A 56,051-nucleotide genomic window follows, 5' to 3' on the forward strand; every position below is an offset into this window, starting at 1 on the left:
CCGCGGGCTTGCAGAAATGTCGCGTTTCGTCGTCGCCAAGGGGGGGCAGGCCGATACGGTGCGCGGGCTTTCGGGGCTCGGCGACCTGGTGCTGACGGCAACCAGCCATCAATCGCGAAACCTGCGCTTCGGCATCGCGCTCGGGCGCGGCGAAAAGGTCGATCCGCTGCAGGGCGCGCTGGTCGAAGGCGCGCTTGCCGCTTCCGTCGCCGCGCGGCTTGCGGCCGAGCTTGGGATCAGCATGCCGATCACCGATGCCATTTCCGCCATCATCGACGGCAAGCTCGATATATCAGAGGCGATAGAGCAATTGATGACGCGCCCGATCACCACCGAATAGGAGACAGACATGCTTTTCGCCCTTCTCTGCAAGGACAAGCCCGGACATTTGAACGTGCGCATGGAAACGCGGCCGACGCATCTTGAGTATCTGAACGGGCTAAACGCCGAGGGCATATTGAAGATCGCCGGCCCGTTTCTCGATGATGAGGGTAAGGCCTGCGGTAGCCTGATCATCGTCGAAGCGGCATCGAAAGAGGCGGCGCGTGCGCTTGCCGATGCCGATCCTTACGCCAAGGCCGGGCTGTTCGAAAGTGTTGACGTCAAGGCCTACAACTGGGTCTTCAACAAACCGGAAGCATAAGCATGGCGCACTGGCTCTATAAATCCGAACCCGCCTCCTGGTCCTGGGAGCAGCAGAAGGACGCCGGCGAAACGGGCACGGAATGGACGGGTGTCCGCAACTATCTGGCGCGCAACAACATGCGGGCGATGCAGATCGGCGACAAGGGCTTCTTCTACCATTCCAATGACGGGCTGGAGATCGTCGGGATCGTCGAAGTCTCAGCCCTGTCGCAGCCCGATTCTACCGCCAAGGGCGATCCGAAGTGGGATTGCGTCCACATCCGCGCCGTCATGGACATGCCGAAGCCGGTGACGCTGAAGGACGTCAAGGCGAGCGAGAAGCTTGCCAAGATGGCGCTCGTCACCTCCATGCGCCTTTCCGTGCAGCCGGTGACGGATGACGAATGGGCCGAAGTCTGCCGCATGGGCGGGCTGGACAATCCGCCGCGGTGAAAACCGATCCGCAAGCCTTCATCCGCGCCCATACCAGCGTGATGGCGCCACCGCATGTGCCGGAAATTTCGCTTCATCTGGCGAGCGAGGCGCATGAGCTCTGGCTGAAGACGGAGGAGGAGCTCGAAGCGATCGGCCTGCCGCCGCCCTTCTGGGCTTTCGCCTGGGCGGGCGGCCAGGGACTGGCCCGTTACATCCTCGATAACCCGGAAATGGTGGGCGGCCAGCGCGTGCTGGATTTCGCCAGCGGTTCCGGCCTCGTCGGCATTGCGGCCGTCATGGCCGGCGCCCTTGAGGTCTCGGCCTGTGATATCGATCCCTGGGCGGAGACGGCGGTCCGGCTGAATGCCGAGGTGAATGGCGTTTCGCTCGGATTTACCGGCGCCGACCTGATCGGCAAGGCCGTTGATGCGGATATCGTGCTTGCCGGCGACGTCTTCTACGACAGCGCTCTCGCGGCTGCGCTCGTTCCCTGGCTCGCCAGGCTGGCGGCCGACGGCAAATTGGTGCTGGTCGGCGATCCCGGGCGCAGCTACCTGCCTAGAGATCGGCTGGAATTCTGCGCGGTCTATGAGGTGCCGGTAACGCGGGCGCTGGAGGATAGCGAAATCAAGAAGACCACGGTGTGGCGGTTCGTTTCTTAGGTCGGATCGATCATTCGCGATCGCCGGGCCCGAAGATGTCAGCCGGCAATCAAGGCGGCTTCATATACCATCGTTGCGGCGGCAAGATCAGCCAACGCCGTTCCGACTGCCTTGTAGAGAGTGATCTCATCGTTGGACACCCGCACCGGAATATCCCGGCGGCACAGCTCGTTCAATGTCGCACGCACCGCATCTTGAGAAATGACGCCTGCGCCGATCGGCTGAACCAGATCGCCCGCTTCGTGAAGGGCTTCGTGAGTGTCGATATAGACCGAGGAGCGCCGAACCGCCTCGTCATCGGCCTCGCGCATCGCCGGGGTGAAGCCGCCGATCAGATCGACATGGGTGCCCGGCCTCAGCCATTCGCCCCGGATCAGCGGTGCGGTCGCGAGCGTCGCAGCGCTGACGATATCGGCTTGCCGCGCCGCGGCTTCCAGATTCGTGACGGCAGTGGCCTGGAGTCCCCGTTGCCGGAGGCTCCGTGCCAGCCGTTCTGCGCTGGCGGGATCGATATCCCAGATATCGATCTGTGCGACCGGCCGGACGGCGCGGTAGGCATCGGGTATGAGACCCGCGACGCGGCCCGCGCCGATCACCAGCAGACGGCTCGCGTCCTTTCGGGCGAGATAGTCCGCGGCAAGGGCCGATGCCGCTACCGTACGGCGCGCCGTGATCGTGTTTCCGTCAAGGAGCGCAAGCTGCATCCCGGTGCGGCCATCATAGAGCATGTAAGTCGAGGTCAAACCGGGAATGCCGCGCGCCGTGTTGCCCGGAAAGACGGTAACGATCTTGATGCCAAGATAGCGCTCGGACCGGTGCGTTTCATGCCAGGCCGGCATCAGAAGCAGCGTCGCGTCCGGCTCGTCGCCGTTGGCTATCGTGTGGTGATGCCGTACCGGGACAACACAGCCTTCGGCAAATGCTTGCCGCAAGTTCGCGACCAGCGCGCCGAAAGGGAGAAGCTCGCCCGTCGTCCGGGCATCGAGAATACGGATTTGTGTGTCGGTCATTGAAGCGATCTCTCAGGACGTTCCGATTGCTGGACAAGGCGAGTTCTGTGTGATTGAACGAGAGCAGCGTCGCCGCTGCGCGGCGCACCAGCTTTTCAACCGGCATCGGCCTTTTGGGCACTCAGCCAAACGCCGCTTTCTTCTCCAGAATTCTGGCGTATTGCGTTAGCGGATAGCACAGGGCGAAGAAGATCACCGCGACGAGACCGTAGACCTTGAAAGGTTCGAAGGTCGCGTTGTTGATGGCGTTTGCGGTTTTCAGCAGTTCCTCGAAGCCGAGGATCGAGGCCAGTGCGGTACTCTTGATCAACTGGACCAGGAACCCGACGGTCGGCGCGCGCGTAATCCGGAAAGCCTGCGGAAGGATGATAAGGCGAAGTTCGAGGAGACGATGCAAACCCAGGCTGGATGCGGCGTCCCATTGCCCGCGCGGCACCGCTTCGACGCCGCTCCGCCAGATTTCGGCGAGATAAGCGCTGGCATAGAATGTCAGGCCACAGACGGCGGCGGTCCATGACTCGATCCGGAAGCCGAGCATCGGCAGGCCGAAGAACATCAAAAAGAGCTGCATGAGTAGCGGCGTTCCCTGAAACAGCGCGATGTAGCCGGACGCCAAGCTGCGCGGCCAGCGCATTTTCGATATCCGTGCAGATAGGATCGCCAGGCCAACGATGGCGCCGCCGGCAAAGGCCGCGAGCGAAAGCAGCAGGGTCCAGCGTGTCGCGAAGACGAGATTGCGCAGAATGTCCCAGAACGTGAACTCGATCATGCCAGACCAGCTCCCAGAAAACGGCGTTTCCCGGCGAAAAGAAGCCGGCGAAGTGCGGCGGACATTGAAAGATAGATCACCGTCGCCACCAGATAGGTCTCGAAGGAGCGGAAGGTGCGCGACTGAAGCAGATCGGCTTCCTGCGCCAGCTCGCGGACGGATATTTGCGAAACCACCGCCGATTCCAGCATCATGATGATGATCTGGCTTGTCAGCGCCGGGAAGATGATGGCGAGCGCTTGCGGCATGACGATCTTGAAGAATACCAGCCGAGGCCGGAGACCGAGTGCCTGCGCCGCTTCCTTCTGCCCTCTCGGTATGGCATCGAGCCCGGCCCCGACCACTTCGATCGTGTAGGCCGCCATGTTGAGGGTCATGGCGAGTACGGCGGCAGAAATCGGATCGAGGCGAATGCCCAGACTAGGCAACCCGAAGAAGATGAAGAACAGCTGCACCAGGAATGGCGTATTGCGCATGACTTCCACATACAGGCCGACGACCTTGCGCAACCATGGATAAGGTCCTCGGCGCGCGGCCGCGCCGAGAACGCTGAGAACGATCCCGAGCATCGTTGTCGAGGCTGTCAGTGCAAGCGTCGTGCCTGCGCCATAAGCCAGAGCTCCCATTCCGTCCCAAAGCCAATTGAAATCGAGGCTGTATCTCATCGCTTGTCCTTTGGGGCCGGATGATCCGGGCCGGGTCGGTTCGAAATCCGGATCCGCCTCTCAACCAGAGAATTGGAGCATGATGCCACCGCAATCGCTCACGGTTTTCGGCATCATGCTCTGCTGAGCGGGAGGCCGGCCTCGTCAGTCCTTCAGATTTTCAGGGTTGAGCGGCGCTTTCAGCCAGCTCTTCGAGCTTGCGTCGAGTGAACCGTCGGCGACCATTGCGGCGACGCTGTCATTGACAGCCTTCTTCAGGCCTTCCTCGCCCTTGCGGAGCGCAATGTGCGAGGGCGAGCTGAGCAGCTGGAATTTCTGCTCCGGCTTCAGGGCGTCCTGTCGTGCCAGAACCTGCGCACCGACATCGTTGCCGACGACCATCAACTCGGTCTGGCCTGAAATGAAGGCCTGGATGACCGAATTGTAGTTCTCGAAGCGCTGGATCGCGGCCGAGCCAGGAGCGGCGGCGGTCAGCGACGTGTCTTCGAGCGTCCCGCGATTGACGGCAACGGTTTTGTCGGCAAGATCTTCCTTGCCGCTCACCTTCAGCGCAGCCGGACCGATGACGGCGATATAATAGGGGGCGTACGGGGCGGCAAAATCGATAACCTCGGCGCGCTCCTTCGAATAGCCGACGCTCATCAGCAGGTCGACGCGGTCGTCGTTCAGGTAGGCGATCCTGTTCTGGCCGGTGACGCTGACGAGATTGAGTTTCACGCCGAGCCCATCGGCGATCTTCTGGGCGACGTCGATGTCATAGCCCTTGATGCTCATATCGGCGCTTGCCGAAGAGAAGGGCGGGAAATCGGAGAAGATGCCGATGTTAATCTCGCCTGCGGCTTTGATATCGGCAAGTTCGTCGGCCTGAGCGACCCCTGCCAGAATGCCGAACACGGCAATTGCCGCGGTGGCGGTGTAGCGCAATTTCATAAGAGCATTCATGTCGTTCCCCTTTTTGAGATGTATTGTGCGACAGGCGTTGGACGGCAACGGGCACCAGGCCCGCTCCCGCTGTAAGCTGGGTCTCAAGTCACGTTTGTCCTGACCGCGGGACTGAACATCGCGAGGCACAGGAGTTCGAACAGGACCTGCGCGGCGATCTGCGCAGTGTTGGTGGTGTTGTCGTATTGCGGCGCGATTTCCACGACGTCGCCGCCGATGAGGTTGATGCCTTTGAAGCCGCGCAGCAAGGTCAGGGCCTCCCTCGGCTGAAGCCCGCCCACTTCTGGCGTGCCGGTTCCCGGAGCAAAAGCCGGATCAAGGCTGTCGACGTCGAAACTGAGATAGGTTGGACCGGCGCCGACAACCTCCAGAGCCTTTGCGATCACCGCCTTGAGACCCATCTCCGCCACCTCTTCCGCGTGGATGACGGTCATCCCGGAGGCAAAGGAGAACTCCCAGAGATATTCGCCGCCGCCGCGGATGCCGATCTGGATCGTACGCTTCGGATCGAGCACGCCGGCCAGAACCGCCTCGCGAAAAGGCGCGCCGTGATGGAACTTGGAGCCCTCATAGGGACCTGCGGTGTCGCAATGAGCGTCGATATGGATCATGCCGACCGGCTGGCTGGCCGCTAGGCCCTTGAGGATGGCGCCGGAGATCGAATGATCGCCGCCGACCGACAGCGGGATAACCCCGGTTGCCGCGATCATCCGATAGCATGCCTCGATGTCGGCATGGCATTCGGCCAGGCCGAACCGGCTGCGCATCGGCACGTCGCCGACATCGGCGACCCTTAGCCCTCCCATCGGCGCGACACGCAGAACATGTTCGTAGGGACCGATACGCTCGATCGCCCGGACGGCCCGCGGCCCCAGCCGCGCGCCGGCGCGATTGGTGACGCCGAGGTCCATCGGCACGCCGATCAGAGCCACGTCAAGCGCCTCGAGCACCTCGGGCCGCAAGCCGTTCTCGATGAAACGGGCGTCCAGAAAGGTCGCAGGATCGGCGAAGGGCCATTTGCGGCTGTCGCCGTCCTTGAATACACTCGCCGCCACGGCACGGAAGTGCGGATCTTCCATCTCCCCGCCCGCGGCGCTGCCGAAGCGCTTTCTCAAGTCTTCCAGAAAATCCTGGTCAATGGTCAAGGCAGGCTCCCACGGTATTGATGCTGACATCATCATCGGCTCCGCCCGCTACTGTTGGAACCGCGAAAATTCGAGAGGGGATATAACGATTATTGATAGCTTCGATCCGCTGAGCTCAGCGATGCGGGCAGCGCGTTTCATCGAGATATTCAGAAAACCTTATAACCCGGCGAGAATTTTCCCACTACCGCGGTTGGCAACCTCCAAGCAGTCTCCGATGCGAACGGTCCGGCAGAGGGCCGACAACAAAGGGAACTACCATGTTGCACGATATGACACGCCGCCGCTTCCTCGGGTCCGCCGCTGCCGCGGGGATTGCCGGCACGATGACCGGGTTTGCGAGATCCGCCGCAGCCGGCAGCGGCAATCTGACCGCCGTCGAATGGGGCGGCGATGTCGTCGAAGCCATGAAGCAGATTGCCGCCGACCAGAGTGCAGCGACATTCAACTGGGTTCTTCATCAGGGCGGCGCGGGCGCGATCCTTCCAAAGATCAAGGCCGTCTGGCCGAATGTCGACTACGACTATGTCGCCGGGTGGGAAGGCTCATTCAACAGCATGGTGAAGGAGGATTGGCTCGAGACCATCAATCCTGCCGATATTCCCAACCTTGCGAATATTCCTGAGAAAATCATCATTCGTGACGGCAAGGGTAATATCAAAGCGGTGCCACGCGCGGTCGGCGGCATGTATTTCGGTGCCCGAACCGACACGGCTCCTCTCGCCGTGAAAACCATCGATGATCTGCTGAGTCCCGATCTTAAGGGCGCGATCTGCTGGCCGGGCCCGACACAGAGCATGATGCTCCAGATTGTCGCGCTCGCCCTTCACGCCGGAGGCAGTGAAACGAATATGGAGCCCGGATGGAAGCTCATGAAGGAATTGGCGAAATCCGGCAATATCGGCCGCGTCGCCGTCACCGACATCGACTTCACCAATTCGCTGACGTCGGGCGAGACCTCCGTCGGCTTCTTCGCTGAGCCCGGTTGGGCGGCCGTGGCGAAGAACTTTCCCGTTACTCGCTTTACCAAGGACAACAATTTCAAGGTCTTCCTCTACCAGAGCGGTTTCGGCGTCCTGAAGAATAGACCGAACACCAAGGCAACGCTCGATTTCGTCAACTTCGCGATCAGCCCGGACATGAACTCGCTCTATGCCAAGGTGGCTGGTGAAGCGCCGTTGAACAGCAAGGCGGTCACGCCGGACAGTCTCAAGCATCTGTCCTTCACGTCGGACGAGTTTTCGAACTTCGTTTACGTGCCGGATTATAATGTCGTTCTCGAACAGCAGGATGCCTGGTCCAAACGCTGGGAACAGGACATCGCCCCGTTGCTCTAGAGCGGTTCAGGTTTTCACGGAAGTGCTCGAAGGCACCTCGCGGCAGGTTATCGAAGGCGTGAATGCGGACTTCGATAACCTCCCTTTCTCATGCCCGGTCAAGGGCGAGGAAAAGGCTGTTCCATCATGACCAAAGCAAGGCGGCAACCTGTTGCCATTTCAATTCCCGATCGCCGAGATGCTGCCCTGACGCTCGGGCCGGCTCTCCTGGTGTTCGCATTCGGTTTTCTGTCACCGCTAGTCAATCTGGCAGTCGAAAGCCTGAAGGAGTTTACGCCGGGGCGTGTCGGTTCCGTTGAAAATGCCGCGGCAACGGTTCAAAACTATTACGAGCTTGCAAACCAGGCGTTTGCGAGTGTGCTGCTGACAACCTTCTGGATCGGCGGAGCCGCTGCGATCATCGGTCAGCTTGTGGCGTTTCCTCTGGCCTACGTCATCGTGCGGCGCATTTCCCCGCGGATGCGCGCACTCACCCTTGGTTTTTTGATTACGCTTGTTCTATCCAGCGTCCTGATCAAGACCTATGCGATCGAACTGACCTTCGGGTCGGTCGGCATCTTCCGACCCCTCCTCCTGACGCTTGGCCTTTCGCCCAACAGCCGCGAATATATCAATATCGTCGTTACCGCGGGTCTCGTTCACTCGATCATACCGGTCGCAACGCTGACAATGATCGGCGCGATGCAATCGATCGATCCGCGTCTGCTCGATGCCGCCCAATCCCTCGGCGCGCCGGGATGGAAAGCCCATCTGTCGATCACGCTTCCCTTAAGCTTCCCGGCTCTGATCTCAAGCGCGCTTGTCTCGCTGACTTTCGCGATCAGCGCCTTCGTTATTCCCATGGTGCTCGGGAGGGGCCGGGTGCTTTTCATGTCGAACGTCATCTACACCCGGTTCAGCGATATCGCCAACTATCCGAGCGGCGCGGCGATCTCGCTCGTCATGCTTGCCGTGGCGTTGGCGGTTGTCGCTGTCATAACGTTTGCGCAGCCCTGGAGGGTTTCCCGATGAGCATACAGTCTCTTGCAGCGCGAACCGGAGACCGGATCGCCGGTTCCTTCGCCTACGGTGTCATCGGCCTTGGATTGGCGTTCCTCGCCATTCCGTTGGCGATAACATGTCTCATGGCTTTCGACGCTAGGACCTATCTTGGTCCACTGCCGCCGCCTGCCTTGTCGCTTCACTGGTTCGAACGGCTCGTCTCCCAGGCGGATATCCTTGCCAGCCTGCGCACCAGCCTCATCTTGGCTGTCCTCACGACGGTTCTGTCCGTGACGATCGGAACTGCGGCGGCTGTCGGCCTTGCCCGTGGCAATTTTCCAGGAAAGGGAGCGCTGACTTCGGTCTTTCTCTCGCCACTCATCGTCCCGCCGGTCGTCATCGGCTTCGGCCTGCTGCTCTTCCTTTCCAAGGTCGGTATTGCAAATGGTATGGCGCGCCTGCTCCTCGGCCACGTGATCGTGACGCTGCCCTACTGCATAAGGACGAGTCTCGCCAGCCTTCTCGGCAGCGACCGACGATTGACGGAAGCCGCGATGGTTCTCGGTGCTACCGAGCGCCAGGCCTTCTGGTCCATTACCCTGCCGCTCATGCGGACGGGCGTCGTCACCGGTGCGATCTTCGCCTTCGCGATTTCGATAGATGACGTGTCCATCAGTCTCTTCCTGAGCGATCCGTCCGCAACGACCTTGCCTGTTACGCTGGTCAGCAACATGCGCGCGGCTTTCGATCTGACGATCGCTGCAGCGGCCGTGGTGCTGATTGCCGTCACCGCGTTGCTGATCGTCATACTGGAGCGTGTCGTCGGCTTCGACACGGTCGTGGGTCAGGGTTTGTTTCGTTCTTGAGGACAATACGATGATTTCTGCCGTGGAATTTCAAGGGGTGAGCAAGCGCTTCGGCGAAACCGTCGCCCTCGGTAATATCTCCTTTTCGGTGAACCCAGGTGAAACAATTGCACTGCTTGGACCGAGCGGCTGCGGCAAGACCACCATTCTTCGTCTTATTGCCGGATTCGAGCGGCCTGACAAAGGGTCGATCTTGATCGACGGCATGCCGATGGCTGGATTGAAACCCTATGAACGCAACGTCGGGCTGCTGTTCCAGCACTATGCTCTTTTCCCGCATATGACCGTCGAACAGAATATCGGCTACGGACTTCGCCATCGCAACCATCCGCCGGGGCAAATACCGCGCCGCATTGCCGAGATGCTTGAGCTCGTCCGGCTCGTCGGTTTCGGACAGCGGCGGCCGCACCAGTTGAGCGGCGGCCAGCAGCAGCGCGTTGCGCTTGCGCGGGCGCTCGCCACCCATCCGAGCCTCGTTCTTCTGGATGAGCCCCTGTCGGCGCTCGACGCCAAACTTCGGCATGAGCTGCGCACCGAACTGAAGGATGTGCTTGCCGCGGTCGGCTCGACCGCAATCGTGGTAACCCACGACCAGGAGGAGGCGATGAGCCTTGGGGAGCGCATATTCGTGATGAATCGCGGCGCAATCATGCAATCCGGCAGGCCGGATGATGTGTATTGGCGTCCAGATTCGCGTTTCGTCGCGGATTTCATGGGGCGGACGAATTGGATCCACGGCTCGATTTCGGCAGCGGGCGAAACGGCCCGCAAATTTCGCTCCGAATTCGGCTGGGAATTTTCGGTCGCGTCAAGGGAACACATTTCAGGTGCCGCCGAGATTTGCGTGAGGCCGGAAAGCGTCGAGATATCGTCCGGCGCTCCGAGCTCCGGTGCCATGCCCGGACGTGTTGCCGACGTGGTGACACTCGGTGCCTTCAGGCATGTCGTTCTCGACTTGGTCAGTGGCGACCGCATAATCTCGGCTTGCACGAACCGTCCAGACATAGCTTTCACTCGCGGGCAGGAGGTCAGCGTTTCCATTCCCCCCGAGGCATGCGTTCTCTTCGCGCGATAAACTCTCATTGACGGGCGCAGGATCGCCAGTTGCCGGAAGAACATGGTTCGTCCAATATCGGTTATAGCAGAGAGGCCCTCGGCTCTCGAGCGTCACAAAGTATGGAATGCGGCTTCCGATGCTTGATCTTGATTCCTATCTGCTTCGCGCGTTTCTGACCGTCGCTGAGATCGGCACCGTTAATGGAGCAGCGGTTAAGCTCAACAGAACGCAAGCGGCCGTGAGCATGCAGATCCGCAAGCTGGAGGAGCTGGTCGGCGTTGCGCTGTTTTCGCGTTCGTCAAAAGGCCTCGAGCTCACGAGCCATGGGCAGATCATGCTGGCCTATGCCCGCGAATTGGTCGCCCTCAGCGACGAAGTCGAGAAAAGACTGACCGGCAAGATGATCGAGGATCGCATTCGCCTCGGCGTCGTTGAGGACTTCGCTGCCGGCCACCTGATCGACATTCTGAGCGATTTCAGAGCCCAGAACCCGAAGGTCGACATCGACATCATTGTCGAACCGAATCGCCGCCTCGCCCATCTGTTTGAAGACGGGAAGCTGGATCTCGTGGTTTGCGACATTACCTGTCTCTCGCGAAAGCCGACCCTGATCTGGACCGAATATTTGATGTGGACGGTCAGATCCGACTTTGTGGTGGATGCGGAAAAACCGCTTCCCATCATTATGTTCGAGGAGGAGTGTCCCTGGACGCTCCCGACGATTGCGGCTCTGTCGCAGCGCAGCTTCACGTGGAAGACGGCATGCGTCGCATCGACGCTGGTGGCCATGGCGACCGCGGTTCGCGTCGGTATCGGTATCGCACCGATGATGCTTACAACGAAACCGGAAGGCTGCCGGACACTTGACAGGTCGACGGACCTGCCCGGTCCGGTACGCATCGAAATCGGTCTGTATGCTCAGTCCGAGACGGCCGAAGGCGCGCGGTACCTCGTGGATTTCATTTCGCGGCATACCGCGATATTGTCGAGTTAATTCACTTTTCCTGGAATTGGTCTAAGAGCGATGCTGAAAGATCGCGACGCGCTTTAGGCGCGTTCAGCTTCCATTATATCGGGTCAATTTTATTCTCTCTACCGGGATGGCGAGCGAAGCTCCATAGTGATCCGACGAAGGGTCGACGGCCCGATCTCCAGCATTCATGGAAGTCTGCGAATACGATGATGGGCCAAGCCAAAGTTGACGAAACTCTCCTCGCAGATGCCGCCTATCTGCCCGGCCAGGTCGCAAACCTGACGAGGGGAGCGAGCGTGACAGCGCAAACCAACGAAATACTGGAGCGTATCAATGATTTGCTGCTGCGCGAAGGTACAGACAAGTCGGAGATCATTCTCGCCAACATCTGGCTCAGGGACCTTGCCTCATTCGAGGAAATGAACAGAGCCTGGGATGCCTGGATGCCGGATGGCGGAACGCCGCGGCGGGCGACGTTCGAGGACAAGAATCTCCCACCGATGTGCGCCATCCGTATCGACGTAGCCGCGTCGCGAAAAAGCGGGACCGGGCAAATTTGAGCCGCCTGCGTTCGGCAATATTCTAAGGCCGAATGACGCAGACATTGGCCTCGTAGGTGCAAGGGTCGTCCTGGATGGCGACGTCGATGACCTTCGCCTTCGGGGCCTGCGGCTCGGGCCGTGCTGCGGGATAGTATCCATAGCCATAGCCGCCGACATACGTTCCGCCATCGACCTGATAGGCATAGGATGAGCCGGCATAGGTGCCGCCGCTGTCGCCACGTGGCGCCTGGGGAGCGATGATGACCAGAGCGCCGCGAGCGACGCGATTTGTCGCCGGAGATGAATACTGCTTCAAGAACGGCATCCGCTCCCTGACGTATCGGTGGCCGAAAGCATGATCGAAACGGATGCCGCGATTGCGCCAGCCTGCACGCTCACCGAGAAACAATCCGTTATGGATGGCGTGGCGATGGCCGGAAAAGCGATGATCGGGGAAGCGATGATCAAGACGGCGCTCGCCGGCGGTAGCGGGGAACACGGCAAGTGCAGACAGAGCAAGCAGAGTGACTGCGGATAGACTGCGAAACATGGGCGCCGGCCTCCGGAATTCCGAGGGTTAACAAATCGTTAACGCAAGATTGCGCCAAAAGCGGCAGCTTGTCCATGCGGCTCAGGAGAACGGCCTGATTATTGAGCCGAAAACCCCAGTTTCGTTAGCCTGCAAATTTCCTGGTAACCCGAATCGATTAAATTAAGGCGAGACAGCGATTGTGCTTGTCGTCGGCGTTTCCGGTGATTAAACGTCGCAATTGATGCAACGCACACAGAGAATTCGTCATTCGTGTGGTTGACTGAGCATGCTCCGAAATCCGGGAGCGCAGAGAAGCCGCCGCGAGGTTCTGATGGCGAACGTGACAAATAATCGGCCCCTGTCGCCGCATTTGCAAATTTACAAACCTATTCCCACCATGGTGATGTCGATCGTCCACCGCATTACCGGTGGCGCGCTCTACGTCGGCACGCTGTTGGTCGCCTGGTGGCTGATCGCGGCGGCAAGCGGCCAGGGCTCCTATGACTGGGCTAACTGGGTGCTCGGCAGCCTTCTCGGCAAGCTCGTGCTGCTCGGCTATACCTGGGCGCTGCTGCACCACATGCTCGGCGGCTTCCGCCACTTTATGTGGGATCTCGGCTACGGCTTCGAGAAGGAATTCTCGACCAAGCTCGCCATCGCCAATGTCATCGGGTCGCTCTGTCTGACCGTGCTGGTCTGGGTGATCGGCTTCCTCATTCGCTTCTGAAGGTCCTCTCATGGATATGCGCACCCCCCTCGGCAAGGTTCGCGGGCTCGGCTCCGCCAAGGACGGCACGGACCATTTCTGGCGCCAGCGTCTGACGGCCGTCGCCAATGTTCCGCTCATCCTGTTCTTCCTCTTCTTCATGATCGCCTATGCCGGCGCGCCCTATGCGGATGTGGTCCGCGCGCTGTCGAACCCTTTCGTCGCGGTCGTCATGGGGCTGATGGTGATATCGGGTGTCATCCATATGAAGCTCGGAATGCAGGTGATCATCGAGGATTACGTGCACGGCGAGTTCGGCAAGATCGCGCTGCTGATGCTGAACACGTTTTTTGCGATCCTGATCGCCGGCCTCTGTCTCTTCGCCATTCTGAAAATCGCATTCGTAGGATAAGCTCGATATGGCACCGACTTCACCCGCCCAGAACGGCAAGGCCTACAAATATGTCGATCACTCCTACGACGTGATCGTCGTCGGCGCCGGCGGCGCCGGCCTGCGCGCCACGCTCGGCATGGCCGAGCAGGGGTTTCGCACCGCCTGCATCACCAAGGTGTTTCCGACCCGCTCGCACACGGTCGCCGCCCAGGGCGGCATTGCCGCCTCGCTGCGCAACATGACGCCCGACAGCTGGCAGTGGCACCTCTACGACACCGTCAAGGGTTCCGACTGGCTCGGCGATGTCGATGCCATGCAGTATCTCACCATGGAAGCGCCGAAGGCGGTCTATGAACTCGAGCATTACGGCGTGCCGTTCTCGCGCAATGAGGAAGGCAAGATCTACCAGCGCCCGTTCGGCGGCCATATGCAGAATTACGGCGAAGGCCCGCCAGTGCAGCGCACCTGCGCCGTTGCCGACCGCACCGGCCACGCCATCCTGCATACGCTTTATGGCCAGTCGCTGCGCCACAACGCCGAATTTTTCATCGAATACTTCGCGCTCGACCTGATCATGTCGGAAGACGGCAGCCGCTGCACCGGCGTCGTCGCCTGGTGTCTCGATGACGGCACGATCCATCGCTTCGCCGCCAAGATGGTGGTGCTGGCGACCGGCGGCTACGGCCGCGCCTATTTCTCGGCAACGTCTGCCCATACCTGCACCGGCGACGGCGGCGGCATGGTAGCGCGTGCAGGCCTGCCGCTGCAGGACATGGAATTCGTCCAGTTCCACCCGACCGGCATCTATGGTTCGGGCTGTCTGATCACTGAAGGCGCGCGCGGCGAAGGTGGTTACCTCGTCAACTCCGAGGGCGAACGCTTCATGGAGCGTTATGCGCCGTCGGCCAAGGACCTTGCTTCGCGTGACGTCGTTTCGCGCTGCATGACCTTGGAAATCCGCGAAGGCCGCGGCGTCGGCAAGAACAAGGATCACATCTTCCTGCATCTCGACCATCTCGATCCGGCCGTTCTGCATGAACGCCTGCCGGGCATTTCCGAGAGCGCCAAGATCTTTGCCGGCGTCGACGTCACGCGCGAGCCGATCCCGGTCCTGCCGACCGTTCACTACAATATGGGTGGTATTCCCACGAACTACTGGGGCGAAGTGCTGAATGCCGACAGCGCCAATCCGGAACGGATCATCCCCGGGCTGATGGCCGTCGGCGAAGCCGGCTGCGCCTCGGTGCACGGCGCCAACCGCCTCGGCTCCAACTCGCTGATCGATCTCGTGGTCTTCGGCCGCGCCGCTGCGATCCGCGCCGGCGAGGTGATTGACCGCGCAGCGCCGATCCCGCATCTTAATATTGCTTCCTGCGACAAGATCATGGACCGCTTCGACGGACTGCGTCACGCCAGCGGCGGTACGCCGACGGCGGAACTGCGCGAGAAAATGCAGCGCGCCATGCAGGAAGACGCCGCCGTCTTCCGCACCCAGGAATCGCTGGAATCCGGTTGCCAACGCATCTCGGCGATCTGGCAGGAAATGCGCGACATCAAGGTGATCGACCGTTCGATGATCTGGAACTCGGATCTGGTCGAGACGCTGGAGCTGCAGAACCTGATGGCCAACGCCATCACGACGATCTACGGCGCCGAGGCCCGCAAGGAGAGCCGCGGTTCGCATGCCCGCGAGGATTATACCGAAGGTGCATTCGCCGGCCGCGACGACGTCAACTGGCGCAAGCATACGCTTGCCTGGGTCGGCGAGGCGGGTGACGTCAAGCTCGATTATCGGCCGGTTCACACCGAGCTCATCGCCGAAGGCATCGATCCGCACAAGATCGAGCCGAAAGCTCGCGTGTACTGATCTCAAGAGGAACCGGATATGGTTGAACTCGCTCTCCCCAAGAATTCCCAGATGCGCGAAGGCAAGGTTTGGCCGAAGCCGGCGGGTGCCAAGAACACCCGTGAGTTCCGCGTTTACCGCTGGAGCCCGGATGACGGGCAGAACCCGTCGATCGACACTTTCTATATCGATGTCGACGATTGCGGCCCGATGGTGCTCGACGGTCTGCTCTACATCAAGAACAAGATCGACCCGACCCTGACGCTGCGCCGCTCCTGTCGCGAGGGTATCTGCGGCTCCTGCGCGATGAATATCGACGGCACCAACACGCTTGCCTGCACCAAGGGCCTCGACGACATCAAGGGCGCGGTGAAGATCTATCCGCTGCCGCATCTGCCGGTCGTCAAGGATCTGGTGCCGGACCTCACCAACTTCTATGCCCAGCATCGTTCGATCGAGCCCTGGCTGAAGACGGTGTCGCCGGCGCCTGCCAAGGAATGGAAGCAGAGCCACGAGGACCGGCAGAAACTCGACGGCCTCTATGAATGCATCCTCTGCGCCTGCTGCTCGACCTCCTGTCCGAGCTACTGGTGGAACGGCGACCGTTATCTCGGTCCGGCCGTTCTGCTGCAGGCCTATCGCTGGCTGATCGATTCCAGAGACGAGGCAACCGGCGAACGCCTCGACAATCTCGAGGATCCGTTCCGCCTCTATCGCTGCCACACGATCATGAACTGTGCGCAGACCTGCCCGAAGGGCCTCAACCCGGCCAAGGCGATCGCCGAAATCAAGAAGATGATGGTCGAGCGCCGGGTCTGATCAGGATGCATGCCGACGGCTGAAGAGACGGCTTCGAGCCGTTTCGCAGGCCAGGTCGCGCCGCAGTGCTGGTGGAGAGCTCGTGTCGAGCCTTATTCCGAGATATTGCGGGAGTTCGACAGGGGTCCGGACAGAGATCAACGCGCGCAACACCTTGCTGACAAATTCTATGTGCAGGAAGTTCTGCAGCGGGGCAGTTGAACTGTATCGTTTTTCGGTTAGTGGTTGTCACGGTCAATTTATGCAGTTCGACTTGATTAACCAAAGCGAATTACGATAATCGGACTTGTCTCACGCCCGTTTCTTTGCGGCGATAGCCGAATTCAGGAGTATGATGATGCAGTTGCGATATGCGATGACAGGTCTGGTGGTGGCTCTCGCGCTAGCCGGTTGTGATCGGACGGCATATAATTACAACTCCAGCCCCAATTCGATGCCGACGCCGCTGACGGCACAGCCGGTACCCTCGGTGCAGGGCGGGCAGCTTCCGCCGGTGAACAATTCGTCGTTTCCGGCGGCGCCGACGACGACGGCGCCGATGCAGGGTGGGGCTCAGCCTGGCGCAATGACCGCAAATGCCCTTGATGTCACCAAGGAATCGATGGTCGGAAGCTGGCGCGTCAATGGCAGCTGCGACATGTTCCTGACGCTGACCAATCTCGGCAGCGGTTCGCGCGGCGGCACGCGCGGCTGCGTCGGCGAGCTGACGGCGATGGGGTCCTGGGAGGTTGCCGGCAAGCAGGTGCTGCTCAAGGACCGCTCGGGCAACCAGCTCGGCAGCGTCTACAAGACGGCCGACAACCGCTTCGAGGGCCAGACCAGCACGGGTCAGCAGATCAGCCTCAGCCGGTAAACCAACCGGCGCGGTAAACCAACCGGCGCGGTAAACGATCCGGCGGTCTCCGCCGATGACTGACAGGCGGATGCCCTCATGCAACCCATGCCGGATTACGCGCTCAGCGTCTGCGAACAGCTCAAAGCGCTGACCGCCTCGGGTATGCTGCAGATCGATTCCGCCCAGATGGAGGTGGCAAAGAACCTCGACAGGGTGTTGGCCGGGCTGAAACAGCGGCGGCCGGCGGCAAAATCGAGCGCGCTCGGCTGGCTGTTCGCCGCCAAGAAGAAATCCGCCGACGGCACCAGGGGGCTTTACATTCACGGCAGCGTCGGCCGCGGCAAGACCATGCTGATGGACATGTTCTTTGCGATGGCGCCGTGCCGGAAGAAACGCCGGGCGCATTTCCACGAATTCATGGCGGACGTGCATAATCGCATTGCAGCGCACCGGCTGAAGCTCAAGAACGGCGAGACCAAGCAGGCCGATCCGATGCCGCCGGTCGCCGCAGCCCTTTACGAGGAAGCGGAATTGCTCTGCTTCGACGAATTCACGGTCACCGATATTGCCGATGCGATGATCCTGTCGCGGCTGTTCTCCGAGCTTTTCGCGCGTGGCTGCGTGCTGGTCGCGACCTCGAATGTCGAGCCCGACAATCTCTACATGGATGGCCTCAACCGCGGCCTCTTCCTGCCCTTCGTCGGCCTGCTCAAGCAGCATGTCGACGTCGTCACCCTGGATTCGCCAACTGATTACCGGATGGAGAAGCTGAGCAGCCAGCCGGTCTATCTGGTGCCGATCAACGATCACAACGACATGGCGATGGACGCGTCCTGGACGCAGGCGCTGCACGGGCGCAAGGCGCAGCCGCTGGACATTCCGATGAAGGGGCGCCACATCCACGTGCCGCTCGCCGTCGACCGCATGGCGCGATTCTCCTTCGCCGATCTGTGCGAGAAGCCGCTGGGGGCGACCGACTTCCTGGCCATCGCCGAGCGTTTCGACATGGTCTTCGTCGATCACGTTCCCTTGCTGGGGCCGGAAAAACGCAATCAGATCAAACGCTTCATCATTCTCGTCGATACATTCTACGATCATGCCGTGCGCCTCTACATTTCCGCCGCCGCGATGCCGGAGGAACTTTTAGTGCACCGCCGCGGTACCGAAGGTTTCGAATTCGACCGCACGGCCTCGCGCCTGTTCGAGATGCGCAGTGCCGAATATCTGGCGCTGCACCATGAAAAGCGCGCGGCCGAGTAACAATCCGGTGACAGATTATCTTACGTTTACGTAAGAATTTTTGTATCTAAACGATTGAAAACGCTGCATCAAAATTAATGGATTGCCATTTTTAGGCTTTCGGTCTATGCGATTGCGTCATTGAGCGGTGCCTTGTTGCGCGTCGCTCGACGAATTTGATCGCAAAGGAAACAGCGAAATGGCGCGTAACAAGATCGCACTCATTGGTTCTGGCATGATTGGTGGCACGCTGGCACACCTCGCCGGCCTGAAGGAACTGGGCGACATCGTCCTCTTCGACATTGCGGACGGCATCCCCCAGGGCAAGGGTCTCGACATTTCCCAGTCCTCGCCGGTCGAAGGCTTCGACGTCAATCTGACGGGCGCCAGCGACTATTCCGCGATCGAAGGCGCTGACGTCTGCATCGTCACCGCCGGTGTTGCCCGCAAGCCGGGCATGAGCCGCGACGATCTTCTCGGTATCAACCTCAAGGTGATGGAACAGGTCGGCGCCGGCATCAAGAAATATGCCCCGAACGCCTTCGTGATCTGCATCACCAACCCGCTCGACGCCATGGTCTGGGCGCTGCAGAAGTTCTCCGGCCTTCCGGCCAACAAGGTCGTCGGCATGGCCGGCGTTCTCGACTCCTCGCGCTTCCGCCTTTTCCTCGCCAAGGAATTCAACGTCTCGGTCCAGGATGTGACGGCCTTCGTGCTCGGCGGCCACGGCGACACCATGGTGCCGCTCGCCCGTTACTCCACCGTCGGCGGCATTCCGCTCACAGACCTCGTCACCATGGGCTGGGTTACCAAGGAACGTCTCGAAGAGATCATTCAGCGCACGCGTGATGGCGGCGCTGAAATCGTCGGTCTGCTGAAGACCGGCTCGGCCTATTACGCGCCGGCCGCATCGGCGATCGAGATGGCTGAATCCTACCTCAAGGACAAGAAGCGCGTTCTGCCCTGCGCAGCTCACCTGAGCGGCCAGTACGGCGTCAAGGACATGTATGTCGGCGTTCCCACCGTCATCGGTGCGGGCGGCGTCGAGCGCATCATCGAGATCGACCTCAACAAGACCGAGAAGGAAGCCTTCGACAAATCCGTCGGCGCCGTCGCCGGTCTCTGCGAAGCCTGCATCAACATTGCGCCTGCGCTGAAGTCATAAAACAGGGACAGACCCATGAACATTCATGAATATCAAGCCAAGGCTCTGCTGAAGGGTTATGGCGCGCCGGTTGCCGAGGGTGTGGCTATTCTCAAGGTCGAGGAAGCCGAGGCTGCCGCCAAGTCGCTTCCCGGCCCGCTTTACGTGGTCAAGAGCCAGATCCATGCCGGCGGCCGCGGCAAGGGCAAGTTCAAGGAACTGTCGCCTGAGTCCAAGGGCGGCGTGCGTCTCGCCAAGTCGATCGACGAAGTGGTCGCCCATGCCAAGGAAATGCTTGGTCATACGCTGGTGACGGCCCAGACCGGCGACGCCGGCAAGCAGGTCAATCGCCTTTATATCGAAGACGGTGCCGACATCGCTCGCGAGCTCTATTGCTCGTTGCTGGTCGACCGCTCGGTCGGTCGTGTGGCTTTCGTGGTTTCCACCGAAGGCGGCATGGACATCGAAGCTGTCGCCCACGACACGCCGGAGAAGATCCACACGATCGCCATCGATCCGGAAACCGGCGTGACGGCTGCCGACGTGGCCGCGATCTCCAAAGCTCTGCAGCTCGACGGCGCTGCCGCCGAAGATGCGAAGTCGCTCTTCCCGGCGCTCTACAAGGCCTTCAACGAGAAGGACATGGCGCTGCTCGAGGTCAATCCGCTGATCGTCATGAAGGATGGTCATCTGCGCGTTCTCGATGCGAAGATGTCCTTCGACGGCAATGCGCTTTTCCGTCACGACGACGTCAAGCTGCTGCGCGACGAAACCGAAGAAGACGCCAAGGAAATCGAGGCCTCGAAATGGGACCTCGCCTATGTCGCGCTCGACGGCAATATCGGCTGCATGGTCAACGGTGCCGGTCTTGCCATGGCGACGATGGATATCATCAAGCTCTACGGTAAAGAGCCGGCTAATTTCTGCGACGTCGGCGGCGGCGCCGGCAAGGAGAAGGTTGCTGCGGCTTTCAAGATCATTACCGCCGACCCCAAGGTCGAAGGCATTCTCGTCAACATTTTCGGCGGTATCATGAAGTGCGATGTCATTGCCGAGGGCGTCATTGCCGCGGTCAAGGAAGTCGGCCTCAAGGTTCCGCTCGTCGTGCGTCTTGAAGGCACCAATGTCGAGCTCGGCAAGAAGATCCTGAACGAGTCGGGTCTCGCCATCACGGCGGCTGACGACTTGGACGATGCGGCCAAGAAGATCGTCGCGGCGATCAAAGGCTGAGACGATCATGACCTTCCAGTCCACGCCCTCCGCAGCGCATTTCCGCCTCAACGCCTTCGCCGGCGCATGGGACGGGGAAGAGCGTATTGCGGCGTCGGCGTGGACGACTGAAGGCAAGGCCAGTGCCGCGCTTTCCGGCGAGGCCCTGTTCGGCGGGTTCTTCATCGAGCAGCGCTATCGCCAGACGCGTGACGGGGCTGTTTCCTTCGAGGCCCGAAATGTTTTCGGCTTCGATGCTTCGGATGAGAGCTACAAGCTCTACCAGTTCGACAGCGCCGGTTTTGCGCCTCCCTCGCCGGCTTCCGGCACCTGGAATGGCAACGACCTGGTGCTGATGAAGACTTCGCCGCGGGGCAGACAGCGCACCGCATTCACTTTTGAAAATGAAGACTGCTACCGGATGGGCGTCAGCTTTTCGCCTGCAGGCAGCGATACTTGGCAGGAGGTCGTCAGCGGCATCTATCGTCGCGCGTCCTCCACGTCTTCCAACCTCTCCTAAATAAAGGCCTCGCATGTCCATTCTCGTCAACAAAGACACCAAGGTTCTCGTGCAGGGCCTGACCGGCAAGACCGGCACCTTCCACACCGAACAGGCGCTCGCCTATTACGGCACGCAGATGGTCGGCGGTATCCACCCGAAGAAGGGTGGCGAAACTTGGGCCGGCTCGAAGGGTGAAAGCCTGCCGATCTTCGCAACCGTTGCCGAAGGCAAGGAAAAGACCGGCGCCAACGCATCGGTCATCTATGTTCCGCCGGCCGGTGCTGCCGATGCGATCATCGAGGCGATCGACGCGGAGATCCCGTTCATCACCTGCATCACCGAAGGCATCCCGGTCATGGACATGGTGCGCGTCAAGGCTCGCCTCGACCGCTCCAAGTCGCGACTGCTTGGGCCGAACTGCCCGGGCATCATGACCCCGGAAGAATGCAAGATCGGCATCATGCCGGGCTCGATCTTCCGCAAGGGCTCGGTCGGCATCGTGTCCCGCTCGGGTACGCTGACCTATGAAGCCGTGTTCCAGACCTCCAACGAAGGCCTCGGCCAGACGACGGCCGTCGGCATTGGCGGCGACCCGGTCAAGGGCACCGAGTTCATCGACGTGCTGGAAATGTTCCTCGCCGACGAAGCCACGACCTCGATCATCATGATCGGCGAAATCGGCGGCTCAGCTGAAGAAGACGCGGCCCAGTTCCTCATCGACGAGGCCAAGAAGGGCCGCAAGAAGCCGATGGCCGGCTTCATTGCCGGCCGCACCGCACCGAAGGGCCGCACCATGGGTCATGCCGGCGCCGTGGTATCCGGTGGCAAGGGCGATGCGGAATCGAAGATCGCGGCGATGGAAGCGGCAGGCATCAAAGTGTCGCCGTCTCCGGCCCGCCTCGGCAAGACACTGGTTGAAGTCCTCAAGGGCTAATCCAACTTATACCCGGGCGGAGGAGCGGCATCTCAGCCTTTCGCCCGGCCTTGACGGCACGAGACATGCAGATGCGCCGCGGACAGGCGGCAATCGAAATGCGGCAGCCGGCGATCGAGCCGGCAAAATCATCAAAGTCAGGAGGCGGACGGAAGCGTCCGCATAACACCATGGCACGGCAAGAAGCCAACGAGCAGTTTCAGGTCACCTCGTTTCTGGATGGCGCCAACGCTGCCTATATCGAGCAGCTTTATGCGCGGTACGAAGAGGATCCAGCGTCGGTCGACGATCAGTGGCGCACCTTCTTCAAGGCGCTGGACGAAGATCCCAGCGATGTGAAAAAGGCGGCCAAGGGGGCTTCCTGGCGCAAGAAGAACTGGCCGATTGCGGCCGGCGGCGATCTGGTGTCGGCTCTCGATGGTGATTGGGGCGTTGTCGAGAAGGTCATCGAGACCAAGGTCAAGGCCAAGGCCGAAGCTCAGGGCAAGCCTGCCGACGGCGCCGACGTTCTGCAGGCGACGCGCGATTCCGTGCGCGCTATTATGATGATCCGCGCCTACCGCATGCGCGGTCACCTTCATGCCAAGCTCGACCCGCTCGGCATCGCCGCTTCGGTCGACGACTATCGCGAGCTGTCGCCGGAGAATTACGGCTTCACATCAGCCGATTACGACCGCAGAATCTTCATCGACAACGTGCTCGGCCTGGAATACGCGACCATCCGCGAGATGATCGATATTCTCGAGCGCACCTATTGCTCGACGCTCGGCGTCGAATTCATGCATATTTCCAACCCGGAAGAGAAGGCTTGGATTCAGGAACGCATCGAGGGCCCGGACAAGGGCGTGGCTTTCACAGCTGAGGGCAAGAAGGCGATCCTCGCCAAGATGGTCGAAGCCGAAGGCTATGAGCAGTTTCTCGACGTCAAATTCAAGGGCACCAAGCGCTTCGGCCTCGACGGCGGCGAGTCGCTGATCCCGGCCTTGGAGCAGATCCTCAAGCGCGGCGGTCATCTCGGCCTTAAGGAAGCCGTCTTCGGCATGGCCCATCGCGGCCGCCTCAACGTGCTCTCCCAGGTCATGGGCAAGCCGCACCGGGCGATTTTCCACGAGTTCAAGGGCGGCTCCTACGCACCCGACGAAGTCGAAGGTTCGGGCGACGTCAAGTACCATCTCGGGGCCTCTTCCGACCGCGAATTCGACGGCAACAAGGTGCATGTTTCGCTGACGGCAAACCCCTCGCATCTGGAAATCGTCGATCCTGTCGTCATGGGGAAGGCCCGCGCCAAGCAGGACATGAACGCCGCCGTCTGGGACGGTGACATCATTCCGCTTTCCGAACGCGCCAAGGTCCTGCCGCTGCTGATCCATGGCGACGCGGCTTTTGCCGGCCAGGGCGTCATTGCCGAAATCCTCGGCCTTTCCGGCTTGCGCGGCCACCGCGTCGCCGGCACCATGCACGTCATCATCAACAACCAGATCGGCTTCACCACGAACCCCGCCTTCTCGCGTTCGTCGCCCTATCCGTCCGACGTCGCCAAGATGATCGAGGCGCCGATCTTCCACGTCAACGGCGACGATCCGGAAGCGGTGGTCTATGCGGCCAAGGTGGCGACCGAATTCCGCATGAAGTTTCACAAGCCTGTGGTGCTCGACCTGTTCTGCTATCGCCGCTACGGCCACAATGAAGGCGATGAACCGTCCTTCACGCAGCCGAAGATGTACAAGGTCATCCGCGGCCACAAGACCGTGCTGCAGATCTATGCGGCGCGCCTCGTCGCCGAAGGCCTGCTCACCGACGGTGAAGTCGAGAAGATGAAGGCTGACTGGCGAGCTCATCTCGAACAGGAGTTCGAGGCCGGCCAGCACTATAAGCCGAATAAGGCCGACTGGCTGGACGGTGAGTGGTCGGGCCTGCGCGCGGCCGACAATGCCGACGAGCAGCGCCGCGGCAAGACCGCCGTGCCGATGAAGACCCTGAAGGAGATCGGCCGCAAGCTGTCGGAGATCCCGGCGGGCTTCAATGCCCATCGCACGATCCAGCGCTTCATGGAAAACCGCGCCAATATGATCGCCACCGGCGAGGGTATCGACTGGGCAATGGCCGAAGCGCTCTCCTTCGGCGCGCTTTGCGTCGAAGGCAGCAAGATCCGCCTGTCCGGCCAGGATTGCGAACGCGGCACCTTCTCGCAGCGCCATTCAGTTCTCTACGATCAGGAAACCGAAGAACGCTACATCCCGCTCGCCAATCTTTCGCCGACGCAGGGGCGCTACGAAGTCATCAATTCGATGCTGTCGGAAGAGGCCGTGCTCGGTTTCGAATATGGCTACTCTCTCGCCCGCCCGAATGCGCTGACGCTCTGGGAAGCCCAGTTCGGCGATTTCGCCAACGGCGCGCAGGTGGTCTTCGACCAGTTCATCTCGTCGGGCGAACGCAAATGGCTGCGCATGTCGGGCCTCGTCTGCCTGCTGCCGCACGGCTATGAAGGTCAGGGCCCGGAACACTCTTCGGCCCGCCTCGAGCGTTTCCTGCAGCTTTGCGCTGAAGACAACATGCAGGTCGCCAACGTCACGACGCCGGCGAACTACTTCCACATCCTGCGCCGGCAGCTGAAGCGCGACTTCCGCAAGCCGCTGATCCTGATGACGCCGAAGTCGCTGCTGCGCCACAAGCGGGCGGTCTCGACGCTCGCCGAAATGGCCGGCGAATCTGCCTTCCATCGCCTGCTCTGGGACGATGCCGAGGTGATCAAGGACGGCCCGATCAAGCTGCAGAAGGACAACAAGATCCGCCGCGTCGTCATGTGCTCCGGCAAGGTCTATTACGATCTTCTGGAAGAGCGAGAAAAGCGCGGTATCGACGACATCTATCTCCTGCGTGTCGAACAGCTTTATCCGTTCCCGGCGAAGGCGCTGATCAACGAGCTGTCGCGCTTCCGCAATGCCGAGATGGTCTGGTGCCAGGAAGAGCCGAAGAACATGGGCGCATGGTCGTTCATCGATCCCTTCCTGGAATGGGTCCTTGCCCACATCGATGCAAAGTACCAGCGCGTCCGTTATACCGGCCGTCCGGCCGCCGCCTCGCCGGCGACGGGTCTTATGTCCAAGCATCTGTCGCAGCTCGCCGCATTCCTCGAGGATGCACTGGGCGGCTAACACAAGGGGGCGCAAATGGCTTATTTCTTTCTGAGACTGCTGCCGCCGCGCCCCACTTTCCCGCATGACGGGACCGGGGAGGAAATGGCGGCGATGAAACGCCATGTCGAATACTGGCATCGGCACGCCCTTGCGGGAACGGCGATCGTCGTCGGCCCCGTCTTCGAGGGTGAAGGCGCCTTCGGCATGGCGATCGTCGAAGTCGAGGATCAGGCGGCGGCACAGCTTCTTGCCGACGGCGACCCGATCATTGCTTCCGGTTTCGGTTTCCGTTTCGATATCCTGCCGATGCCCTCGATCATCTTGCGGCCGCCCGCCGTCTGAAACGCTTAAAACGAACACACACGAAATCAGGATCTGAACAATGGCCACAGAAATCCGCGTTCCAACTCTCGGTGAATCCGTCAGCGAGGCAACCGTCGGCACCTGGTTCAAGAAGGTCGGCGACGCCATCAAGGCCGACGAGCCGATTCTCGAGCTTGAAACCGACAAGGTGACCATCGAAGTTCCGGCACCCACCTCCGGCACGCTTTCGGAAATCGTTGTCGCAGCCGGCGAGACCGTCGGCCTCGGCGCGCTGCTCGGCCAGATCGCCGAAGGTGCCGCGGCTAGCGCCGCACCAGCTGCTGCTGCACCGGCTGCCGCTCCTGCCCAGCCGGCCGCGGCTGCTCCCGCTCAGCCGGCGCCGGTTGCCGCTGCTGCCGCATCAGCATCGAGCGCCTCCGTCTCCACCATGCCGCCGGCACCGGCGGCTTCGAAGATGCTTGCCGAAAGCAACCTTTCCGCCGATCAGATCGATGGTAGCGGCAAACGCGGCCAGGTGCTGAAGGGCGATGTCATTGCCGCCGTCGCCAAGGGCATTTCGGCTCCGGCGGCAGCACCCGCCGCCCCTGCCGCCGCGCGCGGCCCGTCGACGGTCGAAGATGCCTCGCGCGAAGAGCGCGTGAAGATGACGCGCCTGCGCCAGACGATCGCCAAGCGCCTCAAGGATGCACAGAACACCGCCGCCATGCTGACCACCTACAATGAGGTGGACATGAAGGCGGTCATGGATCTGCGCAACAAGTACAAGGACATTTTCGAGAAGAAGCACGGCGTCAAGCTCGGCTTCATGGGCTTCTTCACCAAGGCGGTGACGCATGCGCTGAAGGAACTGCCGGCGGTCAATGCCGAAATCGACGGCACTGACGTCATCTATAAGAACTACTGCCATGTCGGCATGGCCGTCGGCACCGACAAGGGTCTCGTCGTTCCGGTCATCCGCGATGCTGACCAGATGTCGATCGCCGAAATCGAGAAGGAACTCGGCCGTCTTGCCAAGGCAGCCCGTGACGGCTCGCTCTCCATGGCCGACATGCAGGGCGGCACCTTCACCATAACCAATGGCGGCGTCTACGGTTCGCTGATGTCTTCGCCAATCCTCAACGCGCCGCAATCCGGCATTCTCGGCATGCACAAGATCCAGGAGCGGCCGGTGGCGATCGGCGGCCAGGTGGTCATCCGTCCGATGATGTATCTGGCTCTATCTTACGATCACCGCATCGTCGATGGCAAGGAAGCGGTGACATTCCTCGTGCGCGTCAAGGAAAGCCTGGAAGATCCGGAGCGTCTGGTTCTCGATCTCTAAGGAGCGTTTCGATGCGGAACCGGATCATGCGAGCGGCGCGCCTTGTTCTTTGCGCTGCCGCCGCGCATGTCCCGGTCTCCGCGTCGGCGGCCGGCTGGATCAGCAGCAATTTCGAGCTGGTGGCGCTCAGCGACGCCGAACTTTCCGGACGGTCGATCAACGTGATCCATATGGGCAATGTCGAGCTGACCTCGGGACGTATCGTCGCGGCCGACCCTCTCGCCCAGCCCGATCGTCCAGCACTCGCAAAAACGGTTGCGCCGGGCGACTATCCGGTGACGCTCTACCAGGCCTTCGGGCGCATTGCCGCCGCCAGTATGCGGTTTGCCGAGGGTAAGCCGGATCGTTGGGAACTCGCGGTCCTGCCTGGGCAGGATCCAGCGGCGCTGAAGGATGACGAGATTTTCGGCTATCCGGTCGATGCCGGCGTCGGCTGTTACATGGATGCGGAGACGCTTGCTTTGATCGACGAGCGTCAAGCGCAGGTGCAGGCGCAAAAACCTGACGCCGATATCAATTACTACGACGACGTGCTGGCCGCTGATCTCGATGCCAACAAGGGCACCTATGCGCTGCACCGGCCGGTTGCCGGCAAGAAGGGCAATGTCGCAGTGTTCTGGAGCGGCTGGGGCGATGGTTTTTATCCGGTTTTCTGGGGGCTCGACAAAGACGGCCGGGCGCTGGTGCTGTTGACGGATTTCAGCGTGATCGAGAATGCCGAGGGGCGAAGGGAGCCGAAGCTGCAATGAGCGCGGGGATCAGGATCACGGCGGGGCGGAAGGGCGTGGCTGCAATCGCGGCCGCTGCATTCCTCAGCGTTCCTGTGGCCACCTTCGGCGCCGCCTGCAAGCAGGAACAGGCCGTCTATGTCGATCGCGACGCGGCGTATGAATTGCGATTTACGCCGCTGAATTCTCCATCCGCCGCCGCCAGCAATCAGTTCAAGGTCAGCGTGCTCAGGACAGCCGTCGTGATGGAAGGCTATGTCATGCCATCGGAAGATCCGGTGCGCGCCATCGGTATCCTGATGTTCAATTGCCCCGAGGGCGACGTGACCGGCGCCGATCTCAATGCCTGCACGGTCTGGCAGGGCGCCGTCTATGGCGTGGATGGCGAGGGCGAGATGGACAATCTGCAGCCGGAAGGCGCTGCGGCGGCCGAAAAACTCGTGCTTCCCGGTCTTGGTCCGGCCATTCGCGAATCCAGCGCCTGGGGCGAGGGCAAGGCTTCCGTGGCGCCCTGGGACGTGCTTGTTTTCAAGGAGTGTGCGACATGAGCGATACCCCTGTTGTTCTGGTGACCGGCGGAAGCCGGGGCATCGGCGCTGCCGTCTGCCGCCTCGCCGCGCGCCAGGGTTGGCGTGTCGCGGTGAATTACGCCTCCAACCGCAAGGCCGCGGACGCCGTCGTGGCTTCGATCGTCGAGGATGGCGGCGAGGCCGTGGCGATCGAGGGCGATGTCGGCAAGGCTGCGGATATCGCCGCGATGTTTGCCGCGGTCGACCGCCATTTCGGCAGGCTTGACGGCCTCGTCAACAATGCCGGTATCGTCGACTATCCGCAGCGGGTCGACGAGATGTCGGCCGAGCGGATCGAGCGGATGCTGCGCGTCAATGTCACCGGCTCCATACTCTGTGCGGCAGAGGCTATACGCCGCATGTCGAGCCGCCATGGTGGCCAGGGCGGCGCGATCGTCAACGTCTCATCGATGGCGGCGATCCTCGGTTCGGCGACGCAGTATGTCGATTATGCCGCCTCGAAGGCGGCGATCGACACGTTCACGGTGGGGCTTTCGCGCGAGGTCGCTGCCGAGGGCATCCGTGTGAACGCCATCAGACCGGGCATCATCGAAACCGACCTCCATGCTTCGGGCGGGCTGCCGGACCGGGCGCGCGAAATGGCGCCGTCTGTCCCGATGCAGCGCGCCGGTTCGCCCGAGGAGGTGGCGGATGCGATCCTCTATCTGCTTTCTCCTTCGGCTTCCTATGTAACCGGCGCGATCCTCAATGTGAGCGGCGGCCGCTAGAGCGACAGGGCGAAAAACAGCATGCAGTCTATTCTCGAATTCCTCGGCATGATGGCCGTCTTTTCGGTCTTCATCCCCTATTTCTTCACGGTCAAGGCGATCCGTGACCGCTTCATCGCCAGTGGCAAATGGTTCGACCGCATTACCGGAGCGGCGCTCGCCGGCTTCGGCTTCCGCCTCGTGCTCACGCGCGCGGCCGACTAACTGAAAATCCAAAGGAAAAGAAGCAATGTCCTACGATGTGATCATTATCGGAACCGGCCCGGGCGGCTATGTCTGCGCCGTCAAAGCAGCCCAGCTCGGCCTCAATGTCGCCGTTGTCGAAAAGCGCGCCACCTATGGCGGCACCTGCCTGAATGTCGGCTGCATTCCGTCGAAGGCGCTGCTGCATGCCTCCGAAATGTTCCATCAGGCCGGCCATGGCATGAGCGCGCTCGGCATCGACATTGCGCCGCCGACCCTCAACCTCGGCAACATGATGGCCCACAAGGACGCGACGGTGAAGTCGAACGTCGACGGCGTCGCCTTCCTCTTCAAGAAGAACAAGATCGATGCCTTCCAGGGCAGCGGCAAGATCGTCGCGGCCGGCAAGGTCGCCGTCAACGCCGACGACGGCACGGTGCAGGAGATCGAAGGCAAGAACATCGTCATCGCCACCGGCTCGGACGTCGCCGGCATTCCCGGCGTGCAGGTCGAGATCGATGAGAAGACCATCATCTCGTCCACCGGCGGCATCGCGCTGGAGAAAGTGCCGGAAACGCTGATCGTCGTCGGCGGCGGCGTCATCGGCCTCGAGCTCGGCTCGGTCTGGTCGCGCCTCGGCGCCAAGGTCACTGTCGTCGAATATCTCGACACCATCCTCGGCGGCATGGACGGCGAAGTCTCCAAACAGTTCCAACGCATGCTCGCCAAACAGGGCATCGATTTCCATCTCGGCGCCAAGGTCACCGGCGTCGAAAAGGGCGAAAAGGGCGCCAAGGTCACGTTCGAGCCGGTCAAGGGCGGCGACAAGGTGACGCTCGACGCCGAAGTCGTGCTGATCGCCACCGGCCGCAAGCCCTATACGGCGGGGCTCGGCCTGGAACAGGCCGGTGTCGCGCTCGACAATCGCGGCCGCGTCGAGATCGACAGTCACTTCAAGACCAATGTCGCCGGCATCTATGCGATCGGCGATGTGGTCAAGGGCCCGATGCTGGCGCACAAGGCCGAAGACGAGGGCGTGGCGCTCGCTGAAATCCTCGCCGGCCAGCATGGCCACGTCAATTACGACGTTATCCCGAGTGTCGTCTATACCCAGCCGGAGATCGCTTCGGTCGGCAAGACCGAGGAAGAGCTGAAGGCGGCTGGTATCGCCTACAAGGTCGGCAAGTTCCCGTTCACCGCAAACGGCCGCGCCCGCGCGATGCTGGCGACCGACGGCTTCGTCAAGATCCTTGCCGATAAGGAAACCGACCGCGTGCTCGGCGGCCATATCGTCGGCTTCGGCGCCGGCGAGATGATCCACGAGATCACCGTGCTGATGGAGTTCGGCGGGTCGTCGGAAGATCTCGGCCGCACCTGCCATGCGCATCCGACGATGTCGGAAGCGGTGAAGGAAGCCGCGCTTGCGACCTTCTTCAAGCCGATCCATATGTAATCTTAGATAAGCTTAACAAAGCACAAAGCCGCTTGCCGCGAGGCAGGCGGCTGTTTTCGTGCTATTGCTTGGTGCCCGACAAGCTGGCCGCGACAGGCGGAGGGAGGTTCAGTCGAAAAAGCCCGCATCCTCTTCCCTGAGGTATCTCCTGGCCCCCTCAGCGTCGATATCGAGGCCCAGCCCCGGCGCTTCCAGCAGGTCCACCATGCTGTCCTTCACGATCTGCGGCGGCAAGCCGATTACCAGATCCTCCCACCAGGGGTCGGAGGCGGTCGGATATTCGAATGCGATGTAATTTGCCGGCAAGGTGGCGCAGACATTGATCAAGGCGCCGAGGCCGAGCAGGCCGTTAGCGGTGCCGTGCGGTGCCATCAGGATCGAGTGCATGTAGGCGTGCTCGGCGACCCATTTTAGCTCGGCAATGCCGCCAACATCGGCGGGATCGGGGCCGATGACGCGGACCGCCTGCGTCTCGATCAGTTCCTTGAAATTGTGCCGCAGATAGATTTGCTCACCAGTGTGAATTGGCGTCGAGGTGGAGGTTGTCAGTTCCCGATAGGCCTGCGGATTGACCCAAGGCACGTAGTCGCCGGTCAGCATGTCCTCCAGCCACATCAAATTGTACTTCTCGACCGCGCGCGCGAACTTAATCGCATCGGGCAGCATCCAGCCCGGGCCGCAGTCGAGCGCCAGGCTGACCTTGTCGCCCAGCACTTCCTTCATCGCAATCACGCAGTCGAGCATGTGATTGAAACCGCGCTCGCTGATCAAACCCTGATCCATGGCGCCGTGATAGCCGGCCTTCTTCTGGGTCACGCCGTAATGGAAGTCCTCGATGCTGTCCTTCATGTTGGAGTGGAACGAGATGCCTTGCTTGACCATGAAGAAATTCTGGGGTTGCTCCATCATCCATTTGACGTCGGCGGCGTAATCTTCCGGCCGATCGCCAGTGCGTTTCTGGCGAACCGAGCCGTTGTAGACGCGGACTTTGTCCCGGACTTTGCCGCCGAGCAGTTTGTAGACGGGCACACCCGCGGCCTTGCCAGCAATATCCCACAACGCGTGCTCAATAGCGCTCACCGCCGCGCCGTAGGGCTTGAAAGAGCCGCGTTGGCGGATTTTCAGCATGACTCGCTCGACGTCGGTCGGGTCCTCGCCGACCAGTGCCTCGCGGAAATGCAGCACCCAGGGCTTGAGATAGGACTTGGTGAATTCGACTTCGCCCAAACCGTAGAGGCCCTCGTCTGTCACGATGCGGACGATCGGGTGTTTGCCGATAACGGCGCAGCGCAAATCAGTGATCTTCATCCTCGTTCCTTTTCGCCTCAGCTCCAGGTGCGATCCCAGGAATATTCATCATCCCACTGGTCAGTCGGTTGCCAAATGCCGGTGACACCCGGCCGCAGATGCTGCGAGATCACCTCGTCGACAATGTCTTCAATCCCGAGGCCCGGCTTATCCGGAACCGTGATGAAGCCGTTTTTCACCAGCGGTTTGGGAAGGCCCGTGACGATATCGTCCCACCAGTCGACATCGGCGGAATGGTATTCGAGCGCCATGAAGTTTTCGGTCGCGGTCGCGACATGTGCCGCGGCCATGGCTGCGATCGGACTTTCTGCCATATGGATGGCCATGGCGACACCCCGGTCCTGCGCCATATCACCGATCTTCTTGGTCTCGAGGATGCCCCCGCTGGTGAGCAGGTCAGGATGGATAACGGAGACGCCGCCGCTGTTGAGCAGAGGCTCGAAGCCTTCCTTGAGGTAGATGTCCTCGCCAGTGCAGATCGGCACCGTGGTGGCGTCCTGCAATTGTCGGTATTGCTCGGTATATTGCCATGGGATCACATCCTCGAGCCAGGCCGGCACGTATTTCTCAATTCGCCTGGCCAGGCGAATGCCGTTCTGCATCGAGATATGGCCGATATGGTCGATCGCCAGTGGCACATCCATGCCGATGACCTCACGAACCTCGGCAATGTATTGCTCGAGCAGGTCGAGGCCCTTGTCGGAAAAATGGAGGCCGGTAAACGGGTGCTGGATGTTATGCAAATCGTAGGCAGCGTTGCGGACACGCCGCTCTTCAATGGTCTTCAGCGGCCCGCGACTGGGAGCGTCGCGGTAGACTTCCAGTGAGCCGGCAGGAAACACGACCGCACCGGGCACATCGGCGATCTGCATCAGTCCCAGATCCATTTTGAGGAAGGTGAAGCCGAGCTCCATGCGCTGCTTGAGGCGCTTGCCCGTCTCGGTGCCGCTCGGCACGGTGGCGTCGGTATCGCAGTAGACGCGCACTTTCTCCCGAAAACGGCCGCCGAGCATCTGGTAGACGGGGACGCCATAAGCCTTGCCGGCAAGATCCCACAACGCGATTTCCACCGCCGATACGCCGCCGCCTTGCCGGCCGTGCCCGCCGAACTGCTTGATCCGGCGAAACAGTCGATCGATGTCGCAAGGGTTCTCGCCGAGCAACCGGCTCTTCAACATCAGCGCATAGCTGGCGCTGGCGCCGTCGCGCACCTCGCCAAGCCCGACGATGCGCTGGTTGGTGTAAATCTTAAGCAGCACCGAGGTGAATGGCGCGCCGACAATTTCGGCTACCCGCAAGTCGGTGATGCGAAGGTCGGACGGCTTGGAATGCGTGTTCACCCGATTGAGCGCCTCGTCGGCTCCATCTGCCTCTGGCATGATTTACCTCGTTCTGGTGGGCGGGGGTCGCCGCGTACGCTCGCACGGCGTAAAGCGTTGCTAGTGCAGTTCTATTTCGTGGCTTTGAAGGTAGTCGCGGTTCATTTCGACACCGAGACCAGGCTTGGGTGTCAGCTTGAGGTTGCCGTTCGAAACATCGAGTGGTCTGTCGATGAGGTGATCGTATTTGCTGAGGTTCCACTCCGACGTTTCGAGTTTGTAGAAGTTGGGAACGGTCATCATCACCTGCGCGCCCGCAACCACGTTGATCGGCCCCGCGGCGTCATGCGGCGAGACGGGGATGTAGTAGGCTTCGCATAGGGCAGAAATCTTCTTGAGTTCGGTAATGCCGCCGGTCCAGGTGACATCAGGCATGATGTAGTCGGCGAGCTTGTTTTCGAGCACCGGCACGAAATCCCACTTCGTGTGGCCGCGCTCGCCCCACGAGATGGCGGCGCTGACCTTCTCGCGGACCTGTCTGAGAGCGTTGAGGCTCTCCGGCGGACAGGGCTCCTCGAACCAGTCGATCTGACCAGCTTCCTCGAGGCTCCGACAAAGGCGAATGGCGGTGGGAACGTCGAACCGGCCATGCGCATCGATAAGGATATCGACATCAGGGCCCGCCGTTTCGCGGATAAGGGCCGTGAGTTCGGCGGCTTCGCGCTCATCCTTGCGGGTCATGCTGCCATCGAGGTAGCCGTCCCGCTGTTCGCGAGGCAGTCCATCGGCGGTGCGGCCTTGGTAGGGGAAAGGATCGAACTTGAGCGCCGTGTGACCGGACTCGACGATATCTCTGATTTCGCGGACCACAGCCTCATTGCTGGTAAACTTGGCCTGGTTGGGATGGGTGTAGAGCGCAATTTCATCGCGCACCGGTCCACCCAACAGCTCGTATATCGGCTTGCCCAGGACTTTGCCTCGGATGTCCCAGAGGGCGATGTCGATGCCGCTCACGCATTCGACTGCGGCGCCGCGACTGCCCATGTAGGTGAAGCTGCGGAATATCTTGTGCCACAGATGCTCAATGCGCGCCGGGTCCTCGCCTGTCACAGCGGCCCCGATCTGCCGCAGGATCGTGCAGAGGGCGCGATTGGCAAGTCTTGTCGTGGTGGTGATCTCGCCCCAGCCGCTGACCCCCTCATCGGTCGTCACTTCGACGAACAGAAACTCTCCCCAATAGGAAGCATCGGACTTGATCAGCCACGGCCGAACGCTGGTGATTTTCATCTGAACTGCCTTTGTGTGAAGTGGTGGGGATAACGACGTTTCAGGCGTGCATTCTATCCTGCCCGGGCGGCGTTACGCGCTCGCATGTGTTCGAGGATGTGCCGGCCCGAGCCCTCGACATGGCGTGCAATGAGTTCGCCCGCCTCGTTGGCATTTCCCGCTTTGACATGCGCGATGAGCTCGCGATGCTCGCCAAGGATCGCGGCACGCCGGGCGAGCGTGAAGTTGAAACGCCGGCTCACAGCTCGAAGCACTTCGCGATGCTTCCACCAAAGTTCGGCGGCATGGCGGTTGTAGTGCCTTTGGTACATCACGGTGTGAAAGGCGGTGTCCAGCTCGCTGTGCCGGAACGTGTCGGCGAAGTCGTTCTCTTCAATCAAGCCTTGGATGCGTTCGAGTTCAGCAATGTCCTCGACAGTGGCCATGTTCACAAACCATCGCGTCAGTGCCGGCTCGATCAAAACTCCTATCTCGTAGATGTCCCGAACAAAATCCTGATCTATGGGCCGGACGCGCGCTCCGCGGTTGGCAACGAAAGTGACAAAGCCCTCCCCGCGCAACAGTTGCAGAGCCTCGCGCACGGGGTTGGTCGAGGTGCCGTGGCGCCGGGCGAGATCGGTGATCACAAGCCGTTCGTTGGCCGCGAGCCGCCCCTCGATGATGTCTTCCCTGATCAGCTGATAAAGCGAGGCACCCTCGCTGGAGGCCCCGATCGCGTCGATCCCTTCGGGTGGCTGTGCTTTAAAATCGCTTGTTTCGGTCAAAGCTGTCCCCAATCAATCCACATATCGCTCGAATATCACGCGAGGTTCCCGTAAACAATGTACGATTTCGCTAGTTGACACGCAATCTGTGATCTGAAAACGTATGATAAGCTCAAAGTGATACATTGGCTGAAAACATCCCGCGGCCAGCGAGCAAAGACCGCCCGCCTCGAGAAGCGCGGCATGGGAGAGAACCTGGAGGATACCTATGACGAGGATTTCACTCGGTGGTGCCGTCCTGCGCGGCACTGTCTCCACTGCTTTGATGGTATCGTTGATGTCCGCGCCTGCGCTGGGGGCGCCGGTCGACCTGAGCAAGTGGTCGCCGCAATATGTGCGCTCGATTGCCGGCACGCAGGATTTTGACACGGCGGCCGATTGCGGCAAGGTCACCCCACTCGACTATAAGGGGCGACTGACTTTCTGGTACCAGGGCGTGTTCGAGGGCGACCCCGACCTCCTGCGCCAGTATTATAAGGAGTTCTTCGAAACCTTCCGCAAAACCTATCCAAATATCCAGCTTGAGGAGCAGGCCCTCACCTATAACGACCTGCTGGACAAGTTCCGGACCGCGCTCCTCGGCAATGCAGCGCCGATGGCGGTCCGACTGCAGATCCTGGGCGGCACCGAGTTCGCCTCAAAGGGTTATCTGGAGCCGCTCAAGCCCGAAGATGTCGGGTATTCGACCGAGGATTTCTGGCCCGGCGCAATGAAGGCTGTAACCTGGGAGGGAGTGACCTACGGCATTCCAACCAACAACGAGACGATGGCTTTCATCTGGAACGCCGACATCTTCAAGCGGGCAGGCCTCGATCCGGACAAGGCCCCGGCAACCTGGGACGACGTCGTCAAATATTCCAAACAGATCCACGACAAGCTCGGCATTGCCGGTTACGGCCTCGTGGCTCGCAAGAATGCCGGCAATACGCCATATCGCTTCATGCCGCAGCTGTGGGCCTATGGCGGCGGGGTTTTCGACGAAGCGACCGCCAACCCGACCTACAAGCAGGTCGAGCTCAATAGCGCGCAGAGCAAGGCGGCATTGCAAGCCTCCTACGATATGTATGTTCGCGACAAGTCGGTTCCGGTTTCGGCGCTCACCAACCAGCAAGCCGACAACCAGCCCCTCTTCCTTGCGGGTCAGCTCGGCATGATGATCTCGCACCCGTCCGACTACAACGTCATGCTCGACTTGCAGAAAAAGGCGACGGATACCGACAAGGACAAGGCGCAGACCGTCATCGACAACATGCGCTACGGCCTTATTCCGACTGGCCCCGACGGCAAGCGTGCCGTCGTGTTCGGCGGCTCCAACATTCACATCCTGAAGCCCGAATATGTCGAGGGCGGCAAGGTAGACGAGCCGGCCGCAAAGGCGATCATCTGCATGTGGACGAGCCCCGAATGGTCGCTGAAAATGGCCTATGCCGGCTCGAACCCGGGAAACCTCAATGGCTTCAAGACCAAATGGATGAAGGAACGTCTTGATAGCATCAAGTTCCTCGATGTCACGACCTCGATGCTGCCATACGGCATTCCGTTCCCAGCGCTGCCACAGTCCCCCGAGATCATGAACATCATCGTCCCGGACATGCTGCAAAATGCCCTGACCGGAGCCATGAGCGTCGACCAGGCCGCGGACGACGCAGCCAAAAAGGTAAAAGACCTGATGGACGGCGGGCTCTAGTCCAGCCTGACGATTTGACCGGCTGCGCCTCGCGTGCAGCCGGTTTATTCCCAAGAATAAGGGCACGGGCACAGTGACGATATTGACTGGCAAGGCCGAGGCTCGTCGAAGACCGCAACCCGATAGGTCCGGGTTGCTGCGAAAGATTTGGGAGCATCGCGCTGACTACGCTTATGTGCTTCCGGCGATCGCCGTGATGCTCATCGTCATAGCCTACCCTATCTACTACACGATCGAGCTGTCGTTCTTCAATACGCCGCCCGGCCTGCAGCTCCGGGACAAGATTTTCATCGGTCTCGACAACTACACCTCCATCCTCACAAGTCCGGTATTCTGGAAGGTCACCTCGAACACTCTTATCTGGACGCTGGGATCCACGCTCATCTCATTTGTCCTGGGGTTTGCCTGCGCCCTGGCGCTCCATCGTGACTTTGTCGGCCGTGGGATTCTACGCGCCGTCCTGATCATTCCCTGGGTCATCAGCGCGGTTGCGGCATCCTATATCTGGAAGTGGATCTACCATTCGGACTTCGGGATCATTGGCGCGGTGCTGGTCGGCCTCGGATTGGCTGACCGGTCGCCGAATTTCATCGACAGCGTCAGCACCGTGCTGCCCTCGCTGATCGTCGTCAATATCTGGCGAGAGTTTCCGTTTGCCATGATCATGATGATGGCCGGCCTGCAGACGGTTCCCGACCAGTTGCTGCGCGCCGCAAAAGTCGATGGAGCCAATGCATGGCAGCGGTTCTGGCACGTCACCTTTCCGCACTTGAGAAACGTCTCGACGGTGACGATCCTTCTGCTGGCGGTGGCCAACTTCAATTCTTTCATCATCCCCTGGATCATGACCGGCGGCGGGCCGTCGAACGCATCGCATATCTGGATCACCCATATTTATGAACTCGCCTTCGGCCGCCAGCGCTGGGGTGTGGCATCGGCGTATTCGGTGCTGCTGTTCGTGATCCTGATGTCGCTCGGATACTTCTACGTCCGTGCGCTGAGCGGCAACGAGCAGAAGGACGGGAGCGCATGAGCACGATTGCCGAGATTGCCCATCGAGGCCAGGCGCACCGCCGTATGCGCATCGATGGATGGCGGTGGGGCGGACGCGTCTTCCTTGTGTTCATGCTGCTTTACACCGCATTGCCGATGATCTGGATGCTGATCACCTCGATCAAGTCCGGCTTCGCGGCCATGCAGTTCCCGCCGCAATGGTGGCCGGATCAACCCACCCTCGCCAGCTACCAGAAGCTGCTCGATCCGCAAAACAGCGTCGGCCAGGACTTCTTGCGCTTCTTCTGGAACAGCCTTTTCGTCTCCACCGCCACGACCATCCTTTCGGTGATCGTGGCGGTTCCTGCGGCCTACGCCTTTTCACGCTTCACCTTCCCGGGCCGGAACTTTCTGTTCTTCGCCGTCTTGCTCCGCAATATGTTCCCGGCGGTGATCTTCCTCGTGCCGCTCTTCATCCTGATGCGGGCAATCGGGCTGGTGAACACGCATGCGTCGCTCGTACTGACCTACCTCACATTCGGCCTGCCGCTGGCAATTTGGCTCCTCAAGGGCTTCTACGACAACATCCCGGTGCAACTCGAGCAGGCGGCCCGCATCGACGGGGCAACGCGGTTCCAGGCCTTTATCCTGATCGTGATGCCGCTCTCGGCGCCAGGTATCATCGCCACGGCGATCTATTCCTTCATCGGCGCGTGGAACGAGTACATTTACGCCTACACCTTTCTCTCCAAGAACGAGCAGCTGACACTGCCAGTCGGCATCCAGCGCTTCTTCTCGGAAAATACAACGGACTTTCCGGGCCTTATGGCGGCCAGCTTCATGATGAGCGTGCCCGTCGTGGTCTTGTTCCTTGTCCTGCAGCGATACTTCGTACGGGCGCTTACGGAAGGTGCAGTCAAGCACTAGAACAGGATGATTTTAGGCCGGTCGGCCTAAAATCTGAATCCTGTTCTAAATTAAAGAGTTAGAGCATGATGTCTTCCGAAAACCGCTCACACTTTTCGGCATCATGCTCTAGGGGAGTTGCCGGTGGCCCACGTGGTCCTCAAAGATCTGGTCAAGACCTACGGCAGCTTCAAAGCTGTCAACAACGTTTCGCTGACGGTCAACGACGGCGAATTCGTTGCGCTCGTCGGCCCTTCCGGCTGCGGCAAGACAACCACGCTCAACCTTGTGGCGGGGCTCATCCCCATCACATCTGGCGACATCGTCATCGGCGACCGGGTGGTCAATGACCTCGACCCCAAGGACCGGGACATCGCAATGGTGTTCCAGAACTACGCGCTCTATCCGCAGAAATCGGTCTACAAAAATCTGGCGTTCCCGCTGCAGATGCGCAAACTGCCAAGAGACGAGATCGACAAGAAGGTCAAGGAAGCAGCGCGCGTGCTCGACATGACGCAGCTGCTCGAGCGCAAGCCACGCGAACTTTCGGGCGGGCAACAGCAGCGCGTGGCGCTCGGCCGTGCCCTCGTTCGCGATCCGGCGGTATTTTTGATGGATGAACCACTCTCAAACCTCGACGCAAAGCTGCGCGTGCAGATGCGGTCGGAGATCAAGCGCTTTCACCAGGACCTCAGGGCGACGATCATCTACGTGACCCATGACCAGCTCGAAGCGGTCACCATGGCTGACCGGATGGCGGTGATGAACGGCGGCTACCTGCAGCAATACGATTCACCGGCGCAGGTCTTTGCCCATCCGGTGAACATGTTCGTCGCCAGCTTCGTCGGCAGCCCGGCGATGAGCCTTGTTCCGCTGGAGGCATCGACGGCAAGCGGCAACACTGTATTGACCGGCGCGGAGGGCTGGCGCCTCGAGCTCTCGCCACAGAACGCACAGAAGGTCGCGAGGGCAACAACCAGAAAGGTCGTGCTCGGCGCGCGTCACTCAACGATCAAGCTGCACAAGAGCGCGATTCCTGGAAGCGTGCCGGCCAAGGCATACACGGTGGAGCCGACCGGAGACGTCACCTTCGTACAGGCGTTCCTGTCCGGCGCCATCGTCAATGTCAGCGTGCCGCCAACCATTGCCGTCGCGCCCGACGAACAGATTTGGCTCGAGTTCGATCAGGAGCGGATGCATCTGTTCGACGGCGAAACAGAAATGGCCCTCAGGGCCAACTGATGACCGCGTGGATGCGCGTGAAAACGAGGGCATGGATGACGACGAAGCTTAAAATCACGGCGATCAAGCCCTATCCAGTATGGGTGGGAACGCGCAATCAGATGCTGGTCAAGGTCGAGACCGACAACGGCATCTTCGGCTGGGGCGAGAGCGGCTTGAGCGGTCGCGAGAAGGCGGTGGCCGGCGCGATCGAGCACTATCGCGAATTTCTCATCGGCCGCGACGCGATGCAGATTGGTCGGATCTGGCAGGAAATCTATCGCAGCCAATACTTCGAAGGCGGGCGTGTCCTGCAGGCGGCGATTTCCGCCATCGATATTGCCCTTCACGACATCAAGGGCAAAGCGCTGGGGGTGCCGGCCTACGAGCTGCTGGGCGGCAAGCAGCGCGACCGCATTCCGACCTTCGCCTCGACCGGCGACGAGGCCGAGGGCGATGTTGCCATCGAACGAGCCCGGGAACTCCGCGCACAAGGATGGCAGGCGATCCGCTTCTTCCCCATCGGGCAAAACAACAAGGACATCTTTGAGCCGCGGGAGTCGATCGGCGCGACCGCAGCGATGCTAAACAAAGCGCGCGAGGCGCTGGGCGACGAGGTCGTCCTCGGCATCGACTATCATCATCGGCTGTCGGTGGCGGAAGCCGCGAGCTTCTGTAACAAGCTCGGTCGTGGCGTGCTTGATTTCCTCGAGGAGCCGATACGAGACGAGACACCCGAGGCCTATGAATCCCTGCGCACGATGACCGACATCCCGTTCGCCATCGGCGAGGAGTTTGCCAGCAAGTGGCAATTCCTGCCCTACATCGAACGTGGCATCCATCAGTTCAACCGGCTCGATGTGTGCAATGTGGGCGGGCTCACTGAAGCGATGAAGGTCGCTGGCTGGAGCGAAGCACATTATGTGGACCTGATGCCGCATAATCCCCTCGGCCCAGTCTGCACGGCCGCGACCATCCATCTCGCCGCCGCGGTACCGAATTTCGCTTGGCTTGAGACCAGGGCGCCCGAAGCAAAGCTCGGCTTCGATAATTCCGACTTCTTCCCCGTGCACCCCCGGCTCGACGGCCCCGACTATCCGGTCAGCGACCTGCCGGGGCTCGGCGTCGATGTCAACGAAGAGGTGGTCAAGGCAGAGAGCTTTCGTTTCTGGGAAGCGCCCCACCTGAAGCGCCGCGACGGTTCTGTCACAAACTGGTAGTTTCATCCACCGGAGCCTAAAATGACGCAGACGCCCGACATTACGCGACCGCCCAAAGAGCTGATCGACGCGCTGAAGGAAATTGGCGCCGCGACGGTTGCCGGCACGCTTGGCCACATGGGCTTTCGCAATCCGCACATGGTCGGTCCCGTGTCGCAGAACCGCGGGAGGTCGGTCGTCGGGCCGGCCCTGACGCTTCAATTCATGCCGCAGCGGCCGGACCTCTTCACCGAGGGAGAATATGCAGATCCGGAGACGCAGTTGCACCGCCACGTGCTTTACCACGTGCAGGAGGGCGATGTGGTCGTCGTTGACGCGCGCGGCGACATGAGCTCGGGCGTCTTCGGCGATATGATGTCGACGTATTTCAAGGGCAGAGGCGGCGCCGGCATCGTGATCGATGGATGCATGCGCGACCGGCCCAATGTCGAGAAGCTGGATATCCCTCTATGGCTGCGCGGCTGGACGCCCAACTATCATGTGCAGACTGGCATCTATCCCAACGCCGTCAACGTTCCGATTGCCTGCGGCGGAGTCACTGTCATCCCCGGGGACATCATCGTCGCCGACGATGATGGGGTGGTGATGCTTCCAGTCGCAATGGCCGCCAAGGTCATCGAAGAATCGCAAAAGCATCACGATTGGGAGGAGTTCTCGCGGGTGAAGCTGATGGGGGGCGGGTCGCTGCAGCGTTACTATCCACTGCATGACGACGCCCGCGAAGAGTACGAAGAGTGGCGGAAAACAAACCGCTTAGGAACAACTTAGCCATGGATTAGCCTAGGTCTGGTTGTTGTGAATCGCAGAGATAAACATTTGACCAAGGTCGAGAAAATGCAGCAACCGTCCACCATGGCTTACAGTCTCAACCAACGCTTCCTGCATTGGGCGATCGCGCTTTTGATCTTCTTCAATCTGCTGTTTCCCGACGGCATGAACATCTGGCATCGGCTGATGCGCAGAGGCGAGGTGCCGACGCCGGAGCAGGTTGCGTCGGCGAATATCCATGCCTATGTCGGCATCGCCATTCTGCTGCTCGCCGTCGTCAGGCTCGGACTGCGTTTTACCAAGGGCGTGCCGTCCGAGGCGGCGGCGGAGCCGCCGATCTTCCGCCTCGCGGCGAAGCTTGCCCATGCCGGCCTCTACATCCTGATCTTCGCCATGCCGCTGTCAGGCATCGCCGCCTACTATTTCGGCATCAATCCCGCCGGGTCGTTCCACGCGGATATCCTGAAGATCATTCTCTGGGCGCTGATCGCGGCGCATGTCGCGGGCGCCCTCGTGCATCAGTTCTACTGGAAAACCAATGTGCTGCGCCGCATGACGCTCGGCTGACTCAATTCACCGCGGTCACGGTAAAACCCTGCTGGCGCAGCAGTTCGATGACGCCGGCCTTGCCGGGCAGGTGCAGGGCGCCGACCGCCATGAAGACGTTGCCGCCGTCCAGAATGAGGGCAGCGCGCTCGGCCATCACCTTGTTGCGGTCGAGGATGACGCGCTGTTCGAAGGCGGCGTAGTCGCTATCTTCGCCTTCCGTCTCCGGCGTCACGGTCTTCAGCATCGGCATGGTCATGCCGATATCGCCGGAGAGATAGAGGTCGGTCATCGTCTCGACGACGTCGCTCATCTTGTCGCCGAGCTCGAGCGTCTCGATCAGCGACTTCAGATGGAATTCGATCGGCAGGTCGGCCATAGCCTGGATCTGTTCGGCAAGGGTCTCCAGCCCCTTGACCTGCTTGCCCTGAGAAACGGCGTCGGTAGCGATCTTCTGGTCGAGGAACTGCACGCCCTTGGCCTTGCGCGCGATCTCGCAGGCAGGCAGGGCGACGGCGCTCGAGATCATCCACGGCCGCATGCGGGAAACGGCACCAAGCGGGATGCCGCGCTGCTTCAAACCGGCTTCGAGGCGCTTGTAGTCCTCGGGGGAAAGCAGTTTGTCGATCGTCGTGCCGTCGGTGAACATCGTCAGCTCCGGCTTTGCGAGCAGGGCCGCGGTCGCCTTGCGCTCATCGAGGATCTCGTCGGATTCGATGATGATCGTATTGGCCGCGTCGTGGGCAGCCTGCGCGCGCGGCGGCAGGGCCAGCACGCGCGGATCGGTGACATGCATGCTGCCGAGCAGCCACGAAGGCTGAAGTCCTGCTTTCTCGATCTTCCAGAAGATGCCCTTGCCGTTTGGCGTAGCGTCGGCTTCTTTCAGCGCCTCGGCATAGCGGGCGGGATCGTTCTGCTGCAGCTCGACCATCAGGTTGCGACCGGTGCAGGCCGCGTCTTCGGCCGCCGCCGGCCTTGCAGTCAGGAAGGCCACAAACAGGGCGGCAAGAAGCAGGATATGAAAGGCCGCAATCAGCCAGAGCAGCAGATTGCCCGGTGCTGCGAGAAAAGTTCGGCGGCCGATTGATGTCGTCATGATGATGTTCCGGTCACATGCCTTATTGTTTCATGCTCTACGCCCGGCTTGCGCATAATCCTTTAAGAGAATGCGTTAACGAAAGCTTAGAGTCCTCTTGCTTCGGCAGAATGTTGCAATCTGACCAGAAAAGGCTCTACGCGCGTGGGTGAGCACGATCATACACCTCAAGCAGGCGCGATGCATCGACGCCGGTATAGACCTGTGTCGTCGAAAGGCTGGCATGGCCGAGCAGTTCCTGGATGGTGCGCAGGTCGCCGCCGCCGGCCAGCAGGTGGGTGGCAAAGGAGTGGCGAAGCGCATGCGGTGTTGCCGTCTCCGGCAGGCCGAAGGCGCTGCGCAGCTTCTGCATGGCGCGCTGGATGATCGCGGGCTGTAGCTTGCCGCCGCGGGCGCCGCGAAACAGCGGTTCGCCGGGCTCGAGATCATAGGGGCAGAGCGTGCGATATTTCTCGACCGCGTCGAACACCACCGACAGCAACGGCACCAGCCGCGTCTTGTTGCCCTTGCCGGTAATGCGCAGCGTTGTGGCGCCCTTCTTCAGCTCTGAGGGAATGAGATCCAGCGCTTCGGAGATGCGCAGGCCGCAACCGTAAAGCAGCGTCATGACAGCCGCATCGCGCGCGGCGATCCAGGGTTCGTCGTGGAGTTGGGCTTCGTTGCTGGCGACGGTGATCGCCTGCGTGTCCGACAGCGGCTTGGGCAGCGATTTCGGCTGTTTCGGCGAGCGGATCGCGCCGGCGCCGGCGGCATTGACCAGGCCCTTCTTTTCGAGGTGGCGCAGCAGTGAACGAAGGCCGGCGAGATTGCGGCCAAGCGAGCGGGCGCCGGAGCCCTGCTTGCGCCGGGCCGCCAGGAAGGCGCGGAAATCGGCGGGACGCAGCTCCCTGATATCCCCAAGCGTCGCCGGGCCGGCGAGATGGCCGGTCAGAAAGGTCAGGAACTGGCGGGTGTCGCGCTCATAGGCATCGAGTGTATGCTCGGAAAGACGGCGCTCGCGGGCGAGGTTTTCGAGCCATGCGGCCCGTTCCGCCATCAGGCTGGGATCGGCGATAACAAGCAGTTCGTTCACGTCGCGGGGCCTTGAATTTGCCTTCAAGTCCGCCAATTTGAAGCAGGAACGGTTATGGAATTGCTAATGCCGGCCAAGCCTTTGTCATCCTTAGATCATATTCCACTGCGATAGCTTATAGCCCATAGACAGGATCTTTCATGGCACGGCGCGACTCCATGACGGCTTTCGGACAGCTCGCGGAAGCGATCGCTCTCGTTTCACAGGGAAAGCCGGGTCATATCGTCGATACGCTGATTGCCGAACGTGGCCGGAGGATCGTCAAAAATCCGCTCTGGCCGGTCATGCGCCCGTTCCTCTACACGCTGCTGCGTTACAACAAGGCGATCGAATTTGCCAATGCGGTGGCCAAGATGCCGGGTTTCCAGTCGTTCGAATATTTGAGCGACGTGCTGAAACTCGATATCGGCATCACCAATGGTGAACGCATCCCCGATACCGGCGGCTTCATCCTGGTCAGCAGTCACCCCACAGGCATTGCCGACGGTGTTGCCGTGTTCGATCTGTTGAAGACGCGCCGGCCGGATATGATGTTCTTTGCCAATCGCGATGCGATCCGCGTCAATCCACGGTTTGCCGAGATGATCATCCCCGTCGAATGGCGGGAGGAGCACAAGAGCAAGCTCAAGGCGCGCGAGACGCTGCAGTTGACCAACCATGCGGTCAGGGAAGGCAAGGCGACGGTGCTCTTCCCATCAGGCCGCATCGCCTACTGGGCGAACGGCCGGCTGAACGAGCGCCCGTGGAAGACCTCGGCGGTCGGGCTGGCGCGCAAATACAATCTGCCGATCCTTCCCGTCCATATGACGGCGCGCAATTCCGGCCTGTTCTATTGGCTGGCGAAATGGTCGACGGAGCTCCGCGACATGACGGTGTTCCACGAGCTCTTGAACAAACGCGGCGACCGCTTCGATTTCGTGATCGGCAATCTCATTCCGGCCGAACATCTGGACGGCGATCTCAATGAGGTGACCAAGGCGCTGGAGCAACATACGGTGCACGACATGGCTAGGGATGGCGACGCGACCTTCGTGCCGGTCAGCCTTCCGGCCGCTGCAACGCCGCGAGAGCTTGCCGTTCCTGCGGTCTAAACAGGTTTTGCCATGCTGGTCGACATCCGTATGATCCGCGATCGATTGCCGCGGGAGATCGGCGACCTCGACAGTGAGGCCCGGCAGGAAGGGTATCGCCATATCACCCGCCTTGTCGACGAATGGTCGGCAGGCGACGTCAGGTTCGAGCGTATCGGCGAAAGGCTCCTCGGCGCCTATGTCGGGGAGACGCTTGCCGGCGTCGGCGGCATGACCGTCGAACCTGCCCTATCGCGGGCTTTGCGGATGCGGCGTTTCTACGTCAGTCCCGCGATGCGCGGGTGCGGCATCGGTCGGCTGCTGGCCCTGGCTCTGCTCGATCATGCGCGGGATTTCTGCCGTGTTGTCACCGTTCATCCGGGCAATCCCGGCGCAGCCAGGTTCTGGGAGGCTCTCGGTTTTCGGCCCTGTGCGCCGGACGGCGATACACTTTGTCTCGACATTGCCCCCATGCCCTCCGGTCGGGATGTTTCAGGCTCGTTCCACACGCTTTAAGCCTTAGGCCCCGATCTCTTTGAGACGAATGGCCTGGCGCGCCAGCAGCCGCTCGATATCGGCAATATCGAGCGGCGAAAGCTTGGCGCCCGGCTTGCGCAGAGTGGCGGATCTGATCACGCCGCGCTTGGCAAGAACGTATTTACGGCAGGCAAGCCCGATGCCCTGCTGTTGTTCGTAGCGGGCGAGCGGCAGATAGGCGTCGAAGATTTCGTGGGCGCGATCCGGATTTCCGGATGCATAGGCCGCGACGACGCCGACCATCATCTCGGGATAACAAAAACCGGTCATGGCGCCATCTGCACCGCGGCCCATCTCTTCGGGCAGAAAAAGCCCGCCATTGCCGCAGAGGATGGAGATGCGCCGCATGCTGCCCTTGTCGCTGGCGGTGCGGAGTGCGGTGATTTTTGACAACCCCGGCCAGTCCTCGTGCTTGAGCATGACGCAATTTTGCACTTCGTTGACGATGCGCTCGATAAGCTTTGGCGCAATCGTCACATTGGTGGTGAGCGGATAATCCTGCAATACGAAGGGCGTATCGCCGAGCGCTTCGCCGACCGACTGGTAGAAGGCGAAAGCCTGGTCGTCGGTCTTGACGGTCCATGGCGGCGCGACCATGACGCCGGCGGCGCCTTCGCCCATGACGGCTTCGGCCAGTTCGCGCATCGGCGCAAGCCCCGGCGCCGACACGCCGACGACGACGGGAAGCCGCCCGTCGACGCGTTTCAGCACACGCTCGACCACGGTCCGCGATTCCGCGGCGGTCAGCTTCGGCGCCTCGCCGAGCTGGCCAAGCACCGTCAGGCCGGTAACGCCGGCGCCCTCGTAGAAATCGACCATGCTGTCGATGCTGCCGAGATCGAGCGCGCCGTCATCGGTGAACGGGGTCACGGCAATGACATAGACGCCCTTGGCATCTTCGGTCAGTCTGGTCATTTGTCTTCTCCGTTTCAGCGGCCGAAGAGCAAAAGCTTCGGCATTTCGAATAGATCTTTTGGCAAACTATGCGGCCAACCGCTTGTCCAGCAACCTTTTCGTTCGGGTCGAGGAAATCGCGGTACAGCTTCGTCATCCACATTTACCGACGGAGGCGCCGCCTTGTCTTTACGGTTCCAATTCCGTCGATTTGCGGGCATGGTCTCGCGCGATGAGCACAGATTCGTCCGATCTCTTTGGCGCGCTTTTCGAGGCACCGCCCGCGAACCGAACGGTTCCCGTGCTGGTGCCGATGCCGGCGCCCAAACCCTATTCCTATTCGGTGCCGGATGGCATGGCGGTCGAGCCCGGCTCGGTCGTAGAGGTGCCGCTCGGGCCGCGGCAGGTGATCGGCGTCGTCTGGGACGGCGGCGAGGATGGTGTCGATCCGAAGAAGCTTCGGCCGATCAGCCATGTCTTCGACTGCCCGCCGCTTTCCCGGGAGATGCGCGATTTCATCGATTGGGTTGCGGCCTATACGCTCTCGCCGCCCGGCCTCGTCGCCCGTATGGCGCTCAGGGCACCGAACGCCTTCGAACCGGAACCGATGGTCGAAGGGCTGAAATTTGTCGGCGGCGAACCGGAGCGGATGACGCCGGCGCGCGCCCGGGTACTTGAAACGGCCTCCGACGGCCTGTCCTGGACACGTAGCGGCCTGGCACATGCGGCGGGTGTTTCGACCAGCGTCGTCGACGGGCTGATCACGCTCGGCATCTTCGAAACCATATTTCTGCCGCCGCCGCCGGTCGTGGCATTGCCCGATCCGGAATTTGCCGCCGCCCGTCTCGAAGGGCCGCAAAAGGAGGCGGCGGCGGAGATCGTTTCCGACATGCGCAAGGGCGAATTTTCGGTGTCGCTGATCGACGGGGTGACCGGATCCGGCAAGACCGAAGTCTATTTCGAGGCGATCGCCGAGACGCTGAAACGCGGCAAGCAGGTGCTGATCCTGCTGCCGGAGATCGCGCTGACAGCAAGTTTCATGGAGCGCTTCCAGGATCGCTTCGGGGCAAAGCCGGCCGAATGGCATTCCGATCTCGCGCCGCGCATGCGTGAAAAGGTCTGGCGCCAGGCGGTGACCGGCGAGGTGCGCGTCGTGGCCGGCGCCCGCTCGGCGCTGTTCCTGCCTTTCGAGGATCTCGGCCTGATCATCGTCGACGAGGAGCATGATCCCGCCTACAAGCAGGAGGATCGCGTCTTCTACAATGCCCGCGACATGGCCGTGGTGCGCGGTCGCATCGGTGATTTTCCCGTCATTCTGGTGTCGGCGACCCCCTCGGTCGAAAGCCAGGTCAACGGTCAGAGCGGGCGCTACAGCACCGTCCATCTGCCGACGCGTTTCGGCGACGCGGCGCTGCCGGACCTGCATCTTGTCGACATGCGCCGGCACGCACCGGAGCGCGGCGGTTTCCTGTCGCCGGTGCTGATCCGGGCAATCGGCAAGACGGTGGAAAGGCGCGAACAGGCGCTGCTCTTTCTCAACCGGCGCGGTTATGCGCCGCTGACGCTCTGCCGGGTCTGCGGTCACCGGTTCCAATGCCCGCAATGTTCGAGCTGGCTGGTCGAGCACCGCTTCCGCAAACAGCTGCAATGCCATCAATGCGGCCATGCCGAGCGCACGCCGGAGGCATGCCCGGAATGCGGCACACTCGACCATCTCGTTGCCTGCGGACCAGGCGTCGAGCGCATCGCCGAGGAGGTGGAGCGGCATTTTCCGGAGGCGCGGACGATCGTTCTCTCCTCCGATATCATGGGCGGGGTGAAGCGGCTGCGGTTGGAGCTGGAGGCGATTGCCAAGGGTGAGGCCGATATCGTCATCGGCACGCAGCTCGTCGCTAAGGGACATAACTTTCCGCTGATGACGCTGGTCGGCATCGTCGACGCCGACCTCGGCCTGGCCAATGGCGATCCGCGCGCTGCCGAACGCACCTTCCAGCTTTTGTCGCAGGTGACGGGCCGCGCCGGGCGCACTGGTCTCAAAAGCCATGGGCTGCTGCAGACTTACCAGCCCCAGCATCCCGTCATGCAAGCGATTGTGTCGGGCGATTCCGACGCCTTTTATGAGCGCGAGATTCGCGAACGCGAACGCGCCATATTGCCGCCCTTCGGCAGGCTCGCCTCGATCATCGTTTCGGCTGAAACCCGCCACGATGCCGAAAACCATGCGCGCGGCATGCGCAATGCGGCGCCGCAGATTTCCGGCATTTCGGTGCTCGGCCCGGCCGAAGCCCCGTTGGCGCTGGTGCGCGGCCGCCATCGCTTCCGCCTCCTGGTGCACGGTCGGCGCAACTCGGACATGCAGGGGTTCCTGCGGGCGATGCTGTCGCAATCGCCCAAGGAGCGCGGCTCGGTGCAGGTTCAGCTCGATATCGATCCGCAGAGTTTTCTCTAAAACAGTGCGCCGCCATTTCCTCCGTTTCCGGCGCATGCCATAAAACACCGAATCATCCGGGCGATTTGGGGCTGATGCATGGATTTTTATTTCCCGACCGAGCTTGGCGAGCAGCTTGCCTTTTGCTCCGCCGCTTTTACGGCGCTCGCCGGTTTCATCATGATGTTTGCGCCAGGTCAGACCTTCCGCCTTCTCGGCCTCCAGGCGCAGGAGGGGCGGCCGGAAGGTTTTGGCGAGGGCCGCTCGATGGGCGGTTTCTATCTCGGCTTCGGCCTGTCGGCGATCATGCTCGCCCAGGACTGGATTTACATGGCGCTCGGCGCCTCCTTTGCGATGGCGGCCTTTGCCCGCATCATATCGATCCTGTCCGATAAGGGGAGTAATATCGTCAACTATTTACTCCTGGTTGTGCAAATTGCCTTGGCTGCGCTGCCGCTGCTCTATGTTTTCGGCTTCATCCAAACGTGAATCTCGCAGTCCGCGGGCGGCTTCTCCGGCCTGCGTCCAGACCATCGCGCAATTTTGCGAACAGAAATTCATGTGAAAGGCGTATTCGGGCATTACGCGTGTTGCGAGTCCGAACATCCTATGTTAGACGGACCCCGAATTTCGGAAGAAGCAAGAGGCTTCTCTTGTGATTTCTGGGGGAAATCAAAACGAATTCAAGATCATAGGTTCGGCGCCCGCCGAGAGCCGGATTTTGGGTTGAAATCAGGGAAATTTGTGCCAGTGGCAGACACGTCCCAGCTTACATCTGGTGTTGCCGAGCGCTATGCCTCGTCGCTTTTCGATCTGGCGCTCGAGCAGGGCGCCGTCGACAGCGTAACCGCCGATCTTGACCGTTTCCAGGCCATGCTGGACGAGAGCGCCGATCTGAAGCGTTTCGTCGTAAGCCCGGTTTTCTCTGCCGAGGACCAGCTGAAGGCGATCGTCGCCATCAGCGAGAAGGCCGGAATCAGCGGCTTCTTCGCCAATTTCCTGAAGGTCGTGGCGCGCAACCGCCGCCTGTTTGCCCTGCCGGGCATGATCAAGGCCTTCCGCATCATCGCCGCGAACCATCGCGGTGAAATCTCCGCCGAGGTCACCTCGGCGCATGCGCTTTCGCAAGCGCAGGAAACCGAATTGAAGGTGGCACTCAAGAGCGTTACCGGCAAAGACGTGACGATTGCCGTCACGGTTGATCCGTCAATTCTTGGTGGTCTGATCGTCAAGGTCGGGTCCCGCCAGATTGATACGTCTCTTCGTACCAAACTCTCCACTCTTAAGCTCGCATTGAAAGAGGTTGGCTGATGGATATCCGCGCCGCGGAAATTTCCGCAATTCTCAAAGACCAGATCAAAAATTTCGGCAAAGAGGCAGAAGTCTCGGAAGTCGGCCAGGTTCTCTCCGTCGGTGACGGTATCGCCCGCGTCTACGGTCTGGACAATGTCCAGGCCGGTGAAATGGTCGAGTTCCCGGGCGGCATCCGCGGCATGGCGCTGAACCTCGAATCCGACAATGTCGGCGTCGTCATCTTCGGCTCCGACCGCGACATCAAGGAAGGCGACACCGTCAAGCGGACCGGCGCCATCGTCGACGTTCCGGTCGGTCCGGAACTGCTCGGCCGCGTCGTCGACGCGCTCGGCAACCCGATCGACGGCAAGGGCCCGATCAACGCGACGCGCCGCTCGCGCGTCGACGTCAAGGCTCCAGGCATCATTCCGCGCAAGTCGGTTCATGAGCCGATGTCGACCGGCCTCAAGGCCATCGATGCGCTCATCCCGGTCGGCCGCGGCCAGCGCGAACTGGTCATCGGTGACCGCCAGACCGGCAAGACCGCTATTCTTCTCGACGCCTTCCTCAACCAGAAGGCCATTCACGACAACGGTCCGGAAGGCGAAAAGCTTTACTGCGTCTACGTCGCCATCGGCCAGAAGCGTTCGACCGTCGCCCAGTTCGTCAAGGTGCTCGAAGAGCGCGGTGCGCTGAAGTATTCGATCATCGTTGCCGCCACCGCTTCCGATCCGGCGCCGATGCAGTATCTGGCACCGTTTGCCGGCTGCGCCATGGGTGAATATTTCCGCGACAACGGCATGCATGCGCTGATCGGTTACGACGACCTGTCGAAGCAGGCCGTGTCCTACCGCCAGATGTCGCTGCTGCTGCGCCGCCCGCCGGGCCGCGAAGCCTATCCGGGCGACGTTTTCTACCTGCATTCGCGCCTGCTCGAGCGCGCTGCGAAGATGAATGACGATCAGGGCGCCGGTTCGCTGACCGCTCTGCCGGTCATCGAAACGCAGGGCAACGACGTGTCGGCCTTCATTCCGACCAACGTGATCTCGATCACCGACGGCCAGATCTTCCTCGAAACCGACCTTTTCTACCAGGGTATCCGCCCGGCCGTGAACGTCGGTCTCTCGGTTTCCCGCGTCGGCTCGTCGGCGCAGATCAAGGCGATGAAGCAGGTTGCCGGTTCGATCAAGGGCGAGCTCGCCCAGTATCGCGAAATGGCCGCCTTCGCCCAGTTCGGTTCGGACCTTGACGCTGCGACGCAGCGCCTGCTGAACCGTGGCGCGCGCCTGACCGAACTCCTGAAGCAGCCGCAGTTCTCGCCGCTGAAGACGGAAGAGCAGGTCGCCGTGATCTTTGCCGGCGTCAACGGCTATCTCGACAAGCTGCCGGTTGCTTCGGTCGGCAAGTTCGAGCAGGGCTTCCTCTCGTATCTGCGTTCGGAAGGCTCCGCCATCCTCGACGCGATCCGCACGGAAAAGGCAATCAGCGACGATACCAGGGGCAAGCTCACCGCTGCTCTCGATAGCTTCGCAAAGTCTTTCTCGTAATCAGGCCCTAAGTTAGGACAGATCACGGATGCCTTCACTTAAGGATCTGAAAAACCGGATCGCCTCCGTCAAGGCGACGCAGAAGATCACCAAGGCGATGAAAATGGTCGCCGCGGCGAAGCTTCGGCGTGCGCAGGAGGCGGCCGAGGCCGCCCGGCCCTATTCGCAGCGCATGGGTGCGGTTCTGGCGAACATCGCCAAGGCAGTCACCGATGCAGATGGCGCGCCGACGCTGATGACCGGTACCGGTAAGGACCAGGTCCATCTGCTGGTGGTCTGCACCGCCGAACGCGGTCTTTGCGGTGGCTTCAATTCGCAGATTGCGCGGTTTGCCCGCGATCACGTCCGCAGGCTGATTGCCGAGGGCAAGACGGTGAAGATCTTCACCGTCGGCAAGAAGGGTTACGACATCCTTCGCCGCGAATATGCTTCGCTGATCGTCGAGCGCAAGGAACTGCGCGACGTCAAGCGCATCGGCTTCGAGAATGCCGACCAGATCGGCAAACGTCTCATCGAGATGTACGAGGCCGGCGAGTTCGACGTCTGCACGCTGTTCTACTCCGAGTTCAAATCGGTCATCTCGCAGATTCCGACGGCGCAGCAGCTTATCCCTGCCCAGGCTCCTGACGTTGTTGCCGAGGATGAAGCGCATGCCGGCGCCGTCTACGAATACGAGCCGGATCCGGCGTCGATCCTCGACGATCTGATCCCGCGCAACATCTCTGTCCAGGTCTTCCGCGCGCTCTTAGAGAACGTCGCCGGCGAAATGGGCGCCAAGATGAGCGCGATGGACAATGCGACGCGTAATGCCGGTGAGATGATCAATAAGCTGACGCTGAGCTACAACCGCCAGCGTCAGGCGCAGATCACCAAGGAACTCATTGAAATCATTTCGGGCGCGGAAGCGCTCTGAAGCTAGGAAAAGAGGGTCAGAAAATGGCTGAGGCAGCTACCCCCAAGACCGGCTCTGTCGGCAGAGTCACCCAGGTTATCGGCGCCGTCGTCGACGTTGCTTTCGAAGGCGAACTGCCGAAGATCCTGAACGCGCTGGAAACCACCAACAACGGCAACCGTCTGGTTCTCGAAGTTGCGCAGCACCTTGGCGAAAACGAAGTCCGCACCATCGCGATGGACTCGAGCGAAGGTCTCGTTCGCGGCCAGCAAGTCACAGACACCGGCGAACCGATCCTGGTCCCGGTCGGCAACGAGACGCTCGGCCGCATCATGAACGTCATCGGTGAGCCGGTCGACGAAGCCGGTCCGCTGGTCACCGCCCACAAGCGCGCCATCCATCAGGACGCACCTTCCTACGTCGAACAGTCGACGGAAGCGCAGATCCTGGTCACCGGTATCAAGGTCGTCGACCTTCTGGCACCCTATGCACGCGGCGGCAAGATCGGCCTGTTCGGCGGCGCCGGCGTCGGCAAGACCGTTCTGATCATGGAACTGATCAACAATGTCGCCAAGGCGCATGGTGGTTATTCGGTTTTCGCAGGCGTCGGTGAACGCACCCGCGAAGGCAACGATCTTTACCATGAAATGATCGAATCGAACGTCAACAAGCTTGGCGGCGGCGAAGGCTCGAAGGCAGCACTTGTTTACGGCCAGATGAACGAACCGCCGGGCGCCCGCGCCCGCGTCGCTCTGACCGGTCTGACGGTCGCCGAACATTTCCGCGATCAGGGCCAGGACGTTCTGTTCTTCGTCGACAACATCTTCCGCTTCACCCAGGCAGGTTCCGAAGTATCGGCTCTGCTCGGCCGCATCCCGTCGGCCGTCGGTTATCAGCCGACGCTCGCAACCGACATGGGCCAGATGCAGGAGCGCATCACCACGACGACAACAGGTTCGATCACCTCGGTCCAGGCCATTTACGTCCCGGCCGACGACTTGACCGACCCGGCGCCGGCAACCTCGTTCGCGCACCTTGACGCGACGACGGTTCTGTCGCGCTCGATCGCTGAAAAGGGCATCTACCCGGCCGTCGATCCGCTCGACTCGACCTCGCGCATGCTCGACCCGATGGTCGTCGGCGAAGAGCATTACGAAGTCGCTCGTAAGGTTCAGTCGACGCTGCAGCGCTACAAGGCTCTGCAGGACATCATCGCCATCCTGGGCATGGACGAACTGTCCGAAGAGGACAAGATTGCCGTCGCCCGCGCCCGCAAGATCGAGCGTTTCCTGTCGCAGCCGTTCTTCGTCGCCGAAGTCTTCACCGGCTCGCCGGGCAAGCTGGTTGCTCTCGAAGACACGATCAAGGGCTTCAAGGGCCTCGTCAACGGCGAATACGATCACCTGCCGGAGGCTGCCTTCTACATGGTCGGCTCGATGGAAGAAGCGATCGAAAAGGCCAAGAAGCTCGCAGCTGCTTGATGAGCGACGCGCTAGACGAGATATTCTGCTGCGATTCTCTGAAAGGGGTCGTGGCGGATCTCCCGGAACCAGCCGCACCGACCATCTATCGCGCAGATAACGGCGTGCTGATGATGGTGGTCGGTCTGGTCCAGAGCGAGGAAGGCCTCGGTTATCTCGACCAAGCGATAATGCACTGCCCGTTCTGCGGGACCCAATTGCAAGATGCGAAAGCCATAGCCGAGAAGGTAAGTCACTGATGGCTGACAATTTCAACTTTGAGCTCGTTTCGCCGGAGCGTCTGCTGCTGTCGGAGATGGTGACCGAGGTCGTCATTCCCGCGACTGAAGGCGAAATGACCGTCATGGCGCACCATGCGCCGACGATGACGACGGTCAAGCCCGGTGTCGTGAGCGTGCGTTCGGCCTCCGGCAAGAAGCAGGACTACGTCGTGTTCGGCGGCTTTGCCGATATTCTGCCGACCGGCTGCACATTGCTTGCCGAATCCGCCGTTCCGGTCGAGGAACTCCACAAGGACGAGTTGACCCGTCGGATTGAAGCTGCCCGCCTGGAGCTCGAACATGCCGAGCTGCACGAACACAAGTCGAAGCTCGAGCACTTCATCATGGAACTGACGCATCTGAGCGGCATCGTTCAACAGGACTGATCGCAATCGACTGCGATGATCAAAGGCGGCTGCAACAGCCGCCTTTTTTGCGTCCGTTGACCTGTCGGCAGGCGGACGGCAGCGCCATCGGGCTGCCTGTTGGCGAAAAACCGGCTAGGACCGTCGCATTATCAACGCGTCTCAGAAGCCGGTGCCGCCACGCAGCTCGATGACCAGTGTCTTCAATAAAATCTTCAAGTCGAGCAACAGGCTGAAATTCCGGACATAGTAGATATCGCAGGCGATGCGGGCGCGCGCTTGCAGCGGCCGCGCCGTCGGGCCGCGCCAGCCGCGTGTCTGCGCAAGGCCGGTAATGCCGGGGCGCATGATGTGGCGTTGGTGGTAGTCCGGCACCAGCTCCTCGTAAAGCCTGCCGGCAGCACGCATATTGATCGCATGGCAGCGCGGACCGACCAGCGACATCTCGCCGATAAGCACGTTGAAAAGCTGCGGCAGCTCGTCGAT

58 protein-coding genes and 1 pseudogene (2 of these 59 running past the window's edge) are annotated in these 56,051 nt (G+C 61.1%); 45 read left to right on the forward strand and 14 right to left on the reverse strand.

Features of this window, described 5'->3' with window-relative positions; translation table 11 throughout:
- The 4 genes in view from ATY29_RS26020 to ATY29_RS26035 are tightly spaced (at most 9 nt apart) and all read left to right on the forward strand, a layout consistent with a single transcriptional unit that may run on beyond the window.
- Positions 1-340 carry the end of an NAD(P)H-dependent glycerol-3-phosphate dehydrogenase gene (locus ATY29_RS26020; RefSeq protein ID WP_003567308.1) on the forward strand. The gene continues 644 nt to the left of window position 1, outside the view, so only the last 340 of its 984 coding nucleotides appear in the window; its start codon lies off the left edge, out of view; the stop codon is at positions 338-340.
- A 9-nt stretch (positions 341-349) separates the two neighbouring features.
- Positions 350-643, forward strand: coding sequence for a YciI-like protein (locus tag ATY29_RS26025; protein ID WP_097533280.1), 294 nt, complete (start codon positions 350-352; stop codon positions 641-643).
- A 2-nt stretch (positions 644-645) separates the two neighbouring features.
- The gene (locus ATY29_RS26030) at positions 646-1,077 is read left to right on the forward strand and encodes an EVE domain-containing protein (protein WP_003567304.1); all 432 of its coding nucleotides are present in this window, start codon (positions 646-648) and stop codon (positions 1,075-1,077) included.
- Positions 1,074-1,721, forward strand: coding sequence for a class I SAM-dependent methyltransferase (locus tag ATY29_RS26035; protein ID WP_003567301.1), 648 nt, complete (start codon positions 1,074-1,076; stop codon positions 1,719-1,721). Before ATY29_RS26030 ends, ATY29_RS26035 begins: the two co-directional genes overlap by 4 nt.
- Before the next feature lie 38 nt (positions 1,722-1,759).
- On the opposite strand, the gene lhpI is transcribed toward ATY29_RS26035, so the two are convergent.
- The 5 genes from lhpI to speB form a co-directional block, all read right to left on the reverse strand.
- Complete coding sequence (lhpI, locus tag ATY29_RS26040) at positions 1,760-2,731, reverse strand: bifunctional Delta(1)-pyrroline-2-carboxylate/Delta(1)-piperideine-2-carboxylate reductase (protein ID WP_097533281.1); 972 nt, start codon at positions 2,729-2,731, stop codon at positions 1,760-1,762.
- A 121-nt stretch (positions 2,732-2,852) separates the two neighbouring features.
- Positions 2,853-3,500, reverse strand: coding sequence for an amino acid ABC transporter permease (locus tag ATY29_RS26045; RefSeq protein WP_025417254.1), 648 nt, complete (start codon positions 3,498-3,500; stop codon positions 2,853-2,855).
- Positions 3,497-4,165: an amino acid ABC transporter permease gene (locus ATY29_RS26050; RefSeq protein WP_097533282.1), complete on the reverse strand. Its 669-nt coding sequence runs from the start codon at positions 4,163-4,165 to the stop codon at positions 3,497-3,499. The genes ATY29_RS26045 and ATY29_RS26050 overlap by 4 nt, the downstream gene beginning before the upstream one ends.
- A 144-nt stretch (positions 4,166-4,309) precedes the next feature.
- Positions 4,310-5,107, reverse strand: a complete 798-nt coding sequence (locus tag ATY29_RS26055; RefSeq protein ID WP_097533283.1) for a transporter substrate-binding domain-containing protein — start codon at positions 5,105-5,107, stop codon at positions 4,310-4,312.
- An 83-nt stretch (positions 5,108-5,190) separates the two neighbouring features.
- On the reverse strand, positions 5,191-6,252 hold the full coding sequence (speB, locus tag ATY29_RS26060) for an agmatinase (RefSeq protein ID WP_037091805.1): 1,062 nt from the start codon (positions 6,250-6,252) through the stop codon (positions 5,191-5,193).
- Between the two features lie 260 nt (positions 6,253-6,512).
- On the opposite strand from speB, the gene ATY29_RS26065 reads away from it, so the two are divergent.
- From ATY29_RS26065 to ATY29_RS26090, 6 genes are all read left to right on the forward strand, one after another.
- Positions 6,513-7,589 (forward strand): extracellular solute-binding protein, encoded by a 1,077-nt coding sequence (locus tag ATY29_RS26065; RefSeq protein ID WP_003567289.1) that lies wholly within the window; start codon positions 6,513-6,515, stop codon positions 7,587-7,589.
- A gap of 126 nt (positions 7,590-7,715) precedes the next feature.
- Positions 7,716-8,600 (forward strand): ABC transporter permease, encoded by an 885-nt coding sequence (locus tag ATY29_RS26070; RefSeq protein ID WP_003567287.1) that lies wholly within the window; start codon positions 7,716-7,718, stop codon positions 8,598-8,600.
- Positions 8,597-9,436 (forward strand): ABC transporter permease, encoded by an 840-nt coding sequence (locus ATY29_RS26075; protein WP_003567285.1) that lies wholly within the window; start codon positions 8,597-8,599, stop codon positions 9,434-9,436. Before ATY29_RS26070 ends, ATY29_RS26075 begins: the two co-directional genes overlap by 4 nt.
- Before the next feature lie 10 nt (positions 9,437-9,446).
- Positions 9,447-10,511 carry an ABC transporter ATP-binding protein gene (locus tag ATY29_RS26080; RefSeq protein ID WP_003567283.1) on the forward strand — a complete coding sequence of 355 codons (1,065 nt, stop codon included), beginning with the start codon at positions 9,447-9,449 and terminating at the stop codon, positions 10,509-10,511.
- 106 nt (positions 10,512-10,617) lie between these two features.
- The gene (locus ATY29_RS26085) at positions 10,618-11,487 is read left to right on the forward strand and encodes a LysR family transcriptional regulator (RefSeq protein ID WP_025417250.1); all 870 of its coding nucleotides are present in this window, start codon (positions 10,618-10,620) and stop codon (positions 11,485-11,487) included.
- Positions 11,488-11,672: 185 nt separating this feature from the next.
- A complete protein-coding gene (locus tag ATY29_RS26090) occupies positions 11,673-12,026 on the forward strand; it encodes a RidA family protein (RefSeq protein WP_003567278.1) in 354 nt (117 codons plus the stop codon).
- 22 nt (positions 12,027-12,048) lie between these two features.
- On the opposite strand, the gene ATY29_RS26095 is transcribed toward ATY29_RS26090, so the two are convergent.
- Positions 12,049-12,558, reverse strand: coding sequence for a hypothetical protein (locus tag ATY29_RS26095; RefSeq protein WP_097533284.1), 510 nt, complete (start codon positions 12,556-12,558; stop codon positions 12,049-12,051).
- A gap of 313 nt (positions 12,559-12,871) precedes the next feature.
- On the opposite strand from ATY29_RS26095, the gene sdhC reads away from it, so the two are divergent.
- From sdhC to lpdA, 18 genes and pseudogenes are all read left to right on the forward strand, one after another.
- On the forward strand, positions 12,872-13,267 hold the full coding sequence (sdhC, locus tag ATY29_RS26100) for a succinate dehydrogenase, cytochrome b556 subunit (protein WP_003582820.1): 396 nt from the start codon (positions 12,872-12,874) through the stop codon (positions 13,265-13,267).
- 10 nt (positions 13,268-13,277) lie between these two features.
- Positions 13,278-13,658 carry a succinate dehydrogenase, hydrophobic membrane anchor protein gene (sdhD, locus tag ATY29_RS26105; protein ID WP_003567272.1) on the forward strand — a complete coding sequence of 127 codons (381 nt, stop codon included), beginning with the start codon at positions 13,278-13,280 and terminating at the stop codon, positions 13,656-13,658.
- A gap of 7 nt (positions 13,659-13,665) precedes the next feature.
- Positions 13,666-15,507 carry a succinate dehydrogenase flavoprotein subunit gene (sdhA, locus tag ATY29_RS26110; RefSeq protein ID WP_097533285.1) on the forward strand — a complete coding sequence of 614 codons (1,842 nt, stop codon included), beginning with the start codon at positions 13,666-13,668 and terminating at the stop codon, positions 15,505-15,507.
- An 18-nt stretch (positions 15,508-15,525) separates the two neighbouring features.
- Positions 15,526-16,305, forward strand: coding sequence for a succinate dehydrogenase iron-sulfur subunit (locus ATY29_RS26115; RefSeq protein WP_003567268.1), 780 nt, complete (start codon positions 15,526-15,528; stop codon positions 16,303-16,305).
- Between the two features lie 337 nt (positions 16,306-16,642).
- Positions 16,643-17,158: a protease inhibitor Inh/omp19 family protein gene (locus ATY29_RS26125; protein WP_003567266.1), complete on the forward strand. Its 516-nt coding sequence runs from the start codon at positions 16,643-16,645 to the stop codon at positions 17,156-17,158.
- Between the two features lie 78 nt (positions 17,159-17,236).
- A complete protein-coding gene (zapE, locus tag ATY29_RS26130; RefSeq protein WP_003567263.1) occupies positions 17,237-18,400 on the forward strand; it encodes a cell division protein ZapE in 1,164 nt (387 codons plus the stop codon).
- 178 nt (positions 18,401-18,578) lie between these two features.
- A complete protein-coding gene (gene mdh / locus ATY29_RS26135) occupies positions 18,579-19,544 on the forward strand; it encodes a malate dehydrogenase (protein ID WP_003567261.1) in 966 nt (321 codons plus the stop codon).
- Positions 19,545-19,559: 15 nt separating this feature from the next.
- The gene (gene sucC, locus ATY29_RS26140) at positions 19,560-20,753 is read left to right on the forward strand and encodes an ADP-forming succinate--CoA ligase subunit beta (protein WP_003567259.1); all 1,194 of its coding nucleotides are present in this window, start codon (positions 19,560-19,562) and stop codon (positions 20,751-20,753) included.
- Positions 20,754-20,760: 7 nt separating this feature from the next.
- Positions 20,761-21,252: a DUF1579 family protein gene (locus ATY29_RS26145; protein WP_003567257.1), complete on the forward strand. Its 492-nt coding sequence runs from the start codon at positions 20,761-20,763 to the stop codon at positions 21,250-21,252.
- Positions 21,253-21,265: 13 nt separating this feature from the next.
- Positions 21,266-22,168 (forward strand): succinate--CoA ligase subunit alpha, encoded by a 903-nt coding sequence (gene sucD / locus ATY29_RS26150; RefSeq protein WP_003567255.1) that lies wholly within the window; start codon positions 21,266-21,268, stop codon positions 22,166-22,168.
- 170 nt (positions 22,169-22,338) lie between these two features.
- The gene (locus tag ATY29_RS26155) at positions 22,339-25,323 is read left to right on the forward strand and encodes a 2-oxoglutarate dehydrogenase E1 component (RefSeq protein WP_037091895.1); all 2,985 of its coding nucleotides are present in this window, start codon (positions 22,339-22,341) and stop codon (positions 25,321-25,323) included.
- 15 nt (positions 25,324-25,338) lie between these two features.
- Positions 25,339-25,647, forward strand: a complete 309-nt coding sequence (locus ATY29_RS26160; protein WP_003567251.1) for a YciI family protein — start codon at positions 25,339-25,341, stop codon at positions 25,645-25,647.
- Between the two features lie 40 nt (positions 25,648-25,687).
- Entirely contained in the window at positions 25,688-26,950 is a 1,263-nt protein-coding gene (odhB, locus tag ATY29_RS26165; RefSeq protein WP_003567249.1) for a 2-oxoglutarate dehydrogenase complex dihydrolipoyllysine-residue succinyltransferase, read from the forward strand.
- Between the two features lie 11 nt (positions 26,951-26,961).
- Entirely contained in the window at positions 26,962-27,699 is a 738-nt protein-coding gene (locus ATY29_RS26170) for a DUF4241 domain-containing protein (protein ID WP_097533286.1), read from the forward strand.
- On the forward strand, positions 27,696-28,226 hold the full coding sequence (locus ATY29_RS26175; RefSeq protein ID WP_097533287.1) for a hypothetical protein: 531 nt from the start codon (positions 27,696-27,698) through the stop codon (positions 28,224-28,226). Before ATY29_RS26170 ends, ATY29_RS26175 begins: the two co-directional genes overlap by 4 nt.
- Positions 28,223-28,975, forward strand: coding sequence for an SDR family oxidoreductase (locus ATY29_RS26180; RefSeq protein WP_025417244.1), 753 nt, complete (start codon positions 28,223-28,225; stop codon positions 28,973-28,975). The genes ATY29_RS26175 and ATY29_RS26180 overlap by 4 nt, the downstream gene beginning before the upstream one ends.
- A gap of 81 nt (positions 28,976-29,056) precedes the next feature.
- Positions 29,057-29,179 (forward strand): annotated as a pseudogene (locus ATY29_RS26185) (LysE family translocator); the annotation flags it as partial.
- Between the two features lie 25 nt (positions 29,180-29,204).
- Entirely contained in the window at positions 29,205-30,611 is a 1,407-nt protein-coding gene (lpdA, locus tag ATY29_RS26190; protein WP_097533289.1) for a dihydrolipoyl dehydrogenase, read from the forward strand.
- Positions 30,612-30,719: 108 nt separating this feature from the next.
- Here the strand turns inward: lpdA and ATY29_RS26195 are convergent, their stop codons facing one another.
- The 4 genes from ATY29_RS26195 to ATY29_RS26210 are packed head-to-tail and all read right to left on the reverse strand — an operon-like array spanning position 30,720 to position 35,289.
- Positions 30,720-31,919, reverse strand: coding sequence for a mandelate racemase/muconate lactonizing enzyme family protein (locus tag ATY29_RS26195; RefSeq protein ID WP_025417241.1), 1,200 nt, complete (start codon positions 31,917-31,919; stop codon positions 30,720-30,722).
- Between the two features lie 17 nt (positions 31,920-31,936).
- Positions 31,937-33,298 carry a mandelate racemase/muconate lactonizing enzyme family protein gene (locus tag ATY29_RS26200; protein WP_097533290.1) on the reverse strand — a complete coding sequence of 454 codons (1,362 nt, stop codon included), beginning with the start codon at positions 33,296-33,298 and terminating at the stop codon, positions 31,937-31,939.
- A 60-nt stretch (positions 33,299-33,358) separates the two neighbouring features.
- A complete protein-coding gene (locus tag ATY29_RS26205; RefSeq protein ID WP_097533291.1) occupies positions 33,359-34,525 on the reverse strand; it encodes a mandelate racemase/muconate lactonizing enzyme family protein in 1,167 nt (388 codons plus the stop codon).
- A gap of 53 nt (positions 34,526-34,578) precedes the next feature.
- Positions 34,579-35,289 carry a GntR family transcriptional regulator gene (locus tag ATY29_RS26210; RefSeq protein WP_003567234.1) on the reverse strand — a complete coding sequence of 237 codons (711 nt, stop codon included), beginning with the start codon at positions 35,287-35,289 and terminating at the stop codon, positions 34,579-34,581.
- A 208-nt stretch (positions 35,290-35,497) separates the two neighbouring features.
- Here ATY29_RS26210 and ATY29_RS26215 point away from each other — a divergent pair, with 208 nt between their 5' ends.
- The 7 genes from ATY29_RS26215 (at position 35,498) to ATY29_RS26245 (ending at position 42,651) form a co-directional block, all read left to right on the forward strand.
- Positions 35,498-36,976, forward strand: coding sequence for an ABC transporter substrate-binding protein (locus ATY29_RS26215; protein ID WP_097533292.1), 1,479 nt, complete (start codon positions 35,498-35,500; stop codon positions 36,974-36,976).
- A gap of 73 nt (positions 36,977-37,049) precedes the next feature.
- Positions 37,050-38,009 carry a carbohydrate ABC transporter permease gene (locus tag ATY29_RS26220; protein WP_097533293.1) on the forward strand — a complete coding sequence of 320 codons (960 nt, stop codon included), beginning with the start codon at positions 37,050-37,052 and terminating at the stop codon, positions 38,007-38,009.
- A complete protein-coding gene (locus ATY29_RS26225; protein ID WP_003567228.1) occupies positions 38,006-38,896 on the forward strand; it encodes a carbohydrate ABC transporter permease in 891 nt (296 codons plus the stop codon). Before ATY29_RS26220 ends, ATY29_RS26225 begins: the two co-directional genes overlap by 4 nt.
- A 123-nt stretch (positions 38,897-39,019) precedes the next feature.
- Positions 39,020-40,117, forward strand: coding sequence for an ABC transporter ATP-binding protein (locus ATY29_RS26230; protein WP_003567226.1), 1,098 nt, complete (start codon positions 39,020-39,022; stop codon positions 40,115-40,117).
- A gap of 35 nt (positions 40,118-40,152) precedes the next feature.
- Entirely contained in the window at positions 40,153-41,316 is a 1,164-nt protein-coding gene (locus ATY29_RS26235) for a mandelate racemase/muconate lactonizing enzyme family protein (protein WP_097533294.1), read from the forward strand.
- 21 nt (positions 41,317-41,337) lie between these two features.
- Positions 41,338-42,084: a ribonuclease activity regulator RraA gene (locus ATY29_RS26240; RefSeq protein ID WP_097533295.1), complete on the forward strand. Its 747-nt coding sequence runs from the start codon at positions 41,338-41,340 to the stop codon at positions 42,082-42,084.
- 66 nt (positions 42,085-42,150) lie between these two features.
- Positions 42,151-42,651 carry a cytochrome b gene (locus tag ATY29_RS26245; RefSeq protein ID WP_097533398.1) on the forward strand — a complete coding sequence of 167 codons (501 nt, stop codon included), beginning with the start codon at positions 42,151-42,153 and terminating at the stop codon, positions 42,649-42,651.
- 1 nt (position 42,652) lies between these two features.
- On the opposite strand, the gene ATY29_RS26250 is transcribed toward ATY29_RS26245, so the two are convergent.
- Together ATY29_RS26250 and ATY29_RS26255 are read right to left on the reverse strand one after the other, a co-directional pair.
- Positions 42,653-43,726, reverse strand: a complete 1,074-nt coding sequence (locus tag ATY29_RS26250; protein ID WP_097533296.1) for a TraB/GumN family protein — start codon at positions 43,724-43,726, stop codon at positions 42,653-42,655.
- Between the two features lie 136 nt (positions 43,727-43,862).
- Positions 43,863-44,798 carry a tyrosine recombinase XerC gene (locus ATY29_RS26255; protein WP_097533297.1) on the reverse strand — a complete coding sequence of 312 codons (936 nt, stop codon included), beginning with the start codon at positions 44,796-44,798 and terminating at the stop codon, positions 43,863-43,865.
- Positions 44,799-44,938: 140 nt separating this feature from the next.
- On the opposite strand from ATY29_RS26255, the gene ATY29_RS26260 reads away from it, so the two are divergent.
- Positions 44,939-45,889, forward strand: a complete 951-nt coding sequence (locus tag ATY29_RS26260) for a lysophospholipid acyltransferase family protein (RefSeq protein ID WP_097533299.1) — start codon at positions 44,939-44,941, stop codon at positions 45,887-45,889.
- 12 nt (positions 45,890-45,901) lie between these two features.
- The gene (locus ATY29_RS26265; protein WP_097533301.1) at positions 45,902-46,384 is read left to right on the forward strand and encodes a GNAT family N-acetyltransferase; all 483 of its coding nucleotides are present in this window, start codon (positions 45,902-45,904) and stop codon (positions 46,382-46,384) included.
- Positions 46,385-46,387: 3 nt separating this feature from the next.
- Here ATY29_RS26265 and ATY29_RS26270 read toward each other — a convergent pair whose 3' ends face one another.
- Positions 46,388-47,320 carry a dihydrodipicolinate synthase family protein gene (locus ATY29_RS26270; RefSeq protein ID WP_097533303.1) on the reverse strand — a complete coding sequence of 311 codons (933 nt, stop codon included), beginning with the start codon at positions 47,318-47,320 and terminating at the stop codon, positions 46,388-46,390.
- A 211-nt stretch (positions 47,321-47,531) separates the two neighbouring features.
- Here ATY29_RS26270 and ATY29_RS26275 point away from each other — a divergent pair, with 211 nt between their 5' ends.
- The 8 genes from ATY29_RS26275 to ATY29_RS26310 all read left to right on the forward strand — a co-directional run bounded on the left by ATY29_RS26275 (position 47,532) and on the right by ATY29_RS26310 (position 55,586).
- Positions 47,532-49,748 carry a primosomal protein N' gene (locus ATY29_RS26275; RefSeq protein WP_097533400.1) on the forward strand — a complete coding sequence of 739 codons (2,217 nt, stop codon included), beginning with the start codon at positions 47,532-47,534 and terminating at the stop codon, positions 49,746-49,748.
- Between the two features lie 78 nt (positions 49,749-49,826).
- Positions 49,827-50,216 carry an AGROH133_08824 family phage infection protein gene (locus ATY29_RS26280; protein WP_003567206.1) on the forward strand — a complete coding sequence of 130 codons (390 nt, stop codon included), beginning with the start codon at positions 49,827-49,829 and terminating at the stop codon, positions 50,214-50,216.
- A 255-nt stretch (positions 50,217-50,471) separates the two neighbouring features.
- Positions 50,472-51,038, forward strand: a complete 567-nt coding sequence (locus tag ATY29_RS26285) for a F0F1 ATP synthase subunit delta (RefSeq protein ID WP_003567204.1) — start codon at positions 50,472-50,474, stop codon at positions 51,036-51,038.
- Complete coding sequence (atpA, locus tag ATY29_RS26290; protein ID WP_003567202.1) at positions 51,038-52,567, forward strand: F0F1 ATP synthase subunit alpha; 1,530 nt, start codon at positions 51,038-51,040, stop codon at positions 52,565-52,567. Before ATY29_RS26285 ends, atpA begins: the two co-directional genes overlap by 1 nt.
- 28 nt (positions 52,568-52,595) lie before the next feature.
- Entirely contained in the window at positions 52,596-53,480 is an 885-nt protein-coding gene (locus tag ATY29_RS26295) for a F0F1 ATP synthase subunit gamma (protein ID WP_003567200.1), read from the forward strand.
- A gap of 23 nt (positions 53,481-53,503) precedes the next feature.
- Complete coding sequence (gene atpD / locus ATY29_RS26300) at positions 53,504-54,940, forward strand: F0F1 ATP synthase subunit beta (RefSeq protein ID WP_003567198.1); 1,437 nt, start codon at positions 53,504-53,506, stop codon at positions 54,938-54,940.
- Positions 54,940-55,179: a hypothetical protein gene (locus ATY29_RS26305; protein ID WP_003567196.1), complete on the forward strand. Its 240-nt coding sequence runs from the start codon at positions 54,940-54,942 to the stop codon at positions 55,177-55,179. Before atpD ends, ATY29_RS26305 begins: the two co-directional genes overlap by 1 nt.
- Positions 55,179-55,586, forward strand: coding sequence for a F0F1 ATP synthase subunit epsilon (locus ATY29_RS26310; RefSeq protein ID WP_003567194.1), 408 nt, complete (start codon positions 55,179-55,181; stop codon positions 55,584-55,586). Before ATY29_RS26305 ends, ATY29_RS26310 begins: the two co-directional genes overlap by 1 nt.
- A 141-nt stretch (positions 55,587-55,727) precedes the next feature.
- On the opposite strand, the gene ATY29_RS26315 is transcribed toward ATY29_RS26310, so the two are convergent.
- Positions 55,728-56,051, reverse strand: the final stretch of a protein-coding gene (locus ATY29_RS26315) for a sugar transferase (RefSeq protein ID WP_003567193.1). Its footprint extends 414 nt past the window's final position; the window shows 324 of its 738 coding nt (coding positions 415-738); its start codon lies off the right edge, out of view; the stop codon is at positions 55,728-55,730.

Origin of the sequence: Rhizobium hidalgonense (genome assembly GCF_002914525.1) — a bacterium.
Classification (GTDB): Bacteria; Pseudomonadota; Alphaproteobacteria; order Rhizobiales; family Rhizobiaceae; genus Rhizobium; species Rhizobium hidalgonense.

Coding starts and splice junctions, on each gene's coding strand:
- ATY29_RS26025 (WP_097533280.1), top strand. CDS start 350: ATGCTTTTCGCCCTTCTCTGCAAGGACAAGCCCGGACATTTGAACGTG.
- ATY29_RS26030 (WP_003567304.1), top strand. CDS start 646: ATGGCGCACTGGCTCTATAAATCCGAACCCGCCTCCTGGTCCTGGGAG.
- lhpI (WP_097533281.1), bottom strand. CDS start 2,731: ATGACCGACACACAAATCCGTATTCTCGATGCCCGGACGACGGGCGAG.
- ATY29_RS26045 (WP_025417254.1), bottom strand. CDS start 3,500: ATGATCGAGTTCACGTTCTGGGACATTCTGCGCAATCTCGTCTTCGCG.
- ATY29_RS26050 (WP_097533282.1), bottom strand. CDS start 4,165: ATGAGATACAGCCTCGATTTCAATTGGCTTTGGGACGGAATGGGAGCT.
- ATY29_RS26055 (WP_097533283.1), bottom strand. CDS start 5,107: ATGAATGCTCTTATGAAATTGCGCTACACCGCCACCGCGGCAATTGCC.
- ATY29_RS26065 (WP_003567289.1), top strand. CDS start 6,513: ATGTTGCACGATATGACACGCCGCCGCTTCCTCGGGTCCGCCGCTGCC.
- ATY29_RS26070 (WP_003567287.1), top strand. CDS start 7,716: ATGACCAAAGCAAGGCGGCAACCTGTTGCCATTTCAATTCCCGATCGC.
- ATY29_RS26075 (WP_003567285.1), top strand. CDS start 8,597: ATGAGCATACAGTCTCTTGCAGCGCGAACCGGAGACCGGATCGCCGGT.
- ATY29_RS26080 (WP_003567283.1), top strand. CDS start 9,447: ATGATTTCTGCCGTGGAATTTCAAGGGGTGAGCAAGCGCTTCGGCGAA.
- ATY29_RS26085 (WP_025417250.1), top strand. CDS start 10,618: ATGCGGCTTCCGATGCTTGATCTTGATTCCTATCTGCTTCGCGCGTTT.
- ATY29_RS26090 (WP_003567278.1), top strand. CDS start 11,673: ATGATGGGCCAAGCCAAAGTTGACGAAACTCTCCTCGCAGATGCCGCC.
- ATY29_RS26095 (WP_097533284.1), bottom strand. CDS start 12,558: ATGTTTCGCAGTCTATCCGCAGTCACTCTGCTTGCTCTGTCTGCACTT.
- sdhC (WP_003582820.1), top strand. CDS start 12,872: ATGGCGAACGTGACAAATAATCGGCCCCTGTCGCCGCATTTGCAAATT.
- sdhD (WP_003567272.1), top strand. CDS start 13,278: ATGGATATGCGCACCCCCCTCGGCAAGGTTCGCGGGCTCGGCTCCGCC.
- sdhA (WP_097533285.1), top strand. CDS start 13,666: ATGGCACCGACTTCACCCGCCCAGAACGGCAAGGCCTACAAATATGTC.
- ATY29_RS26115 (WP_003567268.1), top strand. CDS start 15,526: ATGGTTGAACTCGCTCTCCCCAAGAATTCCCAGATGCGCGAAGGCAAG.
- ATY29_RS26125 (WP_003567266.1), top strand. CDS start 16,643: ATGCAGTTGCGATATGCGATGACAGGTCTGGTGGTGGCTCTCGCGCTA.
- zapE (WP_003567263.1), top strand. CDS start 17,237: ATGCAACCCATGCCGGATTACGCGCTCAGCGTCTGCGAACAGCTCAAA.
- mdh (WP_003567261.1), top strand. CDS start 18,579: ATGGCGCGTAACAAGATCGCACTCATTGGTTCTGGCATGATTGGTGGC.
- sucC (WP_003567259.1), top strand. CDS start 19,560: ATGAACATTCATGAATATCAAGCCAAGGCTCTGCTGAAGGGTTATGGC.
- ATY29_RS26145 (WP_003567257.1), top strand. CDS start 20,761: ATGACCTTCCAGTCCACGCCCTCCGCAGCGCATTTCCGCCTCAACGCC.
- sucD (WP_003567255.1), top strand. CDS start 21,266: ATGTCCATTCTCGTCAACAAAGACACCAAGGTTCTCGTGCAGGGCCTG.
- ATY29_RS26155 (WP_037091895.1), top strand. CDS start 22,339: ATGGCACGGCAAGAAGCCAACGAGCAGTTTCAGGTCACCTCGTTTCTG.
- ATY29_RS26160 (WP_003567251.1), top strand. CDS start 25,339: ATGGCTTATTTCTTTCTGAGACTGCTGCCGCCGCGCCCCACTTTCCCG.
- odhB (WP_003567249.1), top strand. CDS start 25,688: ATGGCCACAGAAATCCGCGTTCCAACTCTCGGTGAATCCGTCAGCGAG.
- ATY29_RS26170 (WP_097533286.1), top strand. CDS start 26,962: ATGCGGAACCGGATCATGCGAGCGGCGCGCCTTGTTCTTTGCGCTGCC.
- ATY29_RS26175 (WP_097533287.1), top strand. CDS start 27,696: ATGAGCGCGGGGATCAGGATCACGGCGGGGCGGAAGGGCGTGGCTGCA.
- ATY29_RS26180 (WP_025417244.1), top strand. CDS start 28,223: ATGAGCGATACCCCTGTTGTTCTGGTGACCGGCGGAAGCCGGGGCATC.
- lpdA (WP_097533289.1), top strand. CDS start 29,205: ATGTCCTACGATGTGATCATTATCGGAACCGGCCCGGGCGGCTATGTC.
- ATY29_RS26195 (WP_025417241.1), bottom strand. CDS start 31,919: ATGAAGATCACTGATTTGCGCTGCGCCGTTATCGGCAAACACCCGATC.
- ATY29_RS26200 (WP_097533290.1), bottom strand. CDS start 33,298: ATGCCAGAGGCAGATGGAGCCGACGAGGCGCTCAATCGGGTGAACACG.
- ATY29_RS26205 (WP_097533291.1), bottom strand. CDS start 34,525: ATGAAAATCACCAGCGTTCGGCCGTGGCTGATCAAGTCCGATGCTTCC.
- ATY29_RS26215 (WP_097533292.1), top strand. CDS start 35,498: ATGACGAGGATTTCACTCGGTGGTGCCGTCCTGCGCGGCACTGTCTCC.
- ATY29_RS26225 (WP_003567228.1), top strand. CDS start 38,006: ATGAGCACGATTGCCGAGATTGCCCATCGAGGCCAGGCGCACCGCCGT.
- ATY29_RS26235 (WP_097533294.1), top strand. CDS start 40,153: ATGACGACGAAGCTTAAAATCACGGCGATCAAGCCCTATCCAGTATGG.
- ATY29_RS26240 (WP_097533295.1), top strand. CDS start 41,338: ATGACGCAGACGCCCGACATTACGCGACCGCCCAAAGAGCTGATCGAC.
- ATY29_RS26245 (WP_097533398.1), top strand. CDS start 42,151: ATGCAGCAACCGTCCACCATGGCTTACAGTCTCAACCAACGCTTCCTG.
- ATY29_RS26250 (WP_097533296.1), bottom strand. CDS start 43,726: ATGACGACATCAATCGGCCGCCGAACTTTTCTCGCAGCACCGGGCAAT.
- ATY29_RS26260 (WP_097533299.1), top strand. CDS start 44,939: ATGGCACGGCGCGACTCCATGACGGCTTTCGGACAGCTCGCGGAAGCG.
- ATY29_RS26265 (WP_097533301.1), top strand. CDS start 45,902: ATGCTGGTCGACATCCGTATGATCCGCGATCGATTGCCGCGGGAGATC.
- ATY29_RS26270 (WP_097533303.1), bottom strand. CDS start 47,320: ATGACCAGACTGACCGAAGATGCCAAGGGCGTCTATGTCATTGCCGTG.
- ATY29_RS26275 (WP_097533400.1), top strand. CDS start 47,532: ATGAGCACAGATTCGTCCGATCTCTTTGGCGCGCTTTTCGAGGCACCG.
- ATY29_RS26280 (WP_003567206.1), top strand. CDS start 49,827: ATGGATTTTTATTTCCCGACCGAGCTTGGCGAGCAGCTTGCCTTTTGC.
- atpA (WP_003567202.1), top strand. CDS start 51,038: ATGGATATCCGCGCCGCGGAAATTTCCGCAATTCTCAAAGACCAGATC.
- ATY29_RS26295 (WP_003567200.1), top strand. CDS start 52,596: ATGCCTTCACTTAAGGATCTGAAAAACCGGATCGCCTCCGTCAAGGCG.
- atpD (WP_003567198.1), top strand. CDS start 53,504: ATGGCTGAGGCAGCTACCCCCAAGACCGGCTCTGTCGGCAGAGTCACC.
- ATY29_RS26305 (WP_003567196.1), top strand. CDS start 54,940: ATGAGCGACGCGCTAGACGAGATATTCTGCTGCGATTCTCTGAAAGGG.
- ATY29_RS26310 (WP_003567194.1), top strand. CDS start 55,179: ATGGCTGACAATTTCAACTTTGAGCTCGTTTCGCCGGAGCGTCTGCTG.